Source organism: Levilactobacillus spicheri DSM 15429 (genome assembly GCF_001435095.1).
Classification (GTDB): Bacteria; Bacillota; Bacilli; order Lactobacillales; family Lactobacillaceae; genus Levilactobacillus; species Levilactobacillus spicheri.
Genome location: NZ_AZFC01000035.1, coordinates 320,199 through 372,995 on the forward strand (window position 1 = coordinate 320,199; position 52,797 = coordinate 372,995).

The 52,797-nt window shown below is 56.7% G+C and carries 55 protein-coding genes, 1 tRNA gene and 2 riboswitches; of the genes, 26 read left to right on the forward strand and 30 right to left on the reverse strand.

Translation table 11 applies throughout. The annotated features are described in order from the left end of the window. Nucleotides 1-181 precede the first annotated feature (181 nt). The 6 genes from FD37_RS10285 to FD37_RS10310 form a co-directional block, all read right to left on the reverse strand. Nucleotides 182-997, reverse strand: a complete 816-nt coding sequence (locus FD37_RS10285; protein ID WP_056965143.1) for a Cof-type HAD-IIB family hydrolase — start codon at nt 995-997, stop codon at nt 182-184. Between the two features lie 57 nt (nt 998-1,054). Beyond that, a complete protein-coding gene (locus FD37_RS10290; protein ID WP_056965145.1) occupies nt 1,055-1,879 on the reverse strand; it encodes an alpha/beta hydrolase in 825 nt (274 codons plus the stop codon). Beyond that, nucleotides 1,866-3,167, reverse strand: coding sequence for a PTS transporter subunit EIIC (locus FD37_RS10295; RefSeq protein ID WP_056965147.1), 1,302 nt, complete (start codon nt 3,165-3,167; stop codon nt 1,866-1,868). The genes FD37_RS10290 and FD37_RS10295 overlap by 14 nt, the downstream gene beginning before the upstream one ends. Before the next feature lie 108 nt (nt 3,168-3,275). After that, entirely contained in the window at nt 3,276-4,097 is an 822-nt protein-coding gene (locus FD37_RS10300) for an HAD-IIB family hydrolase (RefSeq protein ID WP_162256132.1), read from the reverse strand. Nucleotides 4,098-4,626: 529 nt separating this feature from the next. After that, nucleotides 4,627-5,799 (reverse strand): D-alanyl-D-alanine carboxypeptidase family protein, encoded by a 1,173-nt coding sequence (locus tag FD37_RS10305; RefSeq protein WP_056965152.1) that lies wholly within the window; start codon nt 5,797-5,799, stop codon nt 4,627-4,629. Between the two features lie 289 nt (nt 5,800-6,088). Further along, on the reverse strand, nt 6,089-7,258 hold the full coding sequence (locus FD37_RS10310; protein ID WP_147007773.1) for a D-alanyl-D-alanine carboxypeptidase family protein: 1,170 nt from the start codon (nt 7,256-7,258) through the stop codon (nt 6,089-6,091). A gap of 272 nt (nt 7,259-7,530) precedes the next feature. Further along, a riboswitch (TPP riboswitch) is annotated at nt 7,531-7,622 on the forward strand. Nucleotides 7,623-7,705: 83 nt separating this feature from the next. Here FD37_RS10310 and FD37_RS10315 point away from each other — a divergent pair. From FD37_RS10315 to FD37_RS10335, 5 genes are all read left to right on the forward strand, one after another. Beyond that, nucleotides 7,706-8,272 (forward strand): ECF transporter S component, encoded by a 567-nt coding sequence (locus tag FD37_RS10315; RefSeq protein WP_045807242.1) that lies wholly within the window; start codon nt 7,706-7,708, stop codon nt 8,270-8,272. Between the two features lie 17 nt (nt 8,273-8,289). Further along, a complete protein-coding gene (locus FD37_RS10320) occupies nt 8,290-9,711 on the forward strand; it encodes an ABC transporter ATP-binding protein (RefSeq protein ID WP_056965156.1) in 1,422 nt (473 codons plus the stop codon). Beyond that, entirely contained in the window at nt 9,708-10,361 is a 654-nt protein-coding gene (locus FD37_RS10325) for an energy-coupling factor transporter transmembrane component T family protein (RefSeq protein WP_056965158.1), read from the forward strand. The genes FD37_RS10320 and FD37_RS10325 overlap by 4 nt, the downstream gene beginning before the upstream one ends. Before the next feature lie 18 nt (nt 10,362-10,379). Next, on the forward strand, nt 10,380-11,009 hold the full coding sequence (locus FD37_RS10330) for a TenA family protein (protein ID WP_056965160.1): 630 nt from the start codon (nt 10,380-10,382) through the stop codon (nt 11,007-11,009). A 79-nt stretch (nt 11,010-11,088) separates the two neighbouring features. Beyond that, nucleotides 11,089-11,451 carry a hypothetical protein gene (locus FD37_RS10335; protein ID WP_056965162.1) on the forward strand — a complete coding sequence of 121 codons (363 nt, stop codon included), beginning with the start codon at nt 11,089-11,091 and terminating at the stop codon, nt 11,449-11,451. 106 nt (nt 11,452-11,557) lie between these two features. Here FD37_RS10335 and FD37_RS10340 read toward each other — a convergent pair whose 3' ends face one another. From FD37_RS10340 to FD37_RS10355, 4 genes are all read right to left on the reverse strand, one after another. Next, a complete protein-coding gene (locus FD37_RS10340; RefSeq protein ID WP_056965164.1) occupies nt 11,558-12,565 on the reverse strand; it encodes a LacI family DNA-binding transcriptional regulator in 1,008 nt (335 codons plus the stop codon). A 69-nt stretch (nt 12,566-12,634) separates the two neighbouring features. After that, nucleotides 12,635-13,576 (reverse strand): phosphoglycerate dehydrogenase, encoded by a 942-nt coding sequence (locus tag FD37_RS10345; RefSeq protein ID WP_371862597.1) that lies wholly within the window; start codon nt 13,574-13,576, stop codon nt 12,635-12,637. A gap of 13 nt (nt 13,577-13,589) precedes the next feature. Continuing rightward, nucleotides 13,590-14,372, reverse strand: a complete 783-nt coding sequence (locus FD37_RS10350) for a glucose 1-dehydrogenase (RefSeq protein ID WP_056965167.1) — start codon at nt 14,370-14,372, stop codon at nt 13,590-13,592. Further along, the gene (locus FD37_RS10355) at nt 14,372-15,124 is read right to left on the reverse strand and encodes a sugar phosphate isomerase/epimerase family protein (RefSeq protein WP_056965170.1); all 753 of its coding nucleotides are present in this window, start codon (nt 15,122-15,124) and stop codon (nt 14,372-14,374) included. Before FD37_RS10355 ends, FD37_RS10350 begins: the two co-directional genes overlap by 1 nt. A 214-nt stretch (nt 15,125-15,338) precedes the next feature. Here FD37_RS10355 and FD37_RS10360 point away from each other — a divergent pair, with 214 nt between their 5' ends. The 3 genes from FD37_RS10360 to FD37_RS10370 all read left to right on the forward strand — a co-directional run bounded on the left by FD37_RS10360 (nt 15,339) and on the right by FD37_RS10370 (nt 18,512). Then, complete coding sequence (locus tag FD37_RS10360) at nt 15,339-16,613, forward strand: SLC13 family permease (protein WP_056965172.1); 1,275 nt, start codon at nt 15,339-15,341, stop codon at nt 16,611-16,613. An 18-nt stretch (nt 16,614-16,631) separates the two neighbouring features. After that, nucleotides 16,632-17,657, forward strand: a complete 1,026-nt coding sequence (locus tag FD37_RS10365) for a lactonase family protein (RefSeq protein WP_056965173.1) — start codon at nt 16,632-16,634, stop codon at nt 17,655-17,657. Nucleotides 17,658-17,744: 87 nt separating this feature from the next. Beyond that, nucleotides 17,745-18,512 (forward strand): SDR family NAD(P)-dependent oxidoreductase, encoded by a 768-nt coding sequence (locus FD37_RS10370; RefSeq protein WP_056965175.1) that lies wholly within the window; start codon nt 17,745-17,747, stop codon nt 18,510-18,512. 210 nt (nt 18,513-18,722) lie between these two features. Here FD37_RS10370 and FD37_RS12845 read toward each other — a convergent pair whose 3' ends face one another. Continuing rightward, complete coding sequence (locus FD37_RS12845) at nt 18,723-18,890, reverse strand: hypothetical protein (RefSeq protein ID WP_156153323.1); 168 nt, start codon at nt 18,888-18,890, stop codon at nt 18,723-18,725. 272 nt (nt 18,891-19,162) lie between these two features. On the opposite strand from FD37_RS12845, the gene FD37_RS10375 reads away from it, so the two are divergent. Beyond that, the gene (locus FD37_RS10375; RefSeq protein WP_045807248.1) at nt 19,163-19,363 is read left to right on the forward strand and encodes an LBP_cg2779 family protein; all 201 of its coding nucleotides are present in this window, start codon (nt 19,163-19,165) and stop codon (nt 19,361-19,363) included. A gap of 68 nt (nt 19,364-19,431) precedes the next feature. Here FD37_RS10375 and FD37_RS10380 read toward each other — a convergent pair whose 3' ends face one another. From FD37_RS10380 to FD37_RS10400, 5 genes are all read right to left on the reverse strand, one after another. After that, nucleotides 19,432-19,944: an O-acetyl-ADP-ribose deacetylase gene (locus FD37_RS10380; protein ID WP_056965177.1), complete on the reverse strand. Its 513-nt coding sequence runs from the start codon at nt 19,942-19,944 to the stop codon at nt 19,432-19,434. A gap of 5 nt (nt 19,945-19,949) precedes the next feature. Next, nucleotides 19,950-20,207 carry a zinc ribbon domain-containing protein gene (locus FD37_RS10385; RefSeq protein ID WP_056965179.1) on the reverse strand — a complete coding sequence of 86 codons (258 nt, stop codon included), beginning with the start codon at nt 20,205-20,207 and terminating at the stop codon, nt 19,950-19,952. Nucleotides 20,208-20,219: 12 nt separating this feature from the next. Then, a complete protein-coding gene (locus FD37_RS10390; RefSeq protein WP_045807251.1) occupies nt 20,220-20,564 on the reverse strand; it encodes a hypothetical protein in 345 nt (114 codons plus the stop codon). 54 nt (nt 20,565-20,618) lie between these two features. After that, entirely contained in the window at nt 20,619-21,782 is a 1,164-nt protein-coding gene (locus FD37_RS10395; protein ID WP_056965181.1) for a hypothetical protein, read from the reverse strand. Nucleotides 21,783-21,863: 81 nt separating this feature from the next. After that, nucleotides 21,864-22,838, reverse strand: coding sequence for an asparaginase (locus FD37_RS10400; protein ID WP_045807253.1), 975 nt, complete (start codon nt 22,836-22,838; stop codon nt 21,864-21,866). A gap of 92 nt (nt 22,839-22,930) precedes the next feature. Between FD37_RS10400 and FD37_RS12850 the strand changes: the two genes are divergently transcribed. The 7 genes from FD37_RS12850 to FD37_RS10430 all read left to right on the forward strand — a co-directional run bounded on the left by FD37_RS12850 (nt 22,931) and on the right by FD37_RS10430 (nt 30,458). Continuing rightward, nucleotides 22,931-23,086: a hypothetical protein gene (locus FD37_RS12850; RefSeq protein ID WP_156153278.1), complete on the forward strand. Its 156-nt coding sequence runs from the start codon at nt 22,931-22,933 to the stop codon at nt 23,084-23,086. 151 nt (nt 23,087-23,237) lie between these two features. Continuing rightward, a riboswitch (purine riboswitch) is annotated at nt 23,238-23,336 on the forward strand. Between the two features lie 116 nt (nt 23,337-23,452). After that, on the forward strand, nt 23,453-24,832 hold the full coding sequence (locus FD37_RS10405; RefSeq protein WP_056965183.1) for a nucleobase:cation symporter-2 family protein: 1,380 nt from the start codon (nt 23,453-23,455) through the stop codon (nt 24,830-24,832). Between the two features lie 506 nt (nt 24,833-25,338). Beyond that, nucleotides 25,339-26,235, forward strand: a complete 897-nt coding sequence (locus FD37_RS10410) for an ABC transporter ATP-binding protein (protein WP_056965184.1) — start codon at nt 25,339-25,341, stop codon at nt 26,233-26,235. Then, nucleotides 26,228-27,445: an ABC transporter permease gene (locus tag FD37_RS10415; RefSeq protein WP_056965186.1), complete on the forward strand. Its 1,218-nt coding sequence runs from the start codon at nt 26,228-26,230 to the stop codon at nt 27,443-27,445. Before FD37_RS10410 ends, FD37_RS10415 begins: the two co-directional genes overlap by 8 nt. Nucleotides 27,446-27,470: 25 nt before the next feature. Beyond that, nucleotides 27,471-27,836 carry a hypothetical protein gene (locus FD37_RS10420; protein ID WP_056965188.1) on the forward strand — a complete coding sequence of 122 codons (366 nt, stop codon included), beginning with the start codon at nt 27,471-27,473 and terminating at the stop codon, nt 27,834-27,836. Between the two features lie 137 nt (nt 27,837-27,973). Continuing rightward, nucleotides 27,974-28,046: transfer RNA gene (locus tag FD37_RS10425), tRNA-Ala, on the forward strand. A 1,539-nt stretch (nt 28,047-29,585) separates the two neighbouring features. Then, nucleotides 29,586-30,458, forward strand: coding sequence for a hypothetical protein (locus FD37_RS10430; protein WP_082605179.1), 873 nt, complete (start codon nt 29,586-29,588; stop codon nt 30,456-30,458). A gap of 471 nt (nt 30,459-30,929) precedes the next feature. Here the strand turns inward: FD37_RS10430 and FD37_RS13225 are convergent, their stop codons facing one another. Both FD37_RS13225 and FD37_RS10435 read right to left on the reverse strand, forming a co-directional pair. Continuing rightward, nucleotides 30,930-31,016, reverse strand: coding sequence for a type I toxin-antitoxin system Fst family toxin (locus FD37_RS13225; protein ID WP_147007766.1), 87 nt, complete (start codon nt 31,014-31,016; stop codon nt 30,930-30,932). Nucleotides 31,017-31,305: 289 nt separating this feature from the next. Continuing rightward, the gene (locus FD37_RS10435; RefSeq protein WP_056965191.1) at nt 31,306-31,605 is read right to left on the reverse strand and encodes a hypothetical protein; all 300 of its coding nucleotides are present in this window, start codon (nt 31,603-31,605) and stop codon (nt 31,306-31,308) included. Between the two features lie 210 nt (nt 31,606-31,815). Here FD37_RS10435 and yaaA point away from each other — a divergent pair, with 210 nt between their 5' ends. Further along, nucleotides 31,816-32,571 (forward strand): peroxide stress protein YaaA, encoded by a 756-nt coding sequence (yaaA, locus tag FD37_RS10440; RefSeq protein ID WP_056965193.1) that lies wholly within the window; start codon nt 31,816-31,818, stop codon nt 32,569-32,571. A 57-nt stretch (nt 32,572-32,628) separates the two neighbouring features. Here yaaA and FD37_RS10445 read toward each other — a convergent pair whose 3' ends face one another. From FD37_RS10445 to FD37_RS10455, 3 genes are all read right to left on the reverse strand, one after another. Beyond that, on the reverse strand, nt 32,629-33,009 hold the full coding sequence (locus FD37_RS10445; protein WP_056965195.1) for a hypothetical protein: 381 nt from the start codon (nt 33,007-33,009) through the stop codon (nt 32,629-32,631). A gap of 69 nt (nt 33,010-33,078) precedes the next feature. Then, nucleotides 33,079-33,669, reverse strand: a complete 591-nt coding sequence (locus FD37_RS10450) for a pentapeptide repeat-containing protein (RefSeq protein WP_045806421.1) — start codon at nt 33,667-33,669, stop codon at nt 33,079-33,081. 248 nt (nt 33,670-33,917) lie between these two features. After that, nucleotides 33,918-34,415: a GNAT family N-acetyltransferase gene (locus FD37_RS10455; RefSeq protein ID WP_056965197.1), complete on the reverse strand. Its 498-nt coding sequence runs from the start codon at nt 34,413-34,415 to the stop codon at nt 33,918-33,920. Between the two features lie 336 nt (nt 34,416-34,751). Here FD37_RS10455 and FD37_RS10460 point away from each other — a divergent pair, with 336 nt between their 5' ends. The 4 genes from FD37_RS10460 to FD37_RS10475 are packed head-to-tail and all read left to right on the forward strand — an operon-like array spanning nt 34,752 to nt 38,530. Continuing rightward, nucleotides 34,752-35,864 carry an ABC transporter ATP-binding protein gene (locus FD37_RS10460; RefSeq protein WP_056965199.1) on the forward strand — a complete coding sequence of 371 codons (1,113 nt, stop codon included), beginning with the start codon at nt 34,752-34,754 and terminating at the stop codon, nt 35,862-35,864. Next, nucleotides 35,851-36,666 (forward strand): ABC transporter permease, encoded by an 816-nt coding sequence (locus tag FD37_RS10465; protein WP_056965201.1) that lies wholly within the window; start codon nt 35,851-35,853, stop codon nt 36,664-36,666. Before FD37_RS10460 ends, FD37_RS10465 begins: the two co-directional genes overlap by 14 nt. Then, nucleotides 36,663-37,463, forward strand: coding sequence for an ABC transporter permease (locus FD37_RS10470; protein WP_045806417.1), 801 nt, complete (start codon nt 36,663-36,665; stop codon nt 37,461-37,463). The genes FD37_RS10465 and FD37_RS10470 overlap by 4 nt, the downstream gene beginning before the upstream one ends. Beyond that, nucleotides 37,460-38,530 carry an ABC transporter substrate-binding protein gene (locus tag FD37_RS10475; protein ID WP_056965203.1) on the forward strand — a complete coding sequence of 357 codons (1,071 nt, stop codon included), beginning with the start codon at nt 37,460-37,462 and terminating at the stop codon, nt 38,528-38,530. Before FD37_RS10470 ends, FD37_RS10475 begins: the two co-directional genes overlap by 4 nt. A 168-nt stretch (nt 38,531-38,698) precedes the next feature. On the opposite strand, the gene pstB is transcribed toward FD37_RS10475, so the two are convergent. From pstB to FD37_RS10495, 4 genes are all read right to left on the reverse strand, one after another. Further along, the gene (gene pstB, locus FD37_RS10480) at nt 38,699-39,502 is read right to left on the reverse strand and encodes a phosphate ABC transporter ATP-binding protein PstB (protein ID WP_045806415.1); all 804 of its coding nucleotides are present in this window, start codon (nt 39,500-39,502) and stop codon (nt 38,699-38,701) included. Nucleotides 39,503-39,513: 11 nt separating this feature from the next. Beyond that, nucleotides 39,514-40,401: a phosphate ABC transporter permease PstA gene (gene pstA / locus FD37_RS10485; protein ID WP_045806414.1), complete on the reverse strand. Its 888-nt coding sequence runs from the start codon at nt 40,399-40,401 to the stop codon at nt 39,514-39,516. Beyond that, a complete protein-coding gene (gene pstC, locus FD37_RS10490) occupies nt 40,391-41,347 on the reverse strand; it encodes a phosphate ABC transporter permease subunit PstC (RefSeq protein WP_045806413.1) in 957 nt (318 codons plus the stop codon). The genes pstA and pstC overlap by 11 nt, the downstream gene beginning before the upstream one ends. A 70-nt stretch (nt 41,348-41,417) precedes the next feature. Then, nucleotides 41,418-42,311, reverse strand: coding sequence for a phosphate ABC transporter substrate-binding protein PstS family protein (locus tag FD37_RS10495; protein ID WP_045806412.1), 894 nt, complete (start codon nt 42,309-42,311; stop codon nt 41,418-41,420). A 279-nt stretch (nt 42,312-42,590) separates the two neighbouring features. Between FD37_RS10495 and FD37_RS10500 the strand changes: the two genes are divergently transcribed. Continuing rightward, nucleotides 42,591-42,941 (forward strand): hypothetical protein, encoded by a 351-nt coding sequence (locus tag FD37_RS10500; protein WP_045806411.1) that lies wholly within the window; start codon nt 42,591-42,593, stop codon nt 42,939-42,941. 268 nt (nt 42,942-43,209) lie between these two features. On the opposite strand, the gene FD37_RS10505 is transcribed toward FD37_RS10500, so the two are convergent. Both FD37_RS10505 and FD37_RS10510 read right to left on the reverse strand, forming a co-directional pair. Continuing rightward, complete coding sequence (locus tag FD37_RS10505; protein ID WP_045806410.1) at nt 43,210-43,416, reverse strand: hypothetical protein; 207 nt, start codon at nt 43,414-43,416, stop codon at nt 43,210-43,212. A 118-nt stretch (nt 43,417-43,534) separates the two neighbouring features. Next, nucleotides 43,535-43,798, reverse strand: coding sequence for a PTS sugar transporter (locus FD37_RS10510; protein WP_045806409.1), 264 nt, complete (start codon nt 43,796-43,798; stop codon nt 43,535-43,537). A gap of 148 nt (nt 43,799-43,946) precedes the next feature. Between FD37_RS10510 and FD37_RS10515 the strand changes: the two genes are divergently transcribed. The 3 genes from FD37_RS10515 to FD37_RS10525 are packed head-to-tail and all read left to right on the forward strand — an operon-like array spanning nt 43,947 to nt 47,922. Beyond that, nucleotides 43,947-46,310 (forward strand): ATP-dependent DNA helicase, encoded by a 2,364-nt coding sequence (locus FD37_RS10515; protein ID WP_056965204.1) that lies wholly within the window; start codon nt 43,947-43,949, stop codon nt 46,308-46,310. Next, nucleotides 46,307-46,999: a hypothetical protein gene (locus FD37_RS10520; protein WP_045806407.1), complete on the forward strand. Its 693-nt coding sequence runs from the start codon at nt 46,307-46,309 to the stop codon at nt 46,997-46,999. Before FD37_RS10515 ends, FD37_RS10520 begins: the two co-directional genes overlap by 4 nt. Further along, the gene (locus FD37_RS10525) at nt 46,996-47,922 is read left to right on the forward strand and encodes a sce7725 family protein (protein WP_056965206.1); all 927 of its coding nucleotides are present in this window, start codon (nt 46,996-46,998) and stop codon (nt 47,920-47,922) included. The genes FD37_RS10520 and FD37_RS10525 overlap by 4 nt, the downstream gene beginning before the upstream one ends. 625 nt (nt 47,923-48,547) lie before the next feature. On the opposite strand, the gene FD37_RS10530 is transcribed toward FD37_RS10525, so the two are convergent. Next, nucleotides 48,548-49,588, reverse strand: a complete 1,041-nt coding sequence (locus FD37_RS10530; RefSeq protein ID WP_045806405.1) for a lactonase family protein — start codon at nt 49,586-49,588, stop codon at nt 48,548-48,550. 140 nt (nt 49,589-49,728) lie between these two features. Between FD37_RS10530 and FD37_RS10535 the strand changes: the two genes are divergently transcribed. Then, on the forward strand, nt 49,729-50,175 hold the full coding sequence (locus FD37_RS10535; protein WP_045806404.1) for a GNAT family N-acetyltransferase: 447 nt from the start codon (nt 49,729-49,731) through the stop codon (nt 50,173-50,175). Between the two features lie 86 nt (nt 50,176-50,261). Here the strand turns inward: FD37_RS10535 and FD37_RS10540 are convergent, their stop codons facing one another. Together FD37_RS10540 and FD37_RS10545 are read right to left on the reverse strand one after the other, a co-directional pair. Next, nucleotides 50,262-50,465, reverse strand: coding sequence for a hypothetical protein (locus FD37_RS10540; RefSeq protein WP_056965208.1), 204 nt, complete (start codon nt 50,463-50,465; stop codon nt 50,262-50,264). Between the two features lie 260 nt (nt 50,466-50,725). Then, a complete protein-coding gene (locus FD37_RS10545; RefSeq protein ID WP_056965382.1) occupies nt 50,726-52,306 on the reverse strand; it encodes an APC family permease in 1,581 nt (526 codons plus the stop codon). Nucleotides 52,307-52,797 lie beyond the last annotated feature (491 nt).

Here is a 52,797-nt window from a genome sequence, read left to right on the forward strand (position 1 = left end):
ACCACTGATTTCGACGAGCAGACCGAGTTCTGGAGATTCACGTTTTTGGTGAAACTTCGGAATCGTGCCCACCTCGGGAAAATTTAGCCGACAGAACGGTGCGCCAGCCCCCGCCACATTGCCCATACCAAAAAGGGGCCCGGAATTCTCTTCCGCGCCCCACTACGATTGATTTCTTTCGTTAACTCAACAACTGTGGAAAAACCTGTTCCAGGTAGGCCGCCACGCCCGCCGCGTTGTTGTCGACCGGCGTTTGGTGGTTGGCCGCCGCCTTGACCGCTGGTTGGCCGTTCAGCATGGCCACGCCGTCGCCGGCCGCCTTGATCATCCCCAGGTCGTTTTCCGCATCGCCGAAGGCCATCAGGTTGGTGAAGTCCCAGCCGAAGTGGGTCAACAGTTGGCCCAAGCCCACGGCCTTGTCCATGTCCGCCGCCAAGAATTCCAGAATCTTGGGTTGGGACCGGACCGCGTGGTACTGATCCCGTAAGGCCGGCGTCAACTTGCTGACGGCCTGGTCCAGCGTGGCCGCGTCCGTCGCCATGACCGCCTTACTGTACAGGCTCTCCGGCAGGTCGGTGAAGGCCGTGGGCGTAAAGGTCATCGGGGCCTTCAGCATTTGCTGGTAGATCGACGGGGTCAGGTCCGACAACGGGTAGACCTGGTCAAAGTCCAGGACGTCCAAGGGGTAGCCGTTCTCCCGGGCGAAGGCGTGCAACGCCTTGAAGTCACCCCGGCTCAGGCCACTCTGGGCCAACGTTTCTTTGGTCGCGTTATTGATGACCAACGCCCCATTAAACGTGATGGTGAAGTCGGCCGCATCGGTCAACCCCAACTGTTCAATGTACCCCCAGATGGCGTTGATGGGCCGTCCCGTGCACAAAATGACCTTCAAGCCGCTCTCGTGGAGCCGCCGCAGGGTCGCAACATTTTGAGGATTAATCGTCTTATCCGTGTTCAACAGCGTCTCGTCTAAATCGAGCGCAATCATTTTTATCATGTTCAAACAAGCCTCCAATACCCTCTTAGTTTACCCGTTCACTCGCCGAAAAGAAACCTAATTCAGGAGATCCTGGCGAATCAGCTTAACGATCTGCTGGTTCTCCGGCAATCCCGCGTGCTTCGCGTCGGCGCCCGTGACGGTGATCTGGGTAAAGTGCTGAACGCGTTTTTGAAAGATGTACTTGCCCCGGTCGACACTGTCGAACGGCACGATGCCGTCGCCGCCGTAGGTCTCCGTTCCGGCAATCGAGTACACCACCAGCTGTTGCGGCAGGTTCTGCCGCCCGGCCACCAGCTGCTTAAAGAGCGGCGTGTCGACCTGCGGATTCGGCTCTTCCAGGTTAAAGGGCGACGCGATGGTCATCAACCGCTCGGCGTGCGCCTTCGTGGCGGCCAGGTCCCGCTCCATGAAGAGCGTCAGCACCAGCCCCCCGTTCGAATGCCCCATCGCCGAGAAGTGATTGAAGTGGTAGGTCTGTTGCAGGGCCTTGAAGGCGATGGTGAACCACTGGGCCTGCCGTAGAATGTTCGCCGTGCCGTCACGCCGGTCCTCGAAGCCGACCACGATAAAGGGCCGCTGATCCCCCGGCCGAATGGTCCCGCTCATCTTCAGTTGGCCGTTGGTCATGACCTCGACCCGCAACAGGCTGTGCTTGGTCTTGGTCTTGGCGTTGAGCTCCTTGACCAGGTCGTTGAACCGGTTCTGTGTCGCACTCGATCCCGGCACCAGAAAGACCGGAGCCATCGGGCTGCGGTAATTGGCCCGCACGTCGGTCAGCTGCTGGGAACGCCAGAGAATCCCCGGAATCGCCAGCAGCACGATTAGGAGCAGGACGGCGCCCACGCTCGCCCATTGATGCGTCAGTTTAAATCGTGGCATGTGCTTGCGCCTCCTCTTCGGCCCGTGCCTGTGCCAGACTCGCCCATTTCACAAAGGGGTAGTAGATGGCGGTGCTCAGGGCCAGATCCAGCGCCGCCAACAGGAGCGGCGTCAACGCCCCACTGGTCCCCAGGTACCCAATCAGCGGACCGGGCGTCCCCACGGCCAGCGGATAGGCCGCGGCGGGAATCCAGTGCGCCGCCAGAAACCCGCTGCTGACCAGAATCGTGGCTAAGGGAGCCAGAAGCAACGGAATCCCCAGTATCGGGCTCAGGACCACCGGCAACCCCAGCAGCAGGGGCGCATTAAAGTTCCCCAGCGTGGAAATCAGGGTCAGCCACCCAATCTGGCGTTGCTCGGCGTTGTGCCGCACCAAAAAGATGGCCAGCACCAATCCCAGGGTCATCCCCGGGCCGCCCATGCTGGCGTAGGTCTGAATCACGCTCTGGACCGTCAGCGGGTGCGGCAGGTGCCAACCACTGTGCTGAATCGCGGCGGCCAGATTTTCGGCCTGCGCCTGCGTCTGATTGGGCGTGGTCGGAATGGGTCCCAGGACCCCCAGCCAGGTGAACCAGCCGTTGAGGGCACTGAAGTCCAAGAGGCGCCAAACGTCATTGCTCAGCTGTAACGGCCACCGAATCAGCGTGTTAAAGGCCGCGCGAATGCTAAAGGGTTGCCGCAACAGCCAGAGCATCCCCGTCAGCCCCATCAGGACCATCCCGCTGAGGCTCAGCGTCATGGGCCGCAGCAGTTGGTTGGCGGGCTGGCGCCACCGCAGGACGATCCAGCGGTAGACGTTGCCCACCAGCAGCCCAATCAGGACGCCCACCGGCAAGCCGTGCAGGCCCAGGTCCATGGCCAGCCACTGGACCGGCTTGCCCACCGCGAGCGTCAAGGGGTTGATGTTGATCAGTTCGAACCCCAGAACGGCCGTGAACCCCGCGGCCATCTGGTCGTTGGTCACCGGGGTCGCCGTCGCCACGAGGTCGTGACTGATCACGAAGGCCAGCCCGATGGCGGCCAGACCCAGGGTCCCATTTTGTAACAGCAGCACGGCTTCCTGGACCCGGACGCGCTGAAGCATCCAGCGGGCCACGTGCAGGGTCTGGTAGTAGTAGCCGTTGGGTTCCAGCCAGGCTTGATTGATAAATTCAGCGAACGTGCCCAAGACAATCAGTGGCAGAATCGTCCGCAGTCCCCGATAAATGGCCGCGACTTGGCGGTTACGCCGCCAACGGACCTCGCCGGTGATCAACCAGTTCCCCAACCGGTTAACGTTTTCGGTCATTTGATCATCCCCCAATTACCTGTGATTCTAAGACCCTTTCGGTGCCCAGGGATAGTCATTCGGTCCCGTTGACCTGGTCACCCCTCAAACTAACGTTACCCGATTTGCTCACCGGTTGCCCAGCCACTGGTCGAGCTGGTCTAAGACCACGGGATGCTGGTTAGTCTGGTCCGTGTGCCGGGAGATCAGCGCCAAGACCTCCGGCGCGGCGTTGGCCATGGCGATGCCCTCCCCGACCTGCTGCAGCATGGCCAGGTCGTTGCCGGAATCGCCGAACGCCGCCATTTCCGTGGTGGTCACGCCCCAGTACTGCTGCAACAAGGACAAGGCGTTGCCCTTGCTGACGGTCGGCAGGGTCACGTTCATGCCCCCCAGGCCGCTGCTGGTGCCCAACAACTGCCCCGCAAACTGCCGGTTAAAGGCCGCCACCTGGGCAAAAACGTCGTCGTGCTCCCAGGTCACGTCGAGCTTCAGGATCTCGTCCTCGACGTCCAGGAGATCCGGAACGCTGGTCAGTCCCGGGTAAAACTTCCGGGACGCCCGGAACCGGGGACTGTCGGCCGCCAACTCGGTGTACGATTGCCGGGCCCCACAGGTGATCAGGTAGTTGCTGGCCAGGTCCGGGGACGACTGAATCCAGCGAATGGCGAACTGGCAGAGGTCCCGGGGAATCTGCCGGACCTGCAGGACGTTGCCCGCCCCATCGACGATCATCGCCCCGTCCTCGACGATGTAGGTCAATAACTTCGCGTGACGCAGGTCCCCGAATAAGTCGTGAACGTGGTCTAACGGGTCGCCGGTCGCGATGACCACCCGACTTCCCCGCTGATCCAACTGCGCCAAGAGGCGGTCGAAGCGCTCCCGGTCGTAGGTCCCCTGGGGATCTAAAAAGGTCCCATCCAAATCCGTTGCAATTATGCGTGGCAACATGCCGCTCATCCTCTCTTTCTTTGCTGTCTGCTCCCATGATACTCGCTCCACTTTGGCCGGTGCAACGACCACGCCTCGCCAACAAAATGAGAATTAAAAACCGCGATAGTGGATGACCTGTCGCTTCACGCCGGCGAGCAAGATGGTCGTGGTGGGCACGATTCTGAAGCCCTGTGAAAATCACACAGGTCTCCAGAACTCGGCCTTGATGTAAGCCGGCGAAGAACGCCAGCTAACATCAATTTCACCACGACCATCAAGTCGCCTCTGTTTCGCTAACTAAGTCGGTTAAGTGACACTAACGGGACGAACTGTCAGTATCAACCAATTGGTCACCCGCTTTCTCAAAGTCTTGGCCATTACACAGAAAAAGGAGCCAAGGACATTTGTCCCCAGCTCCTTACCAGTGGGTGAAACTATCTCGCAACCATTTTCACCCGTTAATTTTCTCGTCATCTGCAACACGCACCCTCAAGATGGCTTCCGCCAGCTGAGCGGACACCATCGCCGGCGACCACCCACTTACCGATCAGTCGTTCATGCTGCTACTTTGGTACGCGTAGTTCATCAACGTCCGCGTTTCGGTAAATTCGTCTTCGTCGTGCAGCACGACCGTAATCAGCCGGTGCTTGCCCGTTTTCTGGCCGGTCCCGACGAAGCAGTAGCCGGCAAGCGGCGTGTATCCGGTCTTCAAGCCGTCCACCTTCAACGATGACTGGTAGTACTTCCGGCCCTTCAACAGGTTGTTGTAGTTGTAGCAGAGTTGTCCGTCCACCGTCTTCGATCCGATGGTTCCCTCGGTCAGGACCTGCGGGTAGTCGGTGATCAGGTGCCGCGCAATCGTGGCCACGTCGTTCGGGGAGACCTGGTTGGCGTTGGCCGACCCGTAGCTGTAGCTAAAGGCCCGCAAGTCGCTGTTCTCCAGTCCCGAAGCCGAGACGAAATGGGCGTGCTTGAGGCCCCAGGTCTTCGCCTGCGCGTTCATCTGGCGAATGAAGGCCCCGTTGCTGCCGGCGACCCACTGGCCCAGCGCGATCGCGGCGTTGTTCGAAGACGCCAGGAAGGCGGCATCGTAAAGCTGCTTGACCGTGTACTTGTGCCCGGTCTTGAACTTGAAGCCCCCACACGACGCGCTATTGCCCATCATGATCAGGCCCTTGCTGCTGGTATCGACCACGTCGCTCCAGCTCCCCTTGCCGCTCTCGATTTTCTGCAGCGTCAGATACAGCGTCATGATCTTGGAAACGGAGGCAATCGGCCGCGCCGTGTTGCCGGCCCGCGACCAGATGATTTTCCCCGTCTTCGCGTCCATCGCCGTGGCCCCCTTGGCGTAGGTCATCCCCGTCAGGGCCTTACCCTTCGCCAGGTACCCGTGCCAGACCCAGCCCTTGACGGAGCCGGCCTTGTTGCTGACGTACAGGTAGATTCCCTTGGAATTGCCGTGCTTCAACGTGGCCTGCTGCGTCGCGTACCAGGTGGTGTTCGGGTAGCTCTTCAGGTTAGCAATTTTGTATGTATGCCCCTGGCTGTACAGGGCGCCCTTGGTCGAATCCTTGTGGTAGGCCGTCTTGGTCAGCGTCTTCGACGAGACCGTGGTGTAGGTGGCCGCCTGCGCGACCGTCCCGGTCAGCGCGCTGCCTAAGCCCAACGTGGCCAACAAGCCGCAGACCCAGAGACCCCGTTTTACGTGTGTGTTTATCATGTTCCAATCCCCTTATCTATTTTCAAAGCCAGCAATTTGGCTGTGACATATCTGATCCATTCTTCTAATTTACCACGGTCTTCTCGTGAGGGGCGGGCTCCCCGTAATTTGTCATCAGCTTGTGGCTTTCGTAACGTTTTTGTAATCCCCGCCATGACAAAAGAGCGGAACCGGCTGCCTTTTGGCGCACGTTTCGACACCAATTATTCGGAGACACCAAAGAGCCCGAGACTTTTGTCCCAGGCTCCAGTCAATTTCTCTTCAGTTTCGCTGATCGCATCTCACCGGTTTAGTCCGCCATGCTCTGGTAAGTGTAGGCGTGATTCATCAACGAACGGGTCTCGGTGAACTCGTTCTCGTCGTGCAGCACCACCGTGATGACCCGGTGCTTACCGCTCTTCTGGCCGGTCCCGACGAAGCAGTAGCCGGCTAACGGCGTGTACCCGGTCTTCAGGCCGTCCACGTTGAGGGACGCCTGGTAGTACTTCCGGCCCTTCAACAGGTTGTTATAGTTGTAGCAGAGTTGCCCATCGACGGTCTTGGAGCCGATCTTCCCATCAGTCAGGACCCGCGGGTAGTCGGTGATCAGGTGCCGGGCAATCAGGGCCAGGTCCTTCGGCGAGACCTTATTGGCGTTCGCCGACCCGTAGCTGTATCCGTAAGCCTTCAGGTCACTGTTTTCCAGTCCCGAGGCCGAGACGAAGGACGCGTGTCCCAGCTTCCAGGCCTTGGCCTGCGCGTTCATCTGCTTGATAAACTTGGCATTGCTGCCGGCGACCCAGCGGCCCAGGGCGATGGCGGCGTTGTTCGAGGAGTCCAGGTAAGCGGCGTAGTAGAGTTCCTTGACCGTGTACTTGTGGCCGGACTTGAACTTGAAACCCCCGACCGACGCGTTATTGCCCATCGCGCGCAAGCCCTTGCTACTGGTCGAGACCACGTCGTTCCAACTGCCCGAGCTGCTGTTGACCTTCTTTAACGTCAGGTACAGGGTCATGAGCTTCGAGGTCGAGGCGATGGCCCGCGCGGTATTGGCGTTCTTCGACCAAACGACCTTGCCCGTCTTGGCATCCATGGCCACGGCCCCCTTGGCGTACTTCAAGCCAAAGGGTGACTTGCCCTTCTTCAGGTAGCCGTGCCAGACCCAGCCCTTGACGGAACCGGCCTTGTTGGCCACGTAATAGTAGATGCCCTTCGAATTGCCGTGCTTGAGCGTCGCCTTCTTGGTGGCGTACCAGGTGGTGTACGGGTAAGTCTTCAAGTTGGTGACCTTCTGGGTGTGCCGTTGATTGTACAGCGCCCCACTCGTGCCCTTGCGGTGGTAGCTGGTCTTCTTCATCGACTGACTCTTCACCGTGGTGTACCCCGCCGCGTGAGCCGTCAGCGGTTGCGTCCCGGTCACACCCAGCGTTGCCGTTACCAGGAGCGCCAGGGCGCCCCACTTAATCCCAGAAATTGTCATGTAACCTTCCTTTCTCATCCGTTATGCGCCGTTGGCATGACTAAGTTCGCGTCCAGTTGGTGGCTTGCCTAATCTGCTCAACGGATTATCCGCTGATTAGTCTACCACGTTTGTTAACTCACCGACCATAACGGTCAGATTACCATTTGTTTAAGACCCAGTTGCGATTGTGTCTCAAGATTTTTCGTGTGGTTAATGAATGAGTGGTTCGATTCGATTATTGAGCGGTAGCGGTTGCAATTTCCCGGGAAATTGGGTACGCTGGAAGTAATTTAAATCCGACGGGGTGCCATTTTCGGCTGAGATCAAACCCATTGAACCTGCTCTGGTTAGGACCAGCGAAGGGACGGTGTTATTTTTCATAGGCAAATGACCCCCACTAATCACCATTAGTGGGGACTTTTTTCGTTTTTGGCCCACGTTTTGGATACATAGGGGGAATACGTTATGCAACGTTGGCACATTCGCGATATTATTTTAGTCACTATTTTAGCTATTTTTATGGGAGTTATTTTCTGGGCAGTCGGGCCCCTTTACGCCATCCTGGCGGCGGCCCTCGCACCGGCCGGGCTCCAACCACTGGCCAATGAGCTGTTGCTGGGCATCTGGGTCATGGCTGGTCCCTTGGCCGGCTTCGTCATCCGCATCCCTGGCGCCGCCACGCTGGGCGAGTTTTTAGGCGCCGCCGTGGAAATGTTTCTGGGCGGGACCTGGGGCGCGGCAACGCTGATCTCCGGGGCCGTTCAAGGCATCGGTTCCGAACTGGGCTTTGCCTTCACCGGCTACAAACACTATAACTGGCTGACCCTGACGCTCAGCGCCCTGACCACGACCCTGGTGACCTTCCTGTGGGACTACTTCCGTTCCGGGTACAACGCCTATCACCTGGGCTTCCTGCTGGTCCTGCTGGTGGTCCGCTTCATCTCCGTCTTCATCTTCGGCGGCGTGCTGACACACCTGATCACCAACCTGCTGACCCGCGCCCACGTCTTACCAGCCGTTTCTAAGCGTTAGTATTGGGGGGATCTCCTTTGGCAACTGTTTCGATTCAACATCTGACTTACACCCCGGGCGACCGACCAACGCCGGTCCTCCGGGATTTAACGGCCACCTTTGCGGGCGGTCGTTTTTCCCTATTAACGGGTCCCTCGGGTAGCGGGAAAACCACGCTACTGCGACTCCTCGCGGGGCTGACCCCGGTTCCTGACGGGGCCGCCCTCACCTTCGACGGCCGGCCCCTGGCGGCCATCGCGCCCACCCAGCGGTCGCGGACCGTGGCCCTGCTCTTCCAGGAACCCAGCACCCAGTTCACCATGGACACCGTGACCCACGAGCTGCAGTTCGTCCTGGAAAACCAGTCCGCGGACCCCGCCGAGATTCCGACCCGCATCACCGCGGCCCTCGATTTCATCGGCATCACCGCCCTGCGTGACCGCCAGCTGATGCAGCTTTCCGGTGGGGAGCAACAGAAGGTCGCCCTGGCCAGCATCGTCGCCATGGATAGTGACGTCATCCTGCTCGACGAACCCTTCGCCAGCATCGACCCACCGACCCGGGAAATCTTGCTGACCAAGCTGGTCGCCCTCTGCACCCAGCACCAGAAGACCATCATCCTGGCCGACCACGACCTCAGCGACTACGCCCAGTGGGTCGACCACCTGACCGTCCTGGACCACGGCCAGGCCACGCAGCTGTCGGCGCGCGCAACGCAGGACCGGCTGGCGGCCTTTACCCCCGCCCGGCTCCGGTTAAGCCACGTCAGTCTGCCCAGCGCCACGACGCCCAGTATCCTGGTCGGCACGCAGCTAGGCCTGCGTCAGGGCGACCGGCAACTGGTGCGCCCGCAGGACCTGGCCTTCGCCGCCCACCGCACCACGCTGATCACCGGCCCCAACGGCAGCGGCAAGTCGACGCTCTTCCGGGCCCTGGTCCGGTTAGGCGCCTACCAAGGCCGCTTGACCTACCGCGACCACGACATCCAGAAGCTCCGACGCCGTGCCTACGCCCGCCACGTCGGTCTGATGTTTCAGGCCGCGCAATCTCAGTTCTTAAACGTCACCCTGGGCGAGGAGCTCGCGCTGTCCCAGCAAAACGGGAACGCCGACTACTTCACCCCCGACCGGGTCCAGGCCGCCCTCGAGCAGCTGAACCTCGCCGGGCGTGAGGACCAGGTCATCTACTCCCTCAGCAGCGGCCAGCAAAAGAAGTTCCAGCTCCTGTGCATGCTGATCATGGCGCCGGACGTGCTGCTCCTAGACGAACCCTTAAAGGGCCTCGACCTGGCCTCCATCCACGCCGCCCTCGACCTGTTGGCCACGACGCAGCGGGACCTGCACCTGACGCTGATCCTGATCAGCCACCAGCTCAGCGGCCTGGACGCCTGCGTGGACTACCACCTGGTCCTTCACCAGCAACAGTTCAGTTATCACGACGCGAAGGAGGCGGCAGAATGAACCCTAGTTTAAAGTTATTGACCGTCGTCGCCATCGCCTTCGAGATCTCCTTTACCCAGGTGCTCACGGTCAACGTGGTCTTGATTGCGGTAAGTTTGATTCTCTTATTGGTTAACCGCGTGAAGCTCAAGACCCTGCTGTGGCTGACCGGCGTGCCCCTCTTCCTGGCCAGTGCCCTGGTCTGGTCGTTGGCCTTGCGGGGCGACGCGTCCAGCCACTTTCTCTGGGTCATCTTCACCCGGATGTTCGTTTACGTCTACCTGGGGGCGACCTTTACCCAGACCACGCAGCCCCTGGCCCTGACCCGGTCACTGGAACAAAACGCCAAGCTGCCGGCTAAGTTCGCCTACGGGTTCCTGGCTGCTTTCAACCTCCTGCCGAAGATCAAGGCGGAGGTCGCCACGATTCACGCCGCGGCCCTCATGCGCGGTCAGGTGTTGCACTTCTGGTCACCCCAACTGTACTTCAAGGTGATCCTCGCGGCCATGAACTGGTCGGATCAGCTGACCGCCGCCATGCTCTCTCACGGCTTCGTCGAGGGGGCGCCCCGAACCTACGCCGTGCGGATTCCACTCCGGGCCCGGGACTGGTGGTTCTGCGGTCTGAGCCTGCTGGTCGTCCAACTCGGCCTCTTCACCGGACTGCCGTAACACGAAAGGAGTTTTTCCATGTTTACCGATCAAGCACACGCCGCCACCCTAGCCAGTTGGACGGCGTCGAAACACCACCCCTTCATTCAGCAACTGCAGGCCGGGACCTTCCGGGAGTACCTGATTCAGGACCACTACTACCTCCACGAGTTCGCGCGGGTTCACGAGTTGGCCGCACAGCAGACGACCGATACCGTGGCCGCGGACCAACTCCGGGCCGGAGCGGCGAGTCTGCGTGATGGGGAACTGGCGATTCGCCAGACCTTCTTCGCCGACCTGCACATCACGGACGCCGAGCTGGCCCGCACCCCGATGGCGCCCACCGGTTACGCCTATACCAGCCACCTTTACCGGGCCCTCGCGACCCAGGGCACCCCGGGCGCGGTCAGTGCGTTGCTCCCCTGTTACTGGCTGTACGCCGAGATTGGGGCCGAGTTGGCGCACCAGGGATCGCCGGTGCCCCTCTATCAGGCCTGGATCGACACCTATAACGCCGACGAGTACGCCGGGGAGATGACCGCCCAGCTGGCCCTGGCCAACCGGGTCGCGACCCCGGAGAACACGCCGGCCCTGCTTGACATTTTTGAGAAAAGCAGCTGGTACGAGCTCCATTTCTGGCAAATGGCGGTGGACCACGAAACCTGGTAAAATTTCGGCGTCCTGATTTTCAACGTCCCGCGAATGTTTTATAATGGACCTACCAAGTGAGAGAAAGTGGGGGTTCCGGATGAAAAAAATTCGCCAGTTAACGTTCTTGCAATTTTTTGGGTATCTCGCCCTGGTATTAGGGATTCTGTTGGAGGGGTACGCCCTGTTCGATCGGCTGGGGAGTCTGACCAGCGGTGACGACATGTTCGGTGGGGCCGTGGTCTTAGCCCTGGCCGTCGCCTTTTTGCACGACCGGCCCCTGGGACGCAAGCTGCTCATCATCGGCCTGAGTACCCTGGGCTTCGCCTACTTCACCTTCGTCCACACGCACGCGTGGCTGTGGACAATTCTTCTCGCCATCGCCGTGGCCGCCTTCCTGATTTACCTGGTCGGCATTCGCCGGGATATTCACCGGGACCATAGCGAATGGCTCCATTTCTAACCATGCTTGCAAGTCGCCCCTGAGGCGGCTTTTTCATTCGGTACGCAAAAAGAGTTATCCCATCACCAGCCAAAGACTGATCCGATGGGATAACTCTTTTTGAATGCTATTTTGTCAGTGATTGTCGCACAACAAACTCGCTTTCAACGCTGGTCAGCATTGGCGGCTCTTTCCCGGCCAACACTTCCAGTAGTCGCTCTGCAGCTTGTTGTCCCATCACTTTAGGATTTTGTTGAATCGTCGTAATCTGCGGTGACGTCAGGGTTGCCCAATCCCAGTCATCAAATGCGGCCACCCCCATTTCACTAGGGACTGCAATTTGATACCGGGCTAAGATGCGAACAATCCGCATCAGCAAGGTCCCCTTCAGCGCATAAATGGCGGCCTTGTCTTGTAAGTCGTGGGTCACCTGCAACAATTGACGATAGAGTTCGTCATCCGTTGTCGCTGGCTGAATCTCAATCAACGACGTTGGCACAGACTGTCGCTGGCAAGTGTCTTGAACTGCTCGGTAACGGTCCTGACGCGGAAAGTTCGCCGCCACGGGCTCACTCACGACCACAATGCGTTGGTACCCCAAACGAAGAATGTAATCCATCAGCATTTTAGAGTACTGGTAATTGTCGGTCACCACGGCTGGCCAACGCTCCGGCGTTAACTTCCGGTCCACGATGACGGTTGGAACGTGTGTGTCCGCCAAAAACTGATAATCTTCCGCATGTTGACTGATGGGTTGCAGAATAATGCCGTCGACCCGCAAGTCTAACAGTCGTTCCAATTGCTGCCGTTCTCGTTGCTGAGAATTATCCGAATTCATCAACATGATCTGATAATGCACGTTCTCAAAAACTTGGTCGGCCCCTTTAAACAGCATCGAGGAAAAGATATTTTCGATGTCCGCCACAATGATGCCAATAATAAAAGTCTGCTTTTTCGTAATTGACTGTGCCTGACGGTTAACGTGGTAGTGACTATCGGCAATGACCTGCTTGATTTTTTCCTTCGTCTGCGCAGACATCTTTTCATAGTGCCCATTTAAATACCGCGACACGGTCGCCTTCGATACACCTGCCATACGGGCAATATCTAAAATTGTCACTTTTGCCTTCGTCATGTCCAACACCGCCTTGATTAAAAAAGTTCTGTATTCAGTATACTATAAAGTTCCCGTGAACAAGTCGCTTTATTGCACCTGGTTAACAGCCCATTGCGGAGTTTGCCCTTGGAGCACCCGGACAACCTCGCTCGCTGAATCCACAGCCATCCGATCCATTGCTTCCCGCGTATTTGAGGCAATATGGGGCGTCAACAAAGCGTTATCGAGACTAAAGAAGGGACTGTTCAGTGGAAGCGGTTCTTCGTCAAAGACGTCAAGGGCCGCCCCCGCAATCGTGTGCGCCTTTAAAGCGGCTATCAGCGCAGCTTGATCGACTAAGGCACCGCGGCCCAAGTTGACCAAGTAGGCACTATCCTTCATCATCGCAAATTCACGTTCTCCGATTCCTTGCTTGTTTTCCGGTGTGACCGCCATATGTAAAGAAATCACGTCGGACTCACGTAACAGGGTATCCCGATCTACCAGTTCGCCTAAATCAGTTTGTTGCACAAATGGATCATAAATCAGGACTCGCATATTCAAGGATTGCACTAATTTGCCTAAAGCCCGACCAATCCGACCAAAGCCCATAATTCCCAAACTTTTGCCGGCAAGGTCAAATCCCAAATGGGTCACCTTGTATTGCCCGTCTCCCCGACGCATCGCGGTCGACTGTCCGGTCAAGTCCTTCGAAAGGTCTAACATCTCAGCCAATGCGGTTTCGGCAACCGTTGCCGCGTTGGCGTTAGGGGTAATAGTGACCCAGACACCTTGCTGGCCCCAAAAATCCTGATCAACATTATCATAACCAACACCGTGGCGAGCAATCACTTTAAGATTAGGCATTTGGTCTGCTAACTCATTACCAAAGGGATCCGTCATTAAAACAATCCCATCAACTTCCTTCGCTTGCTGAGCAATGGTAGCAGTGCTCATATCATCGAGCTCAACCAGCGTCATCCCATGCTGTGTTAAATAATCCTTACCTGCTTGTGCTAAATTTCGTGGAATTGCGACTGTTTTGGTCATCATTTATCACTCCTTATCTTAAGAGGTATCCGCCATCAACGGGTACCGTAACCCCTGTAACGTAGTTGGACGCCGCACTGGCGAGGAAAACAACGGTTCCCATCAGTTCAGATGGGTCTGCCCAGTGTCCGGCAGGAATATGGGCCAAGATCTCCTGATTCCGGCTTTGGTCGTTCTGCAGTGCCTTCGTCATGGGCGTATCAATATAGCCTGGTGCAATGGCGTTGACTTGAATATTCTGTGGCGCCAAGGCATCTGCATAGGCCCGAGTTAACCCCACGACCCCGTGCTTGCTGGCCGTGTATGGAAAAATAAACTTACCAGCTCGGAAGGACTGCATTGACCCAATATTGATAATCTTACCACCGCCCTGTTGTGCCATCGTCTGGGCAACTGCGTGAGAAAGATAGTACACCGCGTTTAAGTTAAGATTGATGACTCGACGCCAATCTGCATCCTTAAAGTTCTTCCATTCGTTTCGAATCTGAATCCCCGCATTATTAACTAAAATATCAATTTGGCCGAATTTCGCCACAACGGCCGCCACAATCTTGGCCGGGGCGTCATCCTCCGTAATGTCCAATTGCAAGAACCCCACTTCACCCTCATGCTCGGTGGCAAAAGTCTGGGTCTCCGTCCACCCCTTCTGATCATAACTCACAATAAAAACTTTAGCCCCAGACTTTAACATAGCCTTGGTGTAATACGAGCCTAATCCGGAAGCACCGCCCGTAATCAGGGCAACCTTACCATCTAACCGAAAACTCTGGGTTGAAAAAGAAACTTGTTCTGCCATTAGTCAACATCCTCCTTGCTTGTGAGTGTTGCAATATCGTGCTGCAAAGCCGTTAACGTGGTTGGGTACTCCAAGGCCACTGGTAACTCTGGTGAAAACTGGTGTAATAGCTCTTCGATGTTCAGTTCTCCTTGGTCAAAGGCGACCGTCTGGGGAACCTGGTGAGCGTCTAATCGATAATTCTTTAGGTGCACGAACCGAGTAAACGGTAACAATTTACGCGTCATTGCAAACGTATCACGCTGCGTAAAGACCCAATTTCCCAAGTCATTCACGAAGCCCACCTTGTTCGGACTTGCTGTAAACGTCTGAAAGAAGGCTGTCAGCTTATCCGGGGCCGTATTGGTAACCGTCTGATCATTCTCGATATTCAGGTGCATGTTTTCTGGTAACCAGCGAAGAACTTGGTCAGCAGTGAAATCCGTTGTGTTCTCAAAGTCTCCTAGCGTCATTTTAAGGTAACTAGCGCCCATCGCCGCAGCCTCTGCGACATATTGAATCAATTGTGGATTCACTTGACCGTCAACAAATAAGTCGTCCGGAATCGAGTAAAAGTACACTAACCGATGCCGTAACCGTAAATCATTCAGCGCTCGTAATTCTGCCAGCTGACCCGATTGGTACTCGCGGCGTAGTTCAATCTGATGGACGTTCAGTGAAAGTAACTGTCGGACCAATTCCGGCTGGGTAACTCCCCGTTCCTGTTCTGCCTGTAAAACTAATGTATTTAACACTAATCGTTGTTTATCCAATTGTCACACTTCCAATTCTTAGTTTTGAAAGGTTAACCGGTTTCCTACACGAGTCATCATACGACCGTCCCTATAAAAAGTCAATAAATCCACGAAAAATAAAAATATATAAAATTCGTTTGACAATGATCACTAGTGAACATATAATGAAACCGCTTAATAAAGTTAACCGGTTTCCTAACAAAATATATCTTCCTACAAAGGAGTCCTTCCCATGTTAAACACCTTCATCGGCATTCTCCTCATGATTACTTTTGTTGGGTTTATTGTTTACGTGATGCGTGGCGGCAACATTATGCTTGGTTTTTTGATTATGGCCCTTCTCTGGACCGTCATCGGTGGCATTCCCTATAAAGAAGCCATCAACAACATTTTCTCTCAACCAGCCCTCGACTACGGCTCTACCATCATGGTCATCGTCTTTGGTTCATGGTTTGGCCGCGTACTTGTCGACACTGGTATTGCCAGTGAAATTAGTCGTCAAACGGTCAAGGTCAGCTACAAACGGCCGATTCTCGCAACCATCCTCATCTGTTTCGTGACGGCATTTATCTTTACCAGTTCCTACGGCGTCGGTGCTGTCATTGCTATCTCAGTCATTTTATTGCCCATTCTACAATCACTTGGTCTTTCCAAGAAGGTAGCCATTGTCGCCTTCATTCTTTCCATTGGTGCCCCCATGTATGTCAATATTGTCATCATCAAGCAATTACAGCTCTTCTTCCCCAAAGTGATCTATGGCCAAAAATACTTAACTTACGGTTTCTCAGCAATGTTCATTCAAATGCTCGTCGTTATTCTCTTCATCCTGCTTCACGCTAAATCCATCCATAAAAATGAGGATACGAACGATGAAACAATTGCCGCAAACGGACCGCGCATCCCCAAAATTGCTTACGTTTTACCCATCATGCCCGTCTTCATGAACCTAGCCTTCCAGTGGCAGCCCATCCCTGCTTTGATGCTCTCCATTTTCTTAGTACTCCTGATCACCGGTAAACTCAAGAGTTACAAAGGCGCTCTTGAGGTCATCAATCGCACCATCGAAAAAGCTATCAGTGATATTTCCGGCCTAATCATCATGTTGCTATTCTTGACGATGTTCAGTGCGGCCGCCGTCAAGAATACGGCACGGTTCAGTGGTATTCTTCAAGCCATCGTGCCCCACAGTCCCTGGGTCCTAGCCATCGCTTTTGGCATCTTAGCGCCATTAGCCCTCTTTCGCGGACCCCTGATGGTCTGGGGAGCCGGCTCGGCGACCGCTGCCGTCTTAGCAGCAACGGGATTCTTCAACCAGTACTTCGCCTTCGCTGCCATCTTGGTCCCCGGCGTCTCTATTGCCATCTCGACCTGCATCACCCAGTCCTGGAACCTCTGGATCGTCAACAATTATAAACTCGAGGTCAAACAATTCTTAAAGACCGGGGTTCCGTTCGGGTGGCTGGCCAGCATCCTCAACTTGCTGCTCGCCGCTGCAATGTTTGGTTAATGAAAGGAAGTCTGTCACATGACACAATACACACTTTTAATGGGTAGCTACATTCAAGGAATTACCATTGGCCAGTTTGATTCCATTACGGGAACCCTCACGGCCGTTCATCAGGCCCAATCCATTGCGGAGCCGACTTACCTCGACACCGATCCTCAAAATCACGTTTACGCAATTCAGCAGTCCGGTAACCGCAGCGGACTCGCAAGCTTTCAGCTTCAGCCTGACCATCAACTCACCCCACTTGATCAGCAGTTGAATTGGAGTGCCGCTCCGGTTCACGTCAATGCGCTAACCTCCCACCCCTTAGTCTTTCTTAGCAACTATCGCACCGGTGTCGCCCAGATTTACCAACGAGATGCTGCTGGCCACTTACATTTGACTGACCATTTTCAAAACACGGGACACGGCGTCTTGCCACAGCAAACTAGCTCCCACGTACACTTCATGGCCCTCACTCCCGACCAGCGACTAGTGGTTCTCGACTTAGGAACGGATGAACTCATCGTCTTTAACCTAGACCTAACGACCGGTCGGCTTAAAAGTCGTCAGGCGACCTTCCACTTTCGTCCCGGTTTCGGTCCCCGTCACCTTCTTTTTCAGGGCACCACGGCCTTGGTCCTGGGTGAGCTGGCCAGTGAGGTCGCCGTTTTAAGCTACAACACTGTTTCTGGAAGCTTTCAACAGCGACAACTCATCTCGACGTTACCCGACGAGTGGGTCGGCAATAATGGGGGTGGCGGCATTCATCTAGCCCCTAGCGGCCACTACCTCTATGTTTCCAATCGCGGACACAACTCCATTGTGACCTACCGCGTACTTTCCCGAACGGACGGTGCTTACTTAGAAAAATGCCAGACCATTGCCAGCGGTGGTGATTTTCCACGCGACTTTTGTCTGAGTCCTGACGGTCGGTTTCTTCTCGTTGGCCATCAAAAGACAAACGATGTCACCATTTTCAAAGTCGACGGCACAACGGGACAGTTGACGCGCCACAATCAGGTAACAGATATTTTGGCACCGGTCTGTCTCAAAATGATTTAATAGCGTTCATCACATAATTGAAATCGGTTACATTTTTATGGTATACTCCTCGCTGCTTAAAAGACGAAAAACTTAGGGGGCATTATCATGCAAATTCAATATGATTTTTCTGATAAACGCGTCATCATCACCGGTGGAGCCGGGGGCATTGGCTTCGGCATGGCCACCGCCTTCGTTAAAGCCGGCGCCAGCGTCCTCATCGTCGACATCAACGATGAGGCCCTACAACGGGCTCAAGACCAGCTAACGGCCTTAAACGCCGGACGGGTCGTCACCTTAAAGACGGACATCGCCACCAAGGAAAACGATCAGCACATCATCGACACCGCCGTTCACGAATTTGGCGGTCTCAACGTCCTGATCAACAACGCCCACGCCTCGCACCAGAAGCCGTTCGTCCAACTAACGGACGAAGATCTGGCCCTGTCCCTCAACACGGGCTTCTACCCGACCTGGCACCTGATGCAGCTGGCCTACCCGCACCTGAAACAAACGCAGGGAGCGGTCATCAACTTCGCCTCCGGGGCCGGCATCAACGGGCAACCGACGCAGGCCGCCTACGCCGCCGCGAAGGAAGCCATCCGGGGGCTCTCCCGGGTCGCCGCGAACGAATGGGCGGCGGATAACATCCGGGTCAACCTGATCTCCCCCATCGCCGAAACGGCGGGGGTCAAGCAGTGGAAACAGGCCGCACCGGACCAATACGCGGCCATGGTCAACAAGATTCCGCTCCACCGGCTGGGTGATCCGGAAAAGGACATCGGCGCCGTGGCCCTCTTCCTGGCCAGCGACGCCAGCAGCTACATCACCGGTCAGACCTTCATGGTCGACGGCGGGGATATCAAATTACGGTAACACTGATAAGTCCGGGCTGAAGTCCCGGGCTTTTTTTGATGACCAGTTGACGCTATTTTCTAAAAATACCGCCAACTTTTTAGCCCAAAAGAAAACAGGCCAACCGAAGTTGACCTGTTTCCCCGCTTGATAGACTACAAGAGACTGTAGTCATGTAATCATCATGATTACCAAATTTTAAATGACCCAGTCGAAAGTTTCGACTTCAGATTATTTCGCTCGTGGCGAAAGGACCCGCTCCGTTGGCAGGTCATGCGGTGCTGGTTGCGCATTCTGCGTCAATGATTGGTGGCTCGTGACCACCCACGACACCCCACTGACGACTGCCAGTAGGACGATTGCCGTGCCCAGACCGAGAATGATGCGTTTTAAATTCAAATCGTCACCTCGTTTTTTTCCGTCCATCGGTTAACTAATGGAGATTAGTCTAACGAATTCAGGTCACAAAACGATGACAAACTGACCAAATTGCGGTAACAATTGCTTAACACTGATTATTACCATATTTGTTTAAGTTTACGCAACTTTCGGTGATTCATCAAGTAAAATTCAAAATATTCTCAGAAGCGAGGAGTTATTCCGCTGATTTGGCAAAACTTTAGTATAATGAAGGGTGAGTAGCAAGTAGGATTATCATTTGGAGGGATATTATGAGTCAAGAACAAGAATTAAGTAGTCTGGCTGAAGCAATCATCGCCTACCAAAAGAAATACGATAAGACCGATGGCGAGATGGCCTTTGGTTCTCGCATGACGGTCGAGAAGTTCCACGCCATCAAAACCGGTGAGCTGCAACCCACGAGTGACGAACAAAGTGCCCTCAACAGTTTGATTGCCAAGAAACCTCAATAACGTTAACCAGCAACAAGGCTCCCAGGATTTTTTCCTGGGAGCCTTGTTTTTATCTTGGACAAAATAATCTAGTCACGTTCCGCCCATGCCTGGCGATAAGCCGTGGCCGTGGTGGCGTCAAAGGCCACCAACCGAACCGTCAGCGGCGTGGCGGCGTTGGCCAACCAGTCGGCAATCGTGCGCACCGCGACCCGCGCGGCCGCCGCCAGCGGATAGCCGTAGACCCCGGTGCTCAGCGATGGAAAGTCCACCGTCCGGCACCCGTGCTGGGCCGCCAACGTTAAGCTATTGCGGTAACAGTTGGCTAACAGGTCGGCCTCGCCCCGCTGCCCGCCATGCCAGACGGGGCCGGGCGTGTGAATCACCCATTTAGCGGGCAACTCGAAACCCGGCGTGATCTTCGCCTCACCGGTGGGACAGCCGTTCAACGGCACACAGGCCGCAAACAGCTGGGGACCGGCCGCCCGGTGGATCGCCCCATCGACGCCACCGCCGCCCAACAGGGTGGTGTTGGCCGCGTTCACGATGGCGTCCACGTGACTCTGGGTGATGTCGCCTTGAATCACCTGAAAATTACCCATCGTCCTCACTCCTTCGACCAGGGCCAGTGCCAACGGTGCGTCGGCTTGTTCGGGGTCCCCTCGCGGTCCTGCAGGCGCTTGAGGCCTTCCTTATAGGGGTTCGCCATCAACGCGTTCAGGTTCATCTTGGGCGCCTTCTTCGGCGTCTGCGCGGTGGTCGACGACCGAAATGGCCGCAGGTCGGTTTGACACTGCGGACACTGCTGGTCCTGAGCCGTCACCGGCGCCCCACAGTGGGGACAAAATCGTAAATCCGTTGCCATCACCGTCACCTCCTAGTCGTGTCGGTGTTGCTGATGCTGCTGGTTCCGGGCGACGTTGCGGGCTCGCGTCTGCGCGGCCTGCTTGGCCCCCTCTTCGGCCAGCTTCTTTTTCTTGGCCGCGCGCCGTTCAGCCGCCTCAGCCTTGCGTTGTTCCTGCAGCTTGCGCTTCTCCTGGCTCCGGTAACTGAAGTAGCTCCAGGCCCCTACGGCGATCAACGCCAGGATGATCTGAAACGGGACCAGGACCCAGTTCGGATCCTTGGCTAACATCAGGTCGTACAGAATCAATAAAACTGACATGGCGCCCACCACGGACCCCGTGTCCCGCATCCAGCGCGGTAAATTTTTCCAATGCATCCCAAAAAACTCCTTATGTATCCCGCCGGTCGCCCGGCGGTTTGTTAACGAACGCTACAGGTCACCCTCGACCTTGAGCTGATGCTCCGTCAGGTAGGCGTCCAGGTAGCCAAAGGCAATCTCGTCGACGTCGGCAAGCCGGTAGACCTGGCCCACCTGATCCAACTGACCGTCCTCGATTCCGTGGAAGATGAAGCGCTCCGGCCCCACTTGCTCCGGATAACCGACTTCGCTCTCCCCGTCGTGCAACTTGATGCGCACGATGGTGTGGAAGGCCGCCGCTTGGGTCAGCCGGGCACTGAACTGGTCGTCGGTCGCGTCGAACAGCCGCTCGTCGTTTAGGACCGGCTGAATCGGCTGCTGTTGCGACCGGTTCAACAGGGTGAACAACCGCATGGTCTGCAGGTAGTCCGACTTGAGGATCACCGCGTGCAGCTCCGACAGCCGCATCACGGTGTACCCGCCAAATTGCCCGGTCATGTCGACCAGGCTCAGGATGACCGCGTTGGCCGTCACCGTGTTGACCCGGCCCACGAAGAACAGGTTGTGGTCGTGATTGGCCACTAAGGCCACCAGCCGGTCACTGCCGACCAGTGCCTGCAGCGTGGCCGTCATCTGGTCCGGCCCCGACAAGGTCGTTGTCGGCACGTGCGGCAACTCCTGCAAGCGGGTCGCTGCCAACCCCTGTAGGGTCAGCTCCTGTCCCTGAAACTCGATGACCTCGATGTCGTTCGGATTCAGTTGCCGAACGGGCCGGTCAGTATAATCAAATTTATTTAAAAGTTGCACCGTCACCTGATCCGGTGTGATGCCGGTGACCAGGCCCTCGTAAAAGTGGGGGTCCTGCCGGAGCACCAGCATGATGACCAGGTGGTCCACCCAGGCGTGGCTCAAGACCTGCCGGCGGAGATCCCGCTGCGCATCGAAGTGCATGGTCAGGCCGTCCGCCTGGATGAAGTGCTGGTCTTCCGCCGTTTGGATGCGGAAGGCCATATTATCCAGGTCGTCGCTCGAGAACTCGACCTCGTCGACCACGGCCAGCGCCAAGAACACGGCGCCGTCGGGTAGGCCGTAGTCGTCATAGGTGGCCAGGATCAGGCCATCTTGGCCCACGGCCGTCACGTACCCCGTGTACACGACCTCCTGGTTGGTCTGATAAACGTTGACCAGAATCTGCTGCGCCAGGGCCCGGTTCAAATCATTAACGATGGAATTCATAGATTGGCCCCCTTTTTTCTGCTATTTTGAAAATTCTACCATATAATCACGAAAATAGCTCGCCAGGGCGTTGAAATCCCCCTAAGAAACGGCGGTGCGGAGAAAATCGGCCAGTTGCGGCCCCTGCAGGCCGGCACTCAGGCCCACGAGCAGCTTGATGCGGGCCTTTTGCCCGTTCAGGCCCTGACATAGGTGCAGGCCCATCTTCCGCAGCTCGATGCCGCCGCCCTGGTAGTCGTAAATGTCCTCGGCCACCCCGTTATAGCACCGGGAGACCAGCACGATGGGAATCTGCCGGTCCAGCAACCGCTGAACGCTCGGCAGGGTCTGAGGCGGCAGGTTGCCCGCGCCCAGGCCCTCGATCACGAGCCCGCGGGTCCGGTCGTTCGCCAAGGCATCGAAGAAGGTGCCGTCCATCCCCGCGTAAGCCTTCAGCAGGTACACCCCATCGACCACGTGATCGATGTCACAGGTGGTCTGCTGGATCAGTTGTTGAAAGTAGGTCGGCGTGCCGTGGGCGATCAACCCGATGGGGCCAAAGGTCGGCGTCCGGAACGTCGCCACGTTGGTGGTGTGGGTCTTGGTCACGTAGCGGGCGGTGTGAATCTCGTCGTTCATCACGACCAAGACCCCCTTGTCCCGGGACGCGTCGGCCGCCGCCACCTCGATGGCGGACTGGAAATTGTACAGGCCGTCCGACCCCACCTGATTGGAGGAGCGCATAGCGCCGGTCACCACCACAGGAATCGTGTTGGGCAGCGTCAGGTCCAAGAAGTACGCCGTCTCCTCCAGGGTATCGGTCCCGTGGGTGATGACCACCCCGTCGATGCCCGCCGCCTCGGCCCGGACGATGCGTTGCTGAATCTCGAGCATCCGCGCCGGCGTCACGTGGGGCGACGGCAGGTTGAACAGCTCGTCGGTGATCAGTTGCACCCGGCCCGCCAGAATGGTGGTCTGGGCGGCAATCGGGTTGTGCGCGCTGGGCACGACCTCCCCCTTGTCGTTTTGCGACATCGAAATGGTTCCCCCGGTATGAATCGCCAGAATCTTCTTCATAGCAGCCAACTTCCCCTCTTAAAATTAGTTACCCATATTGTACCCTACTTGCGGTAAAATTTAAGGGAGAGTTTGGAAAGGAGTCGGTGAGGATGCCGCAAAAACCAACCCATGACGGGTACTATAAACCCGGTCCCGAAGTGCACCCCAAGAAGTACAGTTCTTCCGGGGGGCTCGCCAGCTGGGGGCCGTTGATGGCCCTGTTCGCCAGTGGCTGTAAAAAATTGTGGCGGCGCATCAAAAAATAACGGCCGCCCCGCCCCAAAGTGACTTGGCCCGTCGGCACGGGCATGTAACCGTTCTCGACAGTTTGCGGGACGTTTTACCAAATCGTTACATCCCCCGAATCCGGGTTGTTATTTCCCACCGGCCGTGCTAAAGTAAGGACCATTCAAGTTACCTAAAAAAATCGTAATTGCCTATATAATGCCAAAATATGGTTGGCGAGTTTCTACCCAGGGCCGTAAACCCTGGACTATAAGCAAATTGAGGACTGACACTCTTTTTGCCGATGAAAAGAGTTCATCGGCCGAGTGACCACCACCCCCTTTTTGCCAGGGGGTGGTTTTTTGTTGTCCCCCGCCATAGGCCGTTATCCTAAAGGAGGAAGTATCTTGCAGTCCAGTAAGTCCGCAACACCCGTCTCAGCACCGAACCAGGGGCCGTCACTTTCCACGTGGCAGGCCGCCATTCTTGGGTTTCAGCACCTGTTGGCCATGTACTCTGGTGACGTTCTGGTGCCCCTCTTGATTGGGGGCGCGCTGCACTTTAACGCCATGCAGATGGCCTACCTGATCAGCGCGGACATCTTCATGTGTGGGGTGGCGACCTTACTGCAGTTAAAACGGACCCGCTTGACCGGGATCGCCCTGCCCGTGGTCTTGGGGTGTGCGGTCCAGGCCGTGACCCCGCTCTCCGCGATTGGCCGCAACTACGGCGTCGGGACCATGTACGGGGCCATCATCGGAGCCGGCATCTTCGTCTTCCTCAGCGCCGGCTGGTTCTCTAAGATTAAAAATCTGTTTCCGCCGGTCGTTACCGGGTCGTTGATCACCATCATCGGGTTCACCCTGATTCCCGTGGGCTTCCAGGACCTGGGCGGCGGCAACGTGGCGTCGAAGGACTTCGGGAACCTCAAGTTCCTGTTGATCGGCTTTCTGACCATGGCCATCATCCTGGGACTCAACGCGTTTGCCAAGGGCTTCATGAAGTCGCTGGCCATCCTGCTGGGGATCCTGATTGGCACGGTCATCGCGAGCTGGATGGGCATGGTCGACCTGAGCGCCGTCAGCCAGGCCAGCTGGTTCCACATGCCCCAGTTCTTCTACTTCGGGACGCCCAAGTTCGAGTGGTCCTCGATCCTGACCATGATTCTGGTCTCGCTGACCACCATGGTCGAATCCACCGGGGTCTTCTTCGCCTTAGGAGAGATCACCGGCCGGAAGATCGAAGAGGCCGACCTCAAACGCGGCTACCGGGCCGAGGGGATTGCCGTCATCTTAGGCGGGCTCTTCAACACCTTCCCCTACTCGACCTTCTCGGAAAACGTCGGGGTCGTGCAGCTGTCCGGGGTCAAGACGCGTAAGCCCATCTACTTCTCCGCGCTGTTCCTGTTACTGCTGGGGCTGTTACCCAAGATTGGGGCCCTGGCCACGGTGATTCCCGACCCCGTCCTGGGGGGCGCGATGATCGTCATGTTCGGGATGGTCGGGGTCCAAGGGATTCGGATGCTGCAACAGGTCGATTTCAAGGACAACAATAACCTGCTGGTCTCCGCCATTTCGATTGGCCTGGGGTTAGGCGTCACGGTCTACCCGCAGATTTTCCAAGACCTGCCGCAGTCCCTGCAGATCATCATGAACAACGGGGTGGTCATCGGGAGCTTCTCCGCCGTCATCCTGAACGTCATCTTCAACATGCGGCCCGCGGCCAAACCCGCGCAGGCGCAAATCAACAGCGACGCTCAAGCTAAGCACACGGCACACCATGAGTAGAATCTGTTTAGATAGATGATTCCCGCGCTCCACGCCGGCGAGCAAGATGGTCGTGGTGGACCCGATTCTGAAGCCCTGTGAAACCCACACAGGTCTCCAGAACTCGGCCTTGATGTAGGCCGGGAAAGTACCCCGACCAACATCAATTTCACCACGACCATCAAGTCGCCTCTGTTTCGCTCATCCGGGCTGGTGTCCGGCATAAACGGGACAATCTGGCAACGTCACTGCAGGCACCTGATTCTTTACATGCCAAGTCATAATTCTCAATCAATTAGCAAGTTTTCATGGATGCCACTTGCGGTCAGTTTGAACCAGCTCCCCTCCAACAATCTCTAGCTAGTAAGAGTCCGTTCGCGGGCTCTTTTTTGTTTCCCGGTTCCGTTCCCCCAGGTTTCCCGTCGATTTTGACCGAAATTGCGTACGCGGCGGCGCCTGGGTTGGTTTGCGAAAAGAACTCTCGTATAATGGAACCATTCAAGTCTTATGAAGGAGTTTACGCCGCAATGTTAAGTATTCAGCACATTCGCAAGCGTTTTGGGGACGTTCAAGCCCTCAACGACGTCAGCTTCGACGTGCCCGACGGCCAGATACTGGGTCTGATCGGGCAAAACGGAGCTGGTAAATCCACGACCTTTCACAGCATTCTCAACTTTATCACCTATCAAGGCAGCATCACCTGGCAGGACCACGCCTTTACCGCCCAGGACTTCGACCGCATCGGCTACCTTCCCGAGGAGCGCAGCCTGATGGCCAAGCTGACCATCGAGCAGCAGATCGTCTACCTCGCGCGGCTCAAGGGCCAGTCCGCCAAGGTCATCCGGCCGCAAATCGACGACTGGCTGGCCCGCTTCGCCGTTAAGGGGACCCGCAAGAGTAAGATCAGCTCGTTGTCCAAGGGGAACCAGCAGAAGGTCCAGCTGATCTGCACGCTGATCCACCAGCCGGACCTGCTGATTCTCGACGAGCCCTTTAGCGGCCTGGACCCGGTCAACGCCGACCTGCTCAAGCGCGCCATCTTAGACGCCAAACAACGCGGCGCGGCCATCATCTTCTCGAGTCACGACATGGAAAACGTCACCGAGTTGTGCGACCAGCTGGTGATGCTGCGGACCGGCAACGTCGTTTTACACGGGACCCTCCAGGAGGTCCGCAACCAGTTCGGCAAGACCGAGCTGTTCGTGACCACCGATTGGTCGGCCCAACGCTTGGCGAACCTGCCTGGTGTGGCCCAGGTCACGCCCCGGCAACCGGGGCAATTTCGCCTCCATCTGAGCGACCCCGCCGCGGGACCGGCCATCTTCGCCAGCCTGACGAACGGTCACTACATCGAGGAGTTCAGCCAACAGCCGCCGACTCTCGATGAGATTTTCCGGATGAAAGTGGGTGAAGGCCATGCTTAAAACCTGGATTGTTACCGCCGAGACCTATCTGCGGCAGATCAAGTCCTGGAGCTTCTTCTTCATGGTCATCGGCCCCTTCCTGATGTTGGGTCTGACCGTCGGCATCAGCTACGTCAGCGCCAATAGCGCCAGCAGCAGTCAGGAAATCGCCGTGGTCGGCACGAACGCGACGCTGCGGCGCAACTTCATCGCCCAGCACCCGACCGACGTCAACGCCAAGGTCACCACGGTCGCCGCGGCAAAAAAGGCCCTGAAAGCCAACCACCTGGCGGGCTACCTAGTCCTGACCACCCGGCAGCACCAGCTGCGCGCCGACTATCATGGGAACAAGGCCCTGAGTAAGGGCGTGCAGGCCCAGGTCCAAAATTACCTGACCACCACCCAACAGGCGGTCAACGACCAAGACGCCAAGCTCTCGGCCAAGCAACGGGCGCTGCTCCAACGCACGCCGCAGCTGAAGCAGCACATCGCGGCCGGGACCGGGACCGCCAACCTCGCCAAGACCATCTCGTTTTGGCTGATTGTCACCATGATCTACATCATCCTGATCACCTACGCCTCGATCACCGCCCAGGAGATCGCCTCGGAAAAGGGCACCAAGATCATGGAGATCATCTTCTCCAGTACCACCGCCACCAGCTACTTCGTGGGGAAGATCACCGGGATCCTGCTGGTGATCATCACCCAAATCGTGATCTACCTGCTGGGTGGTTGGGCCTTCTACGCCTGGGCGCTAAGTCGGCCCCACCTGCACGCGCTGATTGGCCAGTACCAGGCCCTGATCAACGGTGTCTTGCACAACCTCTTGAACCTGAACCTGGTTTACCTCTTCATCGGGGTGGTGCTCTTCACCCTGCTGGCCGCCTACAGTGGCGCGCTGGTCGCCAAGGCCGAGGACGCCTCCAAGGCCGCCCAGCCGGTGGTCATGCTGGGAATGGTCGGCTTCTTCGCCACCTTCCCGTTCCAGAACAACCTGGACGCGTTGCCGGTGAAGATCATGTCCTATATCCCGTTTCTTTCCTCGTACTTCATGCCGATGCGCATCATCAACGGGACAGTAGGCCTGGGGACCCAGTGGCTGTCGCTGGTCATCGCCCTGGTCACGGTCGCCCTCCTGAGCTGGGGCATCGGCCACCAATACCAGCGGTTGATGCTGCAGACCGACAGTGAAAATATTTGGCAACACCTGTTCCGACGCCACCGCGCGTAGGAACAGCCTGAAAGGAGGACTGAACATGTCCGAACGGTATTATCAGCCCAGCAACGTGGAGGACGCGCTCCGCGAGGTTCAAAAGTTGTTTAACAGCTACCGGAGCGCCCCGCTGACGCAGGAGCTGCTGGACTACCACGAGAATCTGGTCAACCGGCTGACCGGTGACCTGCGTGAGGCGGCTCAGGCGGAACACCGGCCCGACCTGGTCACGGCCACGGCCGAGATGGCCCGGGCTATGCGGGGCTGGACCACGGTCCGGCTGCAGGGTCAGCCCTACGCCGGCCGGCTGCGGCACTTCAAGTTCGTGCCCGACGCGACCGGTCCCAAGTTCAAGCGGCACGTGGTCAAGGATCACGGCTCCGGCACGCACCGGAGTAGTCGCCATTAAAAAAACAAGTCTGAACGACCGCGTGGGCGCCCGTTGGGGGCATCGCGCGGTCATTTTTTTAGTAAAATGACCGGTCTCGTGAAATTTCCGATTAACTTTTGACCTGAAAGTGCTATACTTAATTATGTAATCTTTTTGGGTCCTTAGCTCAGTTGGGAGAGCGCCTGCTTCGCATGCAGGAGGTCGTCGGTTCAAATCCGGTAGGATCCATTTTTGTGTATCTAGGGGTAAAAATAAGTGGTGAAAACGTTGATATAATGGCGTTCTACCTAAGTAGAAAAATCACTGACTGTCATAAAATAACAACCAATAACAACCAATATAACAACCACTTTAGGAAGCACACGCTCGGCAGGGCGATGAAACTGTTAGCTGAAATAGCTGGCAGTTTTTATTTTGCTCTCAGATAATACAAAAAAGCCCCACCCGAACCGTTCGGGCAGAGCTTTGGCTTCTACGTGTGTTAGACGTGGTATTACTATTAAGTTTTTAATGTTGTTGGCTATGCCTTAATTATACTACCCGCAGCCGGGATGACCTAACGAAAAAATCCTAGCGCCGTAGTCATCCCCTGCACTTCTCAGGGTAAATAAAATGCCCTACTCGATCCACTCGGGCAGAGCATTCAACACCACAATGCATAAAGGGTAATATATTAGGAGATTTTAGCAAAGGCTGGAAACACCACATCTATATTATACGGCCTGCTGCGGGGATGTCCTAATTATAGTTACACCCTACTGCAGCAAGCATTTAAGAGGTGTCAGAGGCACCGTAAAGAAAAACCTCAAGGCTACTGGCCAGGCTTAATAATGTGGGTACTACAATTACTCACAGGATTAGCAACACTTTACCAAATAGCTTCAAGGTTCTTCTGAGAACTGACACAGGCGGCTGACAACCGCTTGTGTTCGTGTACCTTAATTTTATCACTGCCACTGCAGGGGTTCAATTGCTGCACCGATAATCATCCCCCACACCGCTGAGGCGTATTCTGCGTACACGTTCGGTATTACCGGCAGAGGCTTTGTTCAGGGGTTACATATCACCTCACCTAGCTGTATCATAGTGGCAGGGAGTGAGTTTATATGAGTGAAAAAGGAAACCGGATATGTTGGGCCATTGCATTGGTGCTCTTTGGATTTAATAGCTGCTATTGGTTATTGCGCGTTCTGGGGATGTTGAAATAATATGAGTAATCTAACACACATTATCACTATTGCTGCACTAGCCATTTCCGTTATCGGACTAGGCTTAGCAGTACGCAACTTAGTTAAGGTGGTACGACATGAATAAGCAAAAGAAAATAGACTACGAAAAGCGCACTGAAATTGCCACTGGTGTTGGTGTAACTCTCATGCTAGTTCTGCTGGTACTACGGTTATTCTAAAATGCCCGGCCATAGATCTATAAGACGCACTAAGGGGGTATCACAATGGAAAGTAAAAAGATAACTGCTTTGCTATATGTGGCTATTGCGGTTAGTTCCCTGTCCCTACTGACAAACCTCTACAATCTAATTTTTAGATAGGTAAACCGGCACTCTGAGGGGGGCACCACAATGAGTAAACGAGCCATGAATACACTAACCGTCATCTGTTTTGCCTTGGCTTTCATCATTTTGGCAGTCAAGGCAATTTTAAAATAGGTCAACCACCAACCATCTTTCTTATTCAGGGGATGGTTTTTAATTTACGCTCAGCAGAGTTACACTACTTGTGTACCACACATATATTAGGGGGTAACTACATGAAAAAGTTAACACACAAATACGCCGCTGCTCTCATGCTGCTAGGAGCAGTTGCAGGGATTGGATTTACTGCGGGGACGACTACAGCAAGTGCTAAAACAGTTAAATCATACCCGTGGAATTATGGGAAAACTAGTAAGTATGCATGGTCAGCACCAAAGGATGACGCTGCACCACTCTACTACACGAATACTAAGAAAAACGGCTATATCTGGAATAAGAGTTTCACCAAAAAATTGCATAATATTAAGAATTATCAATATACCTCTTGGTACGTTAAAAAATCGTTTAAGCGTAACGGAAAAGTGTACTACAAGGTTACCGGTAACAAAGTGTCAGGGTATGTTTGGCATGGCTATGTTGCCCCCGCCATTTCTAAGAAGCTCAGTTCATTCAAGAACGACAGCAGTTATATTAAGTACCTTAATTCAGATAAATCGCAGAAGTTATCGCGGGCTATTCTGAAATATTTCCCTAATGCAAAGATTAGTTTAGATCTTTCTCGCCGTGGAGCGGGTCAATTTGTTGGGAACACGGTTATGACTATGACAGGATATAACGATGTTATTAACTTAACCGCGTTGAGCCATAAGCAAAGGGCAACCAGTTTTACCTATACTGAGAATATTTACAATATCCTTGAAAATCCAGTGGTAAAGACCAATGCGGCTAAAGCCAAAAGTGTGAATGCTGTTCTGGTGAAGAATGGATACACACAGAAAAAAATTTCTGCTTTAATTAATGACGGTTATAAGTTAGGAATTTATATGAATGATGGGACAGGTATTAGTTCTGCCAAAAGTGGCTATCCGTGGAAAATTAACACGTATGCTGGTACCCGAGATAATTATGCATTGTTTTTGGCTAAATAACGCTTAGCCTACCCAGTACCTTATATTTTTTCAAAACTTATTTTTAGAGTGACGAACAATAATGACAATATTAGAGCCCGTCTTGAAACTACTTCCGGTAGGATCCATTTTAGTGTCTTTAGAGATAAATAATAGGCTTCAAAGCGTTGTGATTACGGCGTTTATGATTTACCACATAATTATTGAATATCATTTTATGGCATTCAATGGCATTCAAAATGGCATTCACAGAACAATAAATCAATCAGCGGTGGTAGGGATATTCAACTGTTAGCTTAACGGCTAGCAGTTTTTATTTTACCCATTAGGGCCTATCACAATTGAGATATCTCTCAGTTGTGATATACTAATGGCACAAAAAAAGATTGTACCATTGGATTCACCAAAGCCCTTGACTATTCCAGTAGTCAGGGGCTTTTTTATGGATCAATGTAATTTGCTATAAACGGGTGGGTTAGTTGTCGCCTAATACTACCTATGCCGCCTACGGTCTAACCAGTCCGTAAATAAGGCGATTAGGATGCCAACAACAAGTGGCGCAAAAAGATTTTGAAACACACCCTTCTAAACAATAACGAAACGTGTACCGTGAATAGCACCTCATTCAATCAATCTAGTTTCCTAGTCGTCCTAAACATGATACGTGTACAGGATTTCTTTTCATGCTATAATGACCTTGCGAAAAGGTATTGAAGCATTAGACACATCAAAGGACTCGACTATCGCTAGTAGTCGAGTCCTTTTTTATATTTCTGCTTCATTTCACGAATCCACAAGGTATCCGATAGACGTTTCACCAATCGTCTCTCCGTAACAGGATGGTTCTGCCATGACCCCGTATCCCCAACTACCGGTCGTTAGCATTCCGCCCCCGCTCTTCTCCAGTGGTCACCCGCCGATACCCCCGTTTCGTCAGGCCTTCAATGTAGTACTGATTATAAATGCCAAACAGCACCACGTTCACCATGAGGCCGGCCACTAAACTCATGGATCCAAAAATCACCTGCGTCAGCAACAGCGGCACCCCCCACGCCCAGTCCTTCCGGTACAGAGGGACCAAAGAGCCCCAAAATAACGCCGTCCAACTCTTGCCCACCTTGCACCGTTTCACGTCGCCGGTCGTTGCGTTGCGCATTTCTACATCCATACTGTCCCATCCCCTTAATCGTTCCAGTGACGATAGGTTCATTCTACTGCGTCGTCATTTTCTGGACAATCCTTCACTAAAGCCCTGCCCCTCACTTTCTGAGGTCAACTTGCGTCCTTCAAGATTTGGCAACTGCGCATCCTCATTTTCGCATCATCGCGCCCAAATATGGTAGGCTAAGGCTAACTTCCGCCAGAAAGGACCCTTTCCATGAAGATTATCATTGCCTCCGCTAAAAAGATGGTCGTCGACACCGATACCTTCCCGGTCGCGGCGCTGCCGACCTACCTGGACCAGACGCGCACGGTGCTGGCGCGGCTTCAACAGCTCACCTACGACCAGGCTAAGCAGCTGTGGCACTGTAGCGACCGCCTGGCCCGGCCCAACTATGACTGGTTACAGGAGCTGGACCTGACCCACCACCTCACCCCGGCCCTTCTCAGCTATCGCGGCCTTCAATACCAGTCCATGGCCCCCGACCTCTTCACCGCCCCGGCCCTCGACTACGTCCGCCAAAACCTGCGGATTCTCTCGGGATTCTACGGCATCCTGCGGCCCTTCGACGGTGTCGTCCCGTACCGCCTCGAGATGCAGGCCAAGTTGGCGGTCGCTGGAGCGCCCAACCTGTACGCCTTTTGGGGCGAACAGCTGTACCAGGCCCTCGGCAAGCCCGCCGAGCCCATCATCAACCTGGCCTCCCAGGAGTACGCCAAGGCCATCACCCCCTACCTCGCGCCCCAGCAGCCCTTCATTACCGTCGTCTTCGCCAGCCTGGTCGCCGGAAAACTCAAGACCAAGGCCACGTTGGCCAAGATGGCCCGGGGCGCGATGGTCCGCTACCTGGCCGAGCACCAGGTCACGGACCCGGCCCAGATTGCCGCCTTTGACCACCCGGACTACCGCTTCGCCGCCGACCGCTCCACGTCAACGCGCCTGGTCTTCATTCATCGCGAAGTCACGCCTTAGAGCGCAAAACGGGTCCCCCCCGGAAAATTCTCCGGCGGACCCGTTTTGTCGTTTAATTTAATTTTTCGTTGGCGCCTTAACCGTCACCGGCAACTGCACCTGCGCCATCAGCTGGACCACCCGTGCTTGCCGGGCCGCGGCCGACAGCGTCTGATCCGCGTAGAGGGCCACGACCTGATTGCCGGTCAGGAGGAGCTCGTCATTGTTGGCATCCTCGTTGCTTAAAAACGAGATCTTCAAAAAGATGTCGAGGGTCTTCAAGCTGTCCGGTTGCCCCTCCAATACCGCCTGCACCAGCCGTTGCAAGACCAACTGCAAGTTGCGTTGCCGGTGTTTTTTCGCCTTGTACGCCGTGTAGTACGGCATGAACAACGCCACGCACACCGCCAACAGTTCCGCGCCGGCCTCGGCCCAATCCGCTAACGCCCCAATCTCCATCCCGAATCGCTCCCTTCATGTCAGGAGCTAGTATACACGGGCTGGCGGCCAAACCCGGGGCACCGAAACTTACTTAATCTTGACACCGAACAGACTGAGCACGCTGGCGGCCTGATACGCGTTGAGCACCAGGCCCTTCAACCGGGCCGCGTCGGCATCCACCTCCAGTCGCTCGAACGTGCTGGTCGCCAGGTCCACCCCGGCCAGGTCGCTGCCCCAGAAGCTGGCCTGCTCCAGGTCGCACCGGTCGGCCACGAAGCCCTGGGTGACGGTCACGTCGCGCAACGCCGCCTCCCGCAGGCTGGTCTCCTGGGCGCCACAGGCCGTCAGACGCGCCCCGCTGAGGTTCAGGTAGTCGCCCCGACAGCCCACCAGTTGGGTGTGTTTCCAGGTGCTCCCCAGAAAGTTCGTCCCCAGCAGGTTGCAGGCCTGAAAGGTGCAGCGGTACAGCACCCCGTTGGCCCAGCTGCGATTGGCCAGGTCAAGGTCTTGCAAGGTGCAGTCGAGCCACTCCGTTCCGTCCAGCGCACCCGTAAAGCGGCACCGCTTCAGGGTCACGTCGGTCACTTTGGCGGGCACGCTGGGGACCGTGAATTGGCAGTCCTCGTAGGTTTCATAGGGGTCTAAGTCCGTTAAATCAAGCGTCTGGTGCTGAATCATCTTGCGTCACTCCCGTTTTTTCTTTCGAGTATACCCATTTCCTTGGTCCGTTGCCTGTGACCCTTCTCATCGAGATGACGGCCGAATTCGCCGCCTAGGTGCTGGGATTGGCGTGAACGGAAGCCAGCGGCCGCCTCAGTGGCCGTTCGGCGCCGATTTTCTCATGATATTTTTAGAAAATCCCGGCAGCTCGGGCTTCGTGAGCCGGCAAACGGGGCCGGGGCCGTTAAGCATGCTTGCCCTCGGCGCTACGCGAAGTGTCGTCCCAGGATATCCAGGCTGCGCAATTGGCCGTCCATCAGGGCCACGTCGGGCAGGTGCCCCCACGTGGTGAAGCCATTTTTCTTGAACAAGCCCTGACTGGGGAGGTTATGGCTGAAGATAAACGCCACGATGCGGTCCAGGTCTAAACGGGCCAACTGCCCAAAGACGAAGTCCAGCGCCTGTTGCCCCACCCCCTGATGGCGACAGGCCGCGTCGAGGTAGATGCTGATCTCGGCGGTGTGGCTGTACGCCGGGCGCCCATAGAAGGACTCCAGGCTGACCCAGCCCACGATGGTGCCCGCCTGACGCAGGACCCACAGCGGCCGGGTCGCCGGATCGAAACTGGCGAACCAGGCCTCCCGTGCCGCCACGGTCACGGGTTCCAGGTCCGCGGTCGCCAGACGACTGGGAATAATTTCATTATAAATGGCCACGATGCGTGGCAGATCCGCGTGCCGGGCGTTTTCAAATGTGATGCTCATCTCTATCAGCTCCCTTATGAGCCCCTATTATAGAACGCCGGGCCCCTTCTGACCACGTCACACCGGCCTGTTACCTAAGCCCCGTCATCGGGTCTATTTCACACCCTTCAGGGGGCTTTTCCGCCATAACCGCTCTCAAACGGGCCAATTGTTCGCCGAATCGACCATTGCCATGTCAAAAAATCAGCCGAAAACACGATTTTTAAATCCGGACGATTGCCGGCAGTTCTTGTCCTTTGTTGGTTCCCTTTTCCCCCTAAACCCGCTATAATCAATAGAGCTGTAAGGGTTCCGCAACCCCGAATGCCATTGACTTATCTGAAGGGGGTTGTCCCATTGAGCCAACCAATTATTGAACTGCGTCACGTCACCCAACGGTACGGCGACCACACGATTCTTAAAAACATTAACCTCACCCTCGAGTCCGGGAAATTCTATACCCTGCTCGGCCCCTCCGGTTGCGGGAAAACGACTATTTTACGAACAATCTCGGGATTTAACCAGGTCACCGCGGGCGACGTCCTCTTCGACGGCCAGCGGATCAACGACGTGCCCGCGAACCACCGCAACGTGAACACCGTCTTCCAGGACTACGCGCTCTTCCCCCACCTCACCGTGGCGGAAAACGTCGCGTTTGGCCTGACGCTCAAGAAGCTGCCCAAGGCCGACATCGCCACCAAGGTCGCCGAGGCCCTGAAACTGGTGCAGCTCGCCGACTTCGGCAACCGGGCCATCAGCGCCCTGTCCGGGGGCCAGCAACAACGGGTCGCCATCGCCCGAGCCATCGTGATGCAGCCGCAAGTCCTGCTCCTCGACGAGCCGCTCTCGGCCCTCGACGCCAAGTTGCGGCGTGCCATGCAGTCCGAGCTGCGGGACCTGCAGCAGCGCCTGGGCATCACCTTTTTATTCGTGACCCACGACCAGGAAGAGGCCTTGGCCATGAGCGACGAAATCTTCGTCATGAACAACGGTGAGATCCTGCAAAGCGGCTCGCCGGTCGACATCTACGACGAGCCCATCAACCACTTCGTCGCCGACTTCATCGGGGAAAGCAACATCCTGCCCGGCAAGATGGTTGCCGACTACCAGGTGGCCTTCAACGGCCAGCAGTTCGAGTGTTCCGATGCCGGGATTCCGGCCAACGAACCCGTCGAGGTCGTCATGCGCCCCGAGGACCTGACCCTGACCACGCCGGCGCACGCCAAGCTGACCGTCACCATCGACACCCAGCTGTTCCGCGGCGACTACTACGAGATCTCCGCGACCGATGACCGGGGCCACGACTGGATGATTCATTCGGTCAACCCCGCCGAGGACGGCGCCACGCTGGGCGTGAACTTCCGCCCCCAAGACCTGCACGTCATGCGGCTGCACGAGAAGGAAGCCGAGTTCGACGCGCGCCTCGAGACCTACGAAGGAACGGAGGAATCCAGCCGTGACCAAACGTAAAACCTGGCTCTACTTCCTACCGTACGGGCTGTGGCTGGCCCTGTTCGTGATCGCCCCGGTCGCCCTGATCGTTTACCAATCCTTCTTTAACCTGGACCATCAGGTGACCCTGGACAACTACGCCAATTACTTTCGCTCCGGCGTCTACCTCAAGATGACGCTCAACTCGGTCTGGTACGCCTTTCTGATCACCCTGTTCACCGGCCTGATCAGCTACCCGACCGCCTACGTCCTGCACCAGCTCAAGCACCGCCAATTCTGGTTACTGCTGGTCATCCTGCCCACCTGGATCAACATCCTGCTCAAGGCCTACGCCTTCATCGGCATCTTCAGCCAGGCCGGCGTGGCCAACGACTTCCTGCGCTTCATCGGCGTCGGTCCGCAGCAGTTGCTCTTCACCAACGCCAGCTTCATCTTCGTGGCCACCTACATCCAGATTCCGTTCATGATTTTACCCATCTATAACGCCCTGGACGACCTGAACCCGGCCTACGTCAACGCGAGCCTGGACCTGGGAGCCAACCGCTGGCAGACCTTTCGGCGGGTCATCTTCCCGCTGACGCTACCCGGGGTCAAGGCCGGGGTCCAAGCGGTCTTCATCCCCTCGCTCTCCCTGTTCATGCTGACGCGCCTGATTGGCGGCAACAAGGTCATCACGCTGGGGACGGCGATCGAAGAACACTTCCTGACCACCATGAACTGGGGGATGGGCTCGACGATTGGGGTCGTCCTGATCGTCGCGATGATCATCGTCATGCAGCTGACCAACGACCACGAACCACGAGGGGGGGCGCCACGATGAAAAAATTGTCTCGGCTCTACCTCATCTTAGTTTTTATCATCCTGTACCTGCCGATCCTGTACCTGATTATGTATTCCTTTAGCCAGGGGACGACCATGACGCACTACCACGGCTTCACCTGGCAGCACTACCGCGACCTCTTGGCGGACCCGCGAATGCTGGCCATCGTGGCCAACACCCTGCTGGTCGCCCTGCTCTCGTCGCTGATTGCCACGCTGGTCGGGACCCTGGGCGCGCTCAGTATCCACCGGACGTCCAAACGGGTCACCCGCGACGTTCTGTTGAACCTGAACAACATCCTGATGGTCTCCCCCGACGTCATCATCGGGGCCAGCTTCCTGATCTTCTTCACCACCCTGAAGATTCCCCTGGGCTTTGGTTCGGTCCTGCTGAGCCACATCGCCTTCGAGATTCCCATCGTGGTGCTGATGGTGCTGCCCCGGCTCAAGGAGATGTCCCCGTCGATGCTCGCGGCCGCCCAAGACCTGGGCGCCACGACCCGTGAGCTCCTGAGCCGGGTCATCGTCCCGTTCATCTCGCCGGGCATCTTCGCCGGCTTCTTCATGGCGCTGACCTACTCGCTCGACGACTTTGCCGTGACCTTCTTCGTCACGGGAAACGGCTTCTCCACCCTGTCCGTGGAGATCTACTCCCGGGCGCGGCAAGGCATCAACCTGGAGATCAACGCCCTGTCCGGCGTGATGTTCCTGTTCTCCCTGCTTCTCGTGGGGGGCTATTACTGGCTGCAACAGAGTAATCAGCGCCGTAAGCGCAAACGTCAGGGGGCCGCATCATGAAACGTTTACTCGTCTTAATCGGGTCGCTGCTCGCGGTGTGTGGCCTGCTGGCCTACAGCAGCCACGCCCTGAGCACCTCCAGTGGCGATACCGGCTCGAAGGTCCTGAACCTCTATAACTGGGGCGACTACATCGACCCGCAACTGCTCAAGGCCTTTCAGCAAGAGACCGGCTACCACGTCAACGTGGAGACCTTCGACAGCAACGAGGCCATGTACACCAAGCTGAAGCAGGGCGGGACCCACTACGACCTGACCGTGCCCAGCGACTACATGGTCAACAAGCTCAAGGAGGCCCACCTGCTCCAGCCCATCGACAAAAGTCGCTTGACCGGGCTGGCCAACCTCGACCCGCAATTTCTGAATAAGTCCTACGACCCCGGGAACCGCTACTCGCTGCCCTACTTCTGGGGCACCCTGGGAATCGTCTACAACGATCAATTCGTGAAACCCGGGAGCCTGCAGCACTGGTCCCAACTCTGGTCGCCCAAGTACCGGGACCAGATCATGCTGATCGACTCTGCCCGCGACATTCTGGGCATGGCGCTGGCCGAACAGGGCCACTCCATGAACACCACGGACCCCGGGACCCTGCTGGCCGCCACCAAGAAGTTGGACGCCCTGAGCCCCAACGTCAAGGCCGTGGTCGCCGATGAGATCAAGATGTACATGAGTCAAAACGAAGCGGCGGTGGCCGTGGACTGGTCCGGGGAAGCCGCCGAGATGCTGAGCAACAATCCCCACCTGCACTACGTGGTGCCCAACGAAGGCAGCAACCTCTGGATCGACAACCTGGTCATCCCCAAGTCGGCGCAACACTACCAGGCCATCTACGCGTTCTTGAACTTCATGAACCGGCCGGCCAACGCGGCCCAGAACGCCGAGTACATCGGCTACGCCACGCCGAACCGCCGGGCCAAGGCCCTGTTGCCGGCGAAGATCCGTAACGACCCGCAATTCTATCCGGATGACCGGACGTTGCGCCACCTGCAGATCTACCGGAACCTGTCGCCCCAGCTGGTCCAGCTCTACAACGACCGCTACCTCGAATTTAAGATGCACCATTAAGGACCCCCTCCCCGCGTGATGGTTCACGCGGCGGTGTGCTGCGGCCCATCACGAAACGACCGTGACCAAATCCTCACGGCCGTTTTTAGTTTGCCAACTGGCGAGACGCAAAAGCCCCACCACGGGCCGTCAACCGTGGTGGGGCTTTCTCAATCTTTTACTGATTCGTTACCCAAAGCTACCGGAAATGTAGTCTTGCGTGACCGGAATCTGAGGGTCACTGAACATCTTGGCCGTTGGCGTGTACTCCATCACGTGGCCTAAGTGGAAGAAGGCACACTGACTACTGATTCGGGACGCCTGCTGCATGTTGTGCGTCACGATGATAATCGTGTACTTCTCCCGCAACTGGGCCAGCGTCTCTTCGACCTTGACCGTCGAGATGGGGTCCAGCGCGCTACAGGGTTCGTCCAGCAGCAACACGTCCGGCTGCATGGCAATCGAGCGCGCGATGCACAGCCGTTGCTGTTGCCCCCCGGACAACGCCAGGGCACTCTTATCCAGGGTGTCCTTGACCTCATCCCACAGGGCCGCTCCCTTCAGGCTTTCCTCCACCCGTTGGGCCAGCACCTGCTTGTCCTTGATGCCCTCAGCCCGCAAGGCGTAGATGATGTTCTCCCGGATCGACTTGGCAAACGGGTTCGGCCGTTGAAAGACCATCCCGATGTGCCGGCGGATCTCGTAAATGTTCACGTCCGGTTCGTTAATGTCGACGTCGTGATACCAGATCTTCCCGGTCACGGTCGCAATCCCATCGTTCATTCGGTTCAGGGACCGCAGGTAGGTCGACTTCCCGGAGCCGGACGCCCCGATCAGCGCCGTAATCTGATTTTTCGGAAACGCCAGGTTCGCGTCGTGCATGGCGTGGTTCGCGCCGTAGAACACCTGGAGGTTTTCCGTCCGCAACGCCAGCGGCACGTTGTCCGCAAAGCTTTGCACGGCGGTCTTTTCAAATGAATACTGTTTTAACATGCTCCAGCCCCCTATTTACTTGCCGTGACCCGCCGGTACAGGTAATTCCCCAGTACCCGGGCCCCCAGGTTGAACAGCAGTACCGCAATGATCAACACCGCCGACGCAGCCGCCGACAACTGGGCCGCGTTGGACGCCAGCCCTTCCGTGTTGACCTTCCAGATGTGCACGGCCAACGTTTCGGCCGGGCGCAACGGGTTCAGCGGACTCGCTGCATCCATCGGGTTCCAGTCCGCAAAGTTGGTGACCGGGGCACTTTGGCCCGCCGTGTAGATCAGCGCGGCGGCTTCCCCGAAGACCCGGCCGGCACTCAACACGATCCCCGTGACGATTCCCGGGAGCGCGACCGGCAAGATGATGCCAATCTCGGTCTTCCACTTGGACATCCCCAGCGACAGGCCGGCTTCCCGCTGGTTGCGGGGCACGGCGCTCAGGGATTCTTCGATGTTCCGCGTTAACAGGGGCAGGTTGAAGAAGGTCAGGGCAATCGCACCGGAAATGACGGAGAACCCAATCTTGAACTGCACCACGAAGAGCAGGAACCCGAACAACCCGACCACCACGGAAGGGAGCGAACTCAGCACTTCGATGGCGGACCGGATCAGGTGCGTCCGCCAGTTATCCTTGGCGTATTCGGCCAGGTAGATCCCCGCACCCAGGGAAATGGGAATCGAAATCAACATGGTTAAAATCAACAAATAAAACGAGTTAAACAGCTGGACCCCAATACCCCCAGCGCCGCTGAAGGAATCCGTGGTCCCCGTCAGAAACGACCAACTCACGTGGGGCAACCCGGAAATCAGGATGTAGGCCAGCAGGAAAAAGAGAATTCCCACGACCGTCGCCACAATCACGTTAATCGCAATCGTTGCCACGACATCTTTTTGTTTAGCGTTCATGACTCAGTTGCCCCCTCTTCGCAATCAACCGGACCAAGGCGTTAAAGAACAGCGACATCAACAGTAGAATCAGGGCCAACGACCAGAGCGCGTTGCTGGGCAATGTGCCGTCGATGGTGTCCCCGATGCCGGTGGTCAATTGGCTGGTCAGGGTGGCGGCCGGTGAAATCAGGTTCTTCGGCATCACGGCCGCGTTCCCGATGACCATTTGGACCGCTAAGGCTTCCCCGAAGGCCCGGGCCATCCCGAAAATGATGGCCGTTAAGATGCCGGGCGTGGCGGCCCGCAAGATGACCTTGGACACGGTCTGCCAACGGGTCGCGCCGAGCGCCAGTGAAGCTTCCTTGTAAAAGCGCGGTACCGACCGCAGGCTATCCACGGTCATGGTGGTAATCGTCGGCAAGACCATCACGAACAGCACGAAGGTCGCCGAGATGATTCCGAAGCCGGAGCCGCCGACCAGGTGCCGCATGAAGGGCACCACGACGGCCAACCCGATGAACCCGTAGACCACGGACGGAATCCCGACCAGCAATTCAATCACCGGTTGCAGGAATTTCCGCCCCTTGTTCGGCGCGATTTCGGTCATGAAGATGGCCGTTCCGACCGCAAACGGCGTGGCCACGAGGGCCGCCGCAAAGGTCACGGCGAAGGACCCGACAATCATCGGTAAGGCCCCAATGTGACCTTGATCCGGCGCCCAGTTGGTCCCGGACAGGAACTGCCACAGGTTCACGTGATTCTGCGTGAACGTGGCCATCCCCTTCGAGGTAATGAACCACAGCATCGAGGCCACGACCAGAATGATGACCCCGATACACAGATAACTGATGCCGCGGCCGAACCAGTCTTCCCGACTGGCCCGGGTCGCGTGGTGCAGCTGTCTGGCCCAGTCCTGACTGGTCGGCGCCCCATCCTGTTTAAACTCTGAATTTGTTTGTTCCATGAGATGACTCCCCCTTAAAAAAGTGAAGGTGCGTGTTCAGCACCTCCACCGGTATCGCAACTGAATGAGCTTAGTTGTTGGTTACGACGCCCTTCGCGTCCTTGGTAACCTTCATGTCATGGATGCTGATGTAACCCATGTCCTTAACCAAACTGTTTTGCACGTCCTTGGAACTCATGTAGTTCAAGAATGCGGCCGTCGCCTTGTCAGGCTTGCCCTTGGTGTACATGTGTTCGTAAGACCAAATCTTCCACTTGTTGGTTTCAACGTTGTTGTCCGTAGGCGTCACGTTGTCCACCGACAAGGCTTGTAACTTGTTCGTGAAGTAGGAGAATGCTAAGTAGCTCACGGCACCAGGCGTGGTAGCCACGATCTTTTGCACGGCCCCGTTGGAGTCTTGTTCTTGCGACTTAACGGCCGTGGCACCCTTCAAGACAGCATTTTCAAAGGTTGCTCGCGTCCCACTTCCTTGGGCCCGGTTGATGATGACGATCTTTTGATCCTTCCCACCGACCATCTTCCAGTTGGTAATCTTACCCGTGAAGATTTGCTTCAATTGTGACATCTTCAGGTTCTTGACGCCGGCGTCCTTGTTGACCACCGGACCCATGCCGACAACGGCCACCTTGTGGTCCGTCAACGTGTCGGCCTTGATACCGGCCTTTTCTTCGGCGAAGATATCGGAGTCACCGATGGAAACGGCCCCGGATTGCACTTGACTTAATCCCGTTCCGGAACCGCCACCTTGCACCGTCAAGTTAACCTTACTATTCTTGGACGTAAATTGTGAACCAGCCTTGGCAGCCAGTGGTTGTAACGCCGTAGAACCAACTGCCGTGACTTTCCCCGACAATGCGGCGCTGCTAGACTTGCTGCTACTGGTAGAACTCGTGGCCTTCCCACAGCCAACTAACAGCATACTGATCGCGGCAATCCCCATTGCTAACTTTGTTCCTTTATTCATCCCTGTCACTCCATGTCTTTTAATATAGTGGACTTCCCACACGTAAGCCAGGTGGCGAACCTTGTGGTGTCCCTCCCCTTAACTTACAAATCATATTCTAGTCGACCAATATATAGTCTTTGTCGCAATCGTGTAAATTTTAGGTAAATGTTGCGGGCCTCGTTATAAATCCTTTTATACCGGGGCCCGTCGAGAAGTCCCGGTGGCTTTCTTTATTCACTAACGATAATTGCTTCCGGTGCTTAAAATGGCTAGAATTAACTTGTGAGGTGATTTGGAGTGGCAAAAGAAAAAAAAGAGAAACAAGCGCGACACGATATCATCGTGGACATGAATGATTTTCTGATGGACTATGCCGCAACGAAGCTCGGTCGCCAACCCGACCTGGCCCAAAAGATCGTCGCGGCGGGTCAACCCGACTTGACCGGTCTCGACGACCTGTTCAAGGACAACGGTGTGGGACGGCGGACCAAGTACCTGGAGCTCGCCGAAGGGTTCCTGCGTGACGAGGCCGACATCGACGCCGACCTGGCCAAGGACGTTTCCGGCGAAAGCCAAGAACTGGCCAAGGAAGCCATGAGCTACCTGAGCAGTCATCCGCAAGACTTCGACCGTTGGGAAGAAGCTTAACCGGACACTAGATAAAAGCAGGAAGCAGCTTCTCGATTTTCCGAGAAGTTGCTTCCTGCTTTTATATTAGTTGGGACGCATGGTGCGACTTGATCAGAATGCGATGAGCTTGACGCACCCTTCTATCGACTGGCATTCACATGATTGCTATGAAAAAATACCGACATCCTGCTACTATAGCGGCCACTAAACCGAAACAGCGGCCCGCCACCAGTATCAAGATGGCTGGTGCTAATGTCACTTCACGCAGAAGCTACCACGCCCCATTTTAGGCCTGCCATTGCCAGAGGTCGGCCTTCATCCGCGTCGCGATGATTTTGGCCAAGAGGTCCACGAACTGGTCGGGCATGTAGGCCGCCGTATCGAAGGACGTTTCCGCCTCGTTGATTTTAGTGATGATCAAGCCCCGATGTTCCAGCGTCAGCCCGTACTTGGGCGCAATCTGGCAGAGCCGTTCGACTTGTTGTTCGTTCACGTGTCTTCCCCCTTCGTTCTCTCATCGAGCTTAGCGGCTGCGACCCCAAACGTCAAGGCGCGGTGCCCGCCAAAAAACGCGCCGGGGACCTGCTTGTCCCCGACGCGCTATTATTTCCTTAATAACTGTACTGATTCTTGGCGAGTTGTTGGTGAACGGCCGCCGCCAAGAGGGCCTCGTCCGGCCCATCCGCCACGACCTCGACAAATTGGCCGCCGTAGCGCCGTAATTCAGCGACCTGGGACGCTTGCCGGGGATCCAGCTCCGCGTCTTGAACCTTGATCGTTACTTTACCGGTGTAGTGCTGGCAAATCTGCTGCATCGCCGGAGCCACATCGATTTGGGGCATCTCGGCGTACAAGGGGAATCCAATTGTCTTCATATCTGATCACCTCTACTTGTATTGTAAGCGATTACACAAGCGTTGCCAAGCCCCATTTTGCCCTTTCTGTTGGCCAACCTTTGTCCGAACATCCGTTCATTCCCGCCGTAAAATATGGTATGATATGCCCAGAAATGGAGGAACACGCATGCCAATCAAACTCGGGGTTCGTGAACTGGTCGAGTTCACGTTACGGGCCGGTGACCTCGGCGCCACCAGCAACAGCCAAAATACCGCCCTTTTAGGCGCTAAGATTCACCGCCGCTTGCAAAAGCAACGCGGCGACGACTACCAGAAAGAATATTACCTGGACCTGCCACTGACCCTCCACGGCCACGACTTCCTCCTGCACGGTCGCGCGGACGGGGTCACCCTGGCAGAGACCCAGGCGACCATCGAGGAGATTAAGACCTCCGACACCGACTTCGAGAAGCTCAGTCCCAATAAGCTCACCCTCTACTGGGCGCAGGTCAAACTCTACGCCCACCTTTTATTCTGCAAATTTCCCGACCTGACCACCATCACGCTGACGCTGACCTACTTTCAGACCAGCACGGAGCAGGTCACCCAGAGCGACCAGACCATCGACCGCCAGGCGGCCCAGGGCTTCTTCCAGCAGGTCATCGACGAGTACATCACCTGGCTGACCTTCCGCGACGACCTGCGGGAACGCCGGGACCCGACGATTCAGGCCCTGACCTTCCCGTTCGGCCACTACCGGCCGGGCCAACGCGAGCTGGCCGTGGCCGTTTATAAGACCATTCTGAGCAGTCAGCACCTCTTCGCCGAGGCGCCCACGGGAACCGGGAAGACCATCTCCACGCTCTTCCCGACCATCAAGGCCATCGGGGAAGGCGTCATCCAGCGGATCTTCTACCTGACCGCCAAGCAGAGTACCCGGATGGTGGCCGAGGAAGCCATCACGCTGATGGCCAGCCAGGGGCTCAAGCTCAAGAGCATCACCCTGACCGCCAAGGAAAAGATCCAGTTCCCCGAGGAGGCCGACCTGGCGCCCGAGGAGAATCCCTACATGCTGGGCTACTACGACCGGCTCAAGCCCGCGCTGCTCGACCTGCTTCAGCACAACGACCAGCTCACGCGTGACGTGATCGAGACCTACGCCCGGAAACACACGCTCGACCCCTTCGAATTTCAACTTGACGCGAGCCTCTTTTGTGACGTGATCATCGGGGACTACAACTACCTCTTCGATCCGCAGGTCCACCTCCAGCGCTTCTTCGCCACGCCCGACCCCGAGAACTTCTTTTTGATCGACGAAGCCCACAACCTGGTCTCCCGTTCCCGCGACATGTACTCGGCGGCCATCAGCACCCGGCCGCTGGACCACCTGATCGACCTCAGTCAGGAGCTGCCCCAGGTCAGTCGCAAGCTGCGGCAACGCCTGCGCGACCTCCGCGACACCTTTGACGACATCAGTGAGCCGCTCCAACGGGCCGGGAAGACCGACAGCACCTTCCTGACGCCGCCGGCCGACTTCGAGCACGACCTGAGCCGCCTGATCGAAGCCACCCACGATTGGCTGGTCGACCAACCGCAAACGCCCTTCACCAAGGCCATGCTGGACTACTACTTCACCGCCATCAGCTACCAGCGCATCGGCGAGTACTACGACGAGACCTACCGCATGCGCCTGACCATCGACGACGGCAACGTCACGCTCAAGCAGCTGTGCCTCGACCCCAGCGCCTTTCTGGCGGACAGCCTGGACCTGGGGCACGGCGCCGTCCTGTTCTCGGCCACCCTGTCGCCCCTCGACTACTACCAGACCGTGCTGGGCGGCGGCAGTGATAGCCTGGCCTACCAGCTGCCCTCGCCGTTTCCCCCGACCCACCAGGCCATCCTGATCACCAACTACATCCAGACCACCTACAAGCAGCGCCAGGCCAACCTGGCCAACATCCTGGTCGCCATCAAGAACCTGGTCGACGGCAAGACCGGCAACTACCTGATTTTTTTACCTTCTTATAGTTACCTCTTAACGGTCGTCGAGGCCTTTCACCTGGCCTACCCGCACATCGCCACCGTGGCCCAGCAGTCCCAGATGAGCGAGGCCGACCGGCAGACCTTCCTCGCCCAATTTCAGGCTCACCCCACGCAAACGCTGGTCGGCTTCGCCCTGCTCGGCGGCATCTTCAGCGAGGGCATCGACCTGAAAGCCGACCGGCTGATTGGCGTGGGCATCGTCAGCGTGGGCCTGCCCGGCATCAACCCGGAGACCGACCTGATTCGCGACTACTTCGACAGCCAGGGCCAACCCGGCTTCGCCTTCGCCTACCAGTTGCCCGGTCTCAACAACGTCTTTCAGGCCGCGGGACGCCTGATTCGCGGTGCCCAGGACGTGGGCATCGTGCTGCTGATGGATCAGCGGTTCACCACCTCGCGCTACACGCAGCTTTACCCCCAGCACTGGCAGCATTACCAGCGCCTCTACCGACCCGAACAATTAGGACCGGCCATTCAAGCCTTTTGGCGTCAGGAGGAATCCCTATGAAAACCAAGTTGACCCTCGCCATGGAGCACACGCTCTACTACTATTGCCGGGAGGCCGGTGCCACCGCCGTCGAGGAGGTCACCATGCCAGACGACCAGGGCATCGTCGACACGCTGAGTTACCAGGAGCTGCCGGACCAGACCATCGAGTGGCGCTGCTACGAACTCAAGGTCACCAAGAGTGATTTTCACTCCACCGCCAAGCTGTCTTTCGTCGGCCACTACAACTACTTCGTCCTGCCCCTCAAGCTCTACCAGGCGGTCGCCGCCGAGATTCCCGCGAAGATCGGCGTCCTGATCTACCGGCCGTTCGACGCCAAACTCCTGGCAACGGCCAGCGAACCACCGGCCACGCCCGGTTACCTGACGGTCGCGCGGCCACCCCGGCACCAGGACCTGCAAGTCCCGGAGACCGCCCTGCTGACCCGCTTCATCGCCTCCCAGGGGCGGGAGGTCTTCAAGGCCAAGCAGATGGCCACCGGCCTGAAACAGTACAGCACCCAGCACCTCTACGAAGAACTCAAGAAACGCCACCTGCACTACGACGTCTACAATCCCGACCACAACTTCTACGACCAATTCGTGGCGGATACCGAGGAGACGGCGGTCACGGCCCTGCAAAGCGAGCTGGACGCCCTGGCCCTGGAGAACCAGCAACTGCGCACCCGGCTAAAGGAGTCCTCGTCATGATCTATTTCCCTTACTTTCGGGGGCGGCAGTTCGACCTGCAAGCACTCAAGGCCCTGGCCCAGCAGGACGCCCTGCCGGCCAACCTCATCCCCATCATCGAACCGGTCAGAGACATCAAGGCCCTGCCACAGACGGTCGCCGCCTTCGTCGACCACGGCCATCCCCTGGTGGTCATCGCCAATCCCACGGTCAGTGACTACCAGCTGACCCAGCAAAAACTCCACGACTGGCGGCCCTGGCAGGCCAACCCGCTCCTGATCACCGGTCACGTGTTGGGCCCCACGACCACGCCCGCCGACCTGCAGGCGCCGGCGGGGCACCGGAGCCTGGTGATTGCCCGCCAATTCGACGAACTGATGGCCGCCCAGGCGGCCGGCTGGCTGACCCCCACGCAGCCGACCTACCTGCTGGCCCCACCGGAGGCCCGGATTCGCCAGCAGCTCGACCGCCCGTTCGTCAGTCTGTACGACCACGCCTGGTTCCCCGACCACGAGCAGACCTACGCCAACCTGGAGGACGGCTTCTTCAGCGATGACTGGGCCCTGGCCGACTTCTACGGCTACCAGGGATTCAGTGACTACACCATCGGCGGCGGCCACTACAGCGAGCACGGCTACCCGTCCCGGGCGGTCACTTTGCACCTGACCTACTTTCGGGGGAACCAGCTGCGGATCCACCGGTTCGTGTCCGACGACCGGGAAGACTTCAAGCACCCCAAGGAAAAGTTCTTCCAGGCGGTCGCCAAGTTGGCGGCCTGGTTGCCCGCCCAGCCGGCGGCGACCCAGACACCGGCGGCCCAGCAGCTGGCCGCCTACCACGCCGAGCAGCATTTTCCCGGCCTAGGCGTCGTCAAACGGCTCAGCCTGGCACACCACCTGCAACTCATGGCGGCGTTCATGAAGGCGCGCTATCCGGTTAATTAACCCATGACCGTGAGCACGTCATGCGCTCCATTAACCCATGACAATGAGCACGTCATGCGCTCCACGCCGGCGAGCAAGATGGCCGTAGTGGGCACGACTCCGAAGCCCCGCAAAAAATCGCGGGTCTCCGGAGCTCGGCCTTAGCGTAAGCTAGCCCCAAACGCTAGCTAACGCTAATTTCACTACGGCCATCAAGTCGCCTCTGTTTCGCTGAGAAGGAGCATGACCATTACCAACAACCAACGCGGTCAAATCCATCTGGTGCCCGCCAAAATTATTCTGCGATAGCATAACGTGTCTACAACTACCTATTGTCGATAATTTTAACGAGCTGACGTCATTCTGCTATCGGAGCCTTAAAGCCAAATGATGGTCCCCACCATCGTCAGAATTGCTGGAGCTCAGCTGACTTACCACAAAGCCGCCCTTTTAGACCTACGTGTTCTGCAGGGCTTCGGGTCGTGCCCACGGTCGTCACGGTCCAGCTGAGCGGAAGCAATCGCCAGTTACCACAGTTTGAAATAACCCAACCCATCACGCCAACCAACAAAATCGCCAACCCAAAAAGGACGTCCCCCGCCAAGTGCCGGGAACGTCTTTTCAATTTCTAAACATATTTTAATGGTTAAGCGGGTAAGACGCTAACCCCTTCAGGCACCATGAAGTCCTTTTGGGCCAGGGTCAGCTTCCCCGTCTTGGCATCACGCTTGAACAGGCTGGCGTTGTCGGAGTTCTGGTGGACCACCAGAACTAGGCTTTCGTCAGCCGTCCAGTTGAAGTCCCGTGGGAAGTCGCCTTCCGTGCTGATCCGTTGGATGGTGGTCAACGTGCCATCATCAGCGGCAGACAAGACGGTGATCGAATTGTTCCCCCGGTTCGAGACGTAAACGAACTTGCCATCGGCGCTCAACCGAATGGCCGCGGACCCGTTGTGGGCCGTCCAATCGTCCGGAATGACGTGGGTGATCTGCTGAACGGCAAACTTCCCGGCCTGGGCATCGTAGGTCAACGTGGCCACGTTGCTGCTCAATTCACCGACCAGATAAGCGACGCCCTTGGCCGCATCAAACGTGATGTGCCGAGGACCGTAACCGGCGGGCAGGTCGACGTGACTGACGGGGGACAATTTACCAGCCGCCGAAACGTCGTACAGATAAACCTTATCCGTGCCCAGGTCGCAGACGACCAACCGGCCATCCGGCGTCAGGTCAGCGAAGTGCGGGTGGGGCCCGTCGGCTTGTTCCGGTGCCGGGCCCACGGGATCCTGGTCAACGACCTGATCGACCTGCGTCAAGGAACCGTTGTCCGCAATCTTGTAGACCGTGACGGCCGCGGTGTGGTAGTTGGCCGTGTAGACCAATTGGCGGTCTTCATCGACGGAAACGTAGGCCGGTGATGAACCGGGGTTCAAGACCTGTTGAATGGCCCGGGGCTTCTTGTCGGTCATGTCGTAGATGATCAAGCCACCCTGAGTCTGACCATCCGTTTCTTTCTTATTGATGACGTACAGGCGTTCCGCCTTAGATTTGGCAATATACGTTGGGCTCCCCGCCGATGCTAACCACTCGCAATTTGTCAGCTTCGCGGCGTCCGTGTCAACGGTTACCCGGTAGATGCCCCGGCTAATCCGCTTGGTGTAAGTCCCAATATAAAAATCTTCGGTCATACTGTTACCCCTTTCAAGTTTTCTGTATCCCTTTTCAGTATAGCACAGCTGAGCCGTCTATACCGATAAGTCACTAGCCCTTCTGCACAATAACCGGTACAATGGGGGTAATTAACGGATTAGAAAGGAATTCTTGACTTATGTCTAGTTTTGAAGGCTATCACCCGCTCCTCACCCCCAACTTCCGGTTCGACTGGCTGACCCAGTTTCGCCTCAAGCAGGTGGCTACGCTGACCCAACGGGATCTCGCCGATACCGCCGAATGGGTCAACGGCACCATGCGGCAGACCATGAGCCGCACCGCCCTCACCTGGGGCATCGAGCGGCGCGCCACCCACAAACTGGTGGGCTGGGGCGGCTTTGATCAGCTGAACTTGCAACAACAGACCGGCCGCACCTACCTGACCGGTCCCACCCTGCCCGCCAACGAGCAGCAGGAAATCGTCAACCGCCTGGTCCACTTCGCCCAAGAGGAGCTCCAACTCAACGAACTCGACCTCCAGCCCAGTCACAACCTGGACACCGCCGTGTTGACCGCGGCCGGTCTGACCAAGAAAAACGAGCTGTGGCACTGGCAACGGCGTTAAACTTCTGACTATCCCATCGGCCAGCATCGCCGAAAAGGCGTCCGAAACCGCGGTTTCGAACGCCTTTTTAATAGCTTCACCATGCTTCAGGGTAAGAAGGGCTGGGCCAGGGTCGCGACGGTGATCGCCAGGCACGTGATCAGTAGCATTCCCCAAACCACGGCCCGACTGAGGGGGTGCCGGCGCTCGCAGTAGAGGGCGACCCCCACTTCGATGCCCGTGAGCACCAAACCCACGCCGTAGACCACGCCCATCCGCAGCCAACCATTTAGTTCCAGCCAATTGTGCATCCTGGTTCTCCCCCCTTCACCGAGATATTTCCCCTAGGATACAGGCTTTTGCAGCGGGAAAACACCACTAACGCCAAAGCTTAAGCCGAAATTTAAAGTTTGGTAGCTGTCTCTTTGCAAACTGACCAAACCACCGCCAATTGGCCGTCATTGCCCGCAAAAATGAGGAGCCAATCCGTTGGTTTCCAAAAAAGCAGGAAGGAAATTCATTCGCTGAATTTCCTTCCTGCTTTTGTTCATTTTTTATTTAATCGCGCTAACTAGTCGTTATCCGTTACCCGTTGGTTCAGCTCGATCGCCACATCCAGCGAATCGCTTCGGTAGGCGTCGTGCACGCCCAACGCGTAGCAGGCCCAGCTGCCCAGCAGCACCACCGCGAAGTCCCAGGGGTACGGGAGCCAGTTCAGCCCGCTGAACTCGCGACTGCCGATCAACGACATGATCGTCAACCAGACCATCTCGGCCAGGAGCCACCGACCACCCTTGAGGCTGGCCCGCAGCGCCGCCCAGCCTTCCGGGCGACGAATCTCATAGTAGATATAGCAGACCAGTCCCAGGGCGATCACCCCGAAGACCTCAATCGTCGTCGGCCACTTGGCCCAGTAGATGGCCAGGCTGGCCAACCCGTACGCGAGGGGCGCCCAGAATTTCAGGTGCCGCAAGCGAAAGGGCCGCACGAAGTCCGGGGCTTGCCGCCGCAGGCTCATCACCGTGACCGGTCCGGTCAGGTAGGCGATCAGCGTCGACGTCGAGATGACGTCGGACAGCGCGCTCCAGTTTCGAAAACCGGCCACCAGGATGACCCCCAGCAGCATGTTGACCACCATGGCTCGCCGCGGCGTTTGGTACTTGCGGTTGACCTCGCCCAGCTTAGTCGGCATATGCTTGGTCCCGGTCATCGCGGCCAGCGCCCGGCTGGTCGTAGCCACGAAGGAGACCCCGGTACCGAAGGGCGACACGAAGGCGTCCAGGTACAGCAGCGTCGACAGCCAATTCAGATTCAAGAGAATCGCGATGTCGGCAAACGGCGACTGGAAGTTCACCCCGGACCACCCGTGGACCAGGTTCCCCGCCGGCACGGAACCGATGAAGGCCACCTGCAGCAGCGTGTAGATCACGGTACTGATACCAAAGGCGATGACGATGCCCCAGAGGATGTTCTTCTCCGGGTGCTCGATCTCGTTCCCCATGTTAATGGTGGTCTGAAAGGCGTTGTAGGAGAAGATGATCCCCGCCGCGGTCGTGGCCGCGAAAATCGAGGAGCTGCCCCCGGGCATGAAGCCCGCCCGCGCCGCGAAGTTCTGGGTGTCAAAGCCGCTGAAGACCAAGACCAGAATCGTCAGGGTCGGAATCCCCAACTTAAAAATCGAAATGAAGCTAGTAAACCGGGTCAGGAGTTTCACCGACCAGAAGTTTAACAGCGTAAAGGCTAGGATAAAGAGAAAGACCACGACCAAACCCAGGTTCGTGATGTTGCCCGAATAGATGAAGCCCCGGGTCCAGTTGGCCCACGCCCACGGCCACGAGCTCATGTATTGCACGGCTGCGACGGCTTCAATCGGGATAATCGTTAAGAGGGACAACCAGTTGGCCCAACCGGCCACGAACCCCAGTAACGGGCCGTGGGAGAAGGCGGCATACTGGCTCATCCCCCCGCTGGTCGGGAACATGGTCCCCAATTCAATGTAGTTTAACGCGATGGCGCCAATGACGATGGCCCCAATGATCCAGGACAAAATAGCGGCCGGTCCAGCAATTTGGGCGGCCATACCGGCACCAAACAACCACCCCGACCCAATGATGGCACTGAGCGTTAGCATGACTAATGAAAATAAACTCATCTTGTTGCGTTTCAAGCCAAAATTCCTCACTTTCGTCGAAGTATTCGGCCATTCTACACTTGGAATCTGGCAATGCACTTAAAAAGCAGCAATAGTTCGCTTAGAATCAGACGCCCCTGAAACCACGCATCCTGACCCTTGACATCAGCGGAGGCTTCCGCTATTTCGGCTTGACGGCTACCGTCGTAGCGTGGCATTAGTCTTTTTTCATATTTAACACGGAAAAAGCACGCCGCGCCCCTGAAAATAAAAAAGAATCCAAGAACGGGGTCTTAGATTCCACGAATTAAAGATTATTGAGCCGATTAATTTGGCATCACCCGGGCAACCTGGCTCTTAACCGTTCATAGGTAGGTTATGCACGGCCATCCGCAATCCCGCAGAGTGGCGTCGGCGTTTTTCCCGTGGTGAGATGATTGTTAGTCGGCGTCTCTTGCCGGCTTACAATCAGGCCGAGTTCCGGAAACTCGCGTTCTTGGCGAGGTTTCGGA

Excerpts from the sequence above, each read along its gene's own strand:
- FD37_RS10285 (WP_056965143.1), bottom strand. The coding sequence starts at position 997 with ATGATAAAAATGATTGCGCTCGATTTAGACGAGACGCTGTTGAACACG.
- FD37_RS10290 (WP_056965145.1), bottom strand. The coding sequence starts at position 1,879 with ATGCCACGATTTAAACTGACGCATCAATGGGCGAGCGTGGGCGCCGTC.
- FD37_RS10295 (WP_056965147.1), bottom strand. The coding sequence starts at position 3,167 with ATGACCGAAAACGTTAACCGGTTGGGGAACTGGTTGATCACCGGCGAG.
- FD37_RS10300 (WP_162256132.1), bottom strand. The coding sequence starts at position 4,097 with ATGTTGCCACGCATAATTGCAACGGATTTGGATGGGACCTTTTTAGAT.
- FD37_RS10305 (WP_056965152.1), bottom strand. The coding sequence starts at position 5,799 with ATGATAAACACACACGTAAAACGGGGTCTCTGGGTCTGCGGCTTGTTG.
- FD37_RS10310 (WP_147007773.1), bottom strand. The coding sequence starts at position 7,258 with ATGACAATTTCTGGGATTAAGTGGGGCGCCCTGGCGCTCCTGGTAACG.
- FD37_RS10315 (WP_045807242.1), top strand. The coding sequence starts at position 7,706 with ATGCAACGTTGGCACATTCGCGATATTATTTTAGTCACTATTTTAGCT.
- FD37_RS10325 (WP_056965158.1), top strand. The coding sequence starts at position 9,708 with ATGAACCCTAGTTTAAAGTTATTGACCGTCGTCGCCATCGCCTTCGAG.
- FD37_RS10330 (WP_056965160.1), top strand. The coding sequence starts at position 10,380 with ATGTTTACCGATCAAGCACACGCCGCCACCCTAGCCAGTTGGACGGCG.
- FD37_RS10335 (WP_056965162.1), top strand. The coding sequence starts at position 11,089 with ATGAAAAAAATTCGCCAGTTAACGTTCTTGCAATTTTTTGGGTATCTC.
- FD37_RS10340 (WP_056965164.1), bottom strand. The coding sequence starts at position 12,565 with ATGACGAAGGCAAAAGTGACAATTTTAGATATTGCCCGTATGGCAGGT.
- FD37_RS10345 (WP_371862597.1), bottom strand. The coding sequence starts at position 13,576 with ATGACCAAAACAGTCGCAATTCCACGAAATTTAGCACAAGCAGGTAAG.
- FD37_RS10350 (WP_056965167.1), bottom strand. The coding sequence starts at position 14,372 with ATGGCAGAACAAGTTTCTTTTTCAACCCAGAGTTTTCGGTTAGATGGT.
- FD37_RS10360 (WP_056965172.1), top strand. The coding sequence starts at position 15,339 with ATGTTAAACACCTTCATCGGCATTCTCCTCATGATTACTTTTGTTGGG.
- FD37_RS10365 (WP_056965173.1), top strand. The coding sequence starts at position 16,632 with ATGACACAATACACACTTTTAATGGGTAGCTACATTCAAGGAATTACC.
- FD37_RS10370 (WP_056965175.1), top strand. The coding sequence starts at position 17,745 with ATGCAAATTCAATATGATTTTTCTGATAAACGCGTCATCATCACCGGT.
- FD37_RS10375 (WP_045807248.1), top strand. The coding sequence starts at position 19,163 with ATGAGTCAAGAACAAGAATTAAGTAGTCTGGCTGAAGCAATCATCGCC.
- FD37_RS10380 (WP_056965177.1), bottom strand. The coding sequence starts at position 19,944 with ATGGGTAATTTTCAGGTGATTCAAGGCGACATCACCCAGAGTCACGTG.
- FD37_RS10385 (WP_056965179.1), bottom strand. The coding sequence starts at position 20,207 with ATGGCAACGGATTTACGATTTTGTCCCCACTGTGGGGCGCCGGTGACG.
- FD37_RS10390 (WP_045807251.1), bottom strand. The coding sequence starts at position 20,564 with ATGCATTGGAAAAATTTACCGCGCTGGATGCGGGACACGGGGTCCGTG.
- FD37_RS10395 (WP_056965181.1), bottom strand. The coding sequence starts at position 21,782 with ATGAATTCCATCGTTAATGATTTGAACCGGGCCCTGGCGCAGCAGATT.
- FD37_RS10400 (WP_045807253.1), bottom strand. The coding sequence starts at position 22,838 with ATGAAGAAGATTCTGGCGATTCATACCGGGGGAACCATTTCGATGTCG.
- FD37_RS12850 (WP_156153278.1), top strand. The coding sequence starts at position 22,931 with ATGCCGCAAAAACCAACCCATGACGGGTACTATAAACCCGGTCCCGAA.
- FD37_RS10410 (WP_056965184.1), top strand. The coding sequence starts at position 25,339 with ATGTTAAGTATTCAGCACATTCGCAAGCGTTTTGGGGACGTTCAAGCC.
- FD37_RS10415 (WP_056965186.1), top strand. The coding sequence starts at position 26,228 with ATGCTTAAAACCTGGATTGTTACCGCCGAGACCTATCTGCGGCAGATC.
- FD37_RS10420 (WP_056965188.1), top strand. The coding sequence starts at position 27,471 with ATGTCCGAACGGTATTATCAGCCCAGCAACGTGGAGGACGCGCTCCGC.
- FD37_RS10430 (WP_082605179.1), top strand. The coding sequence starts at position 29,586 with ATGAAAAAGTTAACACACAAATACGCCGCTGCTCTCATGCTGCTAGGA.
- FD37_RS10435 (WP_056965191.1), bottom strand. The coding sequence starts at position 31,605 with ATGGATGTAGAAATGCGCAACGCAACGACCGGCGACGTGAAACGGTGC.
- yaaA (WP_056965193.1), top strand. The coding sequence starts at position 31,816 with ATGAAGATTATCATTGCCTCCGCTAAAAAGATGGTCGTCGACACCGAT.
- FD37_RS10445 (WP_056965195.1), bottom strand. The coding sequence starts at position 33,009 with ATGGAGATTGGGGCGTTAGCGGATTGGGCCGAGGCCGGCGCGGAACTG.
- FD37_RS10450 (WP_045806421.1), bottom strand. The coding sequence starts at position 33,669 with ATGATTCAGCACCAGACGCTTGATTTAACGGACTTAGACCCCTATGAA.
- FD37_RS10455 (WP_056965197.1), bottom strand. The coding sequence starts at position 34,415 with ATGAGCATCACATTTGAAAACGCCCGGCACGCGGATCTGCCACGCATC.
- FD37_RS10470 (WP_045806417.1), top strand. The coding sequence starts at position 36,663 with ATGAAAAAATTGTCTCGGCTCTACCTCATCTTAGTTTTTATCATCCTG.
- FD37_RS10475 (WP_056965203.1), top strand. The coding sequence starts at position 37,460 with ATGAAACGTTTACTCGTCTTAATCGGGTCGCTGCTCGCGGTGTGTGGC.
- pstB (WP_045806415.1), bottom strand. The coding sequence starts at position 39,502 with ATGTTAAAACAGTATTCATTTGAAAAGACCGCCGTGCAAAGCTTTGCG.
- pstA (WP_045806414.1), bottom strand. The coding sequence starts at position 40,401 with ATGAACGCTAAACAAAAAGATGTCGTGGCAACGATTGCGATTAACGTG.
- pstC (WP_045806413.1), bottom strand. The coding sequence starts at position 41,347 with ATGGAACAAACAAATTCAGAGTTTAAACAGGATGGGGCGCCGACCAGT.
- FD37_RS10495 (WP_045806412.1), bottom strand. The coding sequence starts at position 42,311 with ATGAATAAAGGAACAAAGTTAGCAATGGGGATTGCCGCGATCAGTATG.
- FD37_RS10510 (WP_045806409.1), bottom strand. The coding sequence starts at position 43,798 with ATGAAGACAATTGGATTCCCCTTGTACGCCGAGATGCCCCAAATCGAT.
- FD37_RS10515 (WP_056965204.1), top strand. The coding sequence starts at position 43,947 with ATGCCAATCAAACTCGGGGTTCGTGAACTGGTCGAGTTCACGTTACGG.
- FD37_RS10520 (WP_045806407.1), top strand. The coding sequence starts at position 46,307 with ATGAAAACCAAGTTGACCCTCGCCATGGAGCACACGCTCTACTACTAT.
- FD37_RS10525 (WP_056965206.1), top strand. The coding sequence starts at position 46,996 with ATGATCTATTTCCCTTACTTTCGGGGGCGGCAGTTCGACCTGCAAGCA.
- FD37_RS10530 (WP_045806405.1), bottom strand. The coding sequence starts at position 49,588 with ATGACCGAAGATTTTTATATTGGGACTTACACCAAGCGGATTAGCCGG.
- FD37_RS10535 (WP_045806404.1), top strand. The coding sequence starts at position 49,729 with ATGTCTAGTTTTGAAGGCTATCACCCGCTCCTCACCCCCAACTTCCGG.
- FD37_RS10540 (WP_056965208.1), bottom strand. The coding sequence starts at position 50,465 with ATGCACAATTGGCTGGAACTAAATGGTTGGCTGCGGATGGGCGTGGTC.
- FD37_RS10545 (WP_056965382.1), bottom strand. The coding sequence starts at position 52,306 with ATGAGTTTATTTTCATTAGTCATGCTAACGCTCAGTGCCATCATTGGG.